We start from the raw sequence: 56,939 nt of genomic DNA, 5'->3' as shown, positions 1-56,939 counted from the left end.
AGCCTGCGGCCTTTCAGGCCCGGATATGCCTTCAAGGCTGCGCGCCGATGTTCGTCGAATAAGGGCACATCCTCCAGTTGCTCAAGTGCAAGCAAACCAGATCGCACGCCATCGTCAATATCGTGCGCGTTGTAGGCGATCTCATCGGCGAGATTACAAAGCTGTGCTTCAAGTGAGGGCGAGCCTCCATGCACAAACCGGGCACCCACGCCCCCAGGCTCTTTCTGTTCCAGAAGCAGGGCATTGGCAAGGGAGCAGTGCTTCAGAATGCCTTCACGGGTTTCAAATGAAAGGTTCAACCCGTCAAAGCCTGGGTAGCGTTCTTCCAGCTCATCCACCACCCGCAGACTTTGGAGGTTGTGCTCAAAGCCGTTGCGCCGTTCGTCGGTGTCTTCTGGCAGCGATTTCAAACACGCATTCAATGCGTCCTGGCCTGCGTGACCGAAAGGGGTGTGGCCCAGATCATGAGCGAGGGAAATGCCCTCGACCAGATCCTCATTCAGTTGCAAGGATCGCGCAATGCTCCGGCCCAACTGCGCGACTTCGAGCGAGTGTGTCAATCGAGTACGAAAGAGGTCGCCTTCGTGGTTCAGGAAGACCTGGGTTTTGTACACCAGGCGTCTGAATGCGGTGGAATGAATGACGCGGTCCCGATCACGCTGAAACGCCGATCGGGTAGGAGCCGCCGGCTCTTCAATCCGCCTGCCGCGGCTGCGAGAAGGGTCACTCGCGTAGCGCGCCAGCTGCCCCGCCACAGGGGGTTGATGCGCGTTCATGGCGTGGCGCAACTGCGGGTAATCACCTCGGCAACCAGATCGTCGGGCACCGCCTGCAGCCGGGCGCGGCCAGGTCCATCAATCACCACAAACCGGATCGCGCCACCCTCGGCCTTTTTGTCGACGTGCATCAGATCCATGTAGCGGCCCACGTTGTCGCGCGCGTCCAGCACAGGGGCAACGACAGGCAGGCCCGCCTTCCCGATCAGCGACTCTAGACGCCTGAGAAATTCCTGGTCGATCAGCCCGAGTGAGTGGGACAGACGTCCGGCCATTACCATGCCGCATCCCACGGCCTCGCCATGCAACCATGACCCGTAGCCCATACCCGCCTCAATGGCGTGGCCGAACGTGTGCCCAAAATTCAGTATGGCGCGCAATCCGGACTCCCGCTCGTCCTGACCCACCACCCATGCCTTGATTTCACAACTCCGCTTGACTGCCAGAGCCAACGCTTTGGCGTCGCGTGCCATCAAGTCGCCAATGTTGGCTTCGATCCATTCGAAGAAGGTCATGTCGGCGATGGGGCCGTACTTGATGACCTCGGCCATCCCCGCGCTCAACTCGCGCGCAGGCAGTGTTGAGAGCGTATCCAGGTCGCAGATGACCCGGAGGGGCTGGTAGAAAGCCCCGATCATGTTCTTGCCCAGGGGATGGTTGATGCCGGTCTTGCCTCCCACCGAGGAGTCCACCTGGGCCAACAAGGTCGTCGGGACCTGGACAAACGGGACGCCCCTCATATAGCAAGCTGCGGCAAAACCCGTCATGTCGCCCACCACGCCTCCGCCTAAGGCATAGAGCACAGTCTTGCGGTCGCACTGACGCTCAAGAAGCTTGTCGAATATCTGGTTCAGCGTTGCCCAGTGTTTGTGCGCTTCGCCATCGGGAAGCACCACGTTTTGTACCCTGGAATGGAGAGTCCCCAAGGCGGCCTCGAGCCGCTTGAGATACAAGGGCGCAACCGTTTCGTTACTGACGATCAAAGCCGACTGGCCAACGGCCAGGTCGTCAAAACTGCTGTCGGTTCCGATGAGGCCTGAGCCAATACGAATCTGGTAGCTGCGCTCACCCAGGGCTATGTCGACACACTCCACGCCCGGTTTCAAAACTGTCTCGTTCATGCCGGGAGTTTAGATCAGCGCCGTAAACGGGTGCGAAGGCCGGCTTCTAGGCGACTCAATCAAGAATGAGGTACACAGGTCGCCCGCACGGCGATTCGGCCTGGCCGTGAAACGCTCAGTCTACGAGGATGGCGTGCCCATACGGTGGCCAGCCAGCTCGAGCTGCATGGCGATCATGTTGACCAGCATGGCTACTGAGGGCCGCCCCGTTTCAATCACGTAATGCGCAGTTTCCCTGTACAACGGGTCCCGCTCCGCATACAGATCCCGTAGCTTGGTCAAGGGGTCTGCCACCTGAAGCAGCGGTCGGTTGCGGTCGTGCCGCAAGCGTCTGTACAGCTCGTCGGGAGAAGATCGAAGGTAAACCACCTTGCAGCGTCCGCGCAGATGTTCCCGATTCTCCGCCCTGAGGACAGAGCCGCCACCTGTGGACAGGACACAACCTGCGATCTGGGTCAGCGCGGCAATTTCATCGACTTCAATGTCGCGGAATCGCTGCTCACCTTCGAGCTCGAAGAACTCGCGGATCGAACATCCCAGGCGCTGCTCTATCCGGTTGTCTGAGTCAACAAAAGCCAACCCCAGCTTGCGCGCAAGGTGCCGGCCCACGGTGGATTTGCCGGACCCAGGCAAACCCACCAAGGCAACATTTATCATTGGCCAGGATTATTTGAAAGCACTGCGAACACCGGTTTACTCAGGCGCGGCGCTTGCGTGCTCACAAAGACTTCAGCCACACAAACAAGACATCTAACGATGCTCAGTCTTCTTCCGCTTCCCCTTCCTCTTCTTCCGCTTCAATCACGTATTCGACCAACACAGAATTCGAAAATACATCCAGCACCGTAATAGTAGCCGGATTCACGCAACCTGCACCCAACAACGTGCGAACCACAAACTGCGGGTCCTTCCCCCGCAATTCTACGAAACCATCGCCTTGCAATGGCAACGCCACATACTGCCGAGTGTTGTTCACAACCTGGATAGTGCCAATTTCAAACAGTTGCGGCAGCGATGGCTGAATACGAAACGGTGGTTGACCGCCATTGATCGTATGGACAACGTCCACGGTTCTACGCGTGTCGACGCAACTCTCCACGCCAATGGTCTGCTTCGTAGGGAACACCGACATCTCGCCCACGTCGCCCGCCTCGTCTCCACCACCACCGCAAGCCGCAGCCAATACTGCCACAGCCAACAAGCCGATTGCTTTTGCAACTTTCATACGATCAACCCTCAAATAATCTGTAAACAATGCACAAGACTTAACGACTCACGCCACGATCAGTGATCACTCTTGGCGTCAGGAATACCAGTAACTCGGATTTGTTGGCGGTGCGACTGCGGTTTTTGAACAGATTGCCGACCACTGGAATGTCACCAAACAATGGCACCTTGGTCACATCATCAACCTCGATCAGTTCAAAAATGCCGCCGATGACCACTGTGCCACCGTTCTCCACAAGCACCTGAGTCTGGACGTGTTTGGTATTGATGGCTATGCCGGCAGTGGTCGTTTCGCCACGACTGTCCTTGTTGATATCCACATCGAGAATGATGTTGCCTTCCGGCGTGATTTGAGGCGTCACCTCAAGCTTCAGATTGGCCTTCCGGAAGGCGATTGCAGTGGCGCCACTCGAGGTAGCCGTTTGATAAGGGTACTCCGTGCCCTGCTCGATCAATGCCTTCACCTGGTCGGCAGTGACAATGCGCGGGCTCGACACAATTTTGCCTCGTCCATCTGCCTCCAAAGCCGAGATCTCGAGGTTCAGGAACCTATTGGCTGCAGAACTGAAGAGGGACACGGCAAACGCGGCGGGATTGAAACCACCAGCGCCCGTAGAAGGAAGATTGACAAACGATGTATTGATGGTGTCGAGCGTATTTTCGCTTTCTACCGTGGTGCTGGATACGGCGTTGTAGCTCCCACCAATGGCAATGCGGTCTGATCCACCAATGGGGTACCCGGGCTGACCGCCCCGTACACCACGAAGATCACTGCCGCCCAGCCGCACACCGATGGATCGACCAAACCTGTCATCCGCCTCAACAATGCGCGCTTCGATCAAGACTTGGCGAATCGGAATATCCAGCTTGGCAATAAAGGCCTGAACCTGTTCCAGTTTGGATGGAATGTCAGTGACAAACAGCTGATTGGTTCGCGGCTCGGCAATCACGCTGCCACGTGGTGAAAGAATTCGAGCGCTTACCGCACCGCCAGCCCCGCCCGAGCTACCGCCTGCAGAAATCTGTGCGGCAATGTCTGCTGCCTTCGCATAGTTCATCTGGAAGCCTTGGGTCCGCAGCGTTTCAAGGCTCTCCAACGAGGCTTTGGACTCAAGCTCCTGCTTTTCACGTGCAGCAATTTCATCGTTGGGCGCAATCCAGAGAACATTGCCGTTCTTTCTCATCCCCAGGCCTTTGGCTTGAAGAATGATGTCGAGCGCCTGATCCCAGGGAACATCCTTCAGACGCAGGGTCACCGCGCCGGTGACAGAGTCCGACGTAACGACGTTGAAGTTCGTGAAATCAGCGATCACCTGCAGCAATGACCGGACCTCAATGTTCTGGAAGTTGAGCGACAGCTTCTCGCCGTTATAACCAGGGCCCTGGGTGAGCTTCGTCGGGTCGATGACCTGTTCTCGCACTTCAAGGACAAACTGGTTGTCACGCTGGTAGGCGGAGTGTTCCCAGTTTCCTTTGGGGCTCACCACCATGCGCACCCTGTCACCTGCCTGAGAGGTCACGATCGATTCCACCGGCGTGCCAAAGTCCGTCACGTCCAGCCTTCGTCTCAAGCCTTCCGGCAAGGATGTCTTGAGGAACTCGACAACGAGGTTTTGACCTTGCTGTCGAATGTCAACACCGACTTGATTGTTGGCCAGCTCCACCACGACCCGCCCGGCACTTCCAGCACCGCGACGGAAGTCGATGTCCCTCAAGGGAGCCACCTCATTGTTTCTGCTTTCAGCAAATGTCTGGGGCTCAGCCGGCGCCACAGTCGTGGCTGCAGAGCGCTCCAGCACAACAACCAGCGTCTTGCCATCCATGCTGGCCTGGTAGGCAGAAGGCTGCTTGAGGTTGATAACCACCCGGGTCCTATCGCCCGCCTGCACCACATTGGCTGAACGCAGATTGCCCTGATTCAATTCGATGGAGTTGCGACCGATTGCATTTGCCATGCCTGGAAAGTCCAATGCAATCCTAGCAGGGGATTGAATGGTGAACCCTGTAGGGACGGCAGACAAAGGTTCATTCGTTTCAATGCGAATGACTTCGACGCCACCCTGCACGCCACCTGAAAGCGATTTGATGGCATTTTGAGCCGTTGCCCAAGTCGAACCCAGAGCGACCAGTGCAAAAACCAGCCCCTTTCCGATCTGATGATGAATGGAGCGGGACATCATGCCCTTTGCTGGCTTGTTCATTGCGAAACTTCCTCTTGTAGCTGTAGCGCTGCTGGTCGTTGGGTCCATTCACCGGATGCATCTTGCACAATCTCCCGCAGAACGACCTCCGTCTCGGTGATCTGCTCGACGCGTCCGTAGTTTTGGCCCAGGTAATTGCCGGGGCGCACTTGATAAAGCAGGTTATCCACCTTCACCAAAGCCACCAGCTGGTCTTGCTGTCTCAGGCTTCCCACCATTGACATCACGTCCAATGGAAAGGCCTCAAGGGGTTGCTTACGGCGGTTGAGTTCGGGCTCAATCAATGAAGAGTTAGAGATTGGCGCACTTTGGCCACTTCGAAGGATGCTGGCGAGCTTCGCGCTGCTGAAGGGCTCTTCCAGGCTTTCCCCTGTATAGGATTGTGGTTCAAATTTCGATGGCTCTGGAATTGGGGTCACACTGGGTTGAATGCTGTTACGTTCAATTACCATCCATTCCTGCAATTCATCCTGGCTCGACGAAGAACACGCACCTAACATCGATACACATACAGCCGCCACAAGCCCGCTTGATATTCTTTTTGGAGTCACTTTTGCGCTCCTGCGGCTTGTGCCTGTTGCTGCAACGCTATCTCCTCTTCGTCCAAATAACGGAAGGTTTTAGCGGTTCCGTCCAAGGTCAATATACCTTCACGCTCTTTCATTGGTGTCAGCGAGAGATCATTTAGCGTGACGATTCGAGAGAGATTGGCAATATCAGAGGCGAACAAACCGATGTCGTGATAGCCCCCTGTTACACGAACTGTAATAGGCAATTCCGCGTAATACTCTTTGACAGCCACCTGCCCAGGCCTGAAGAGCTCAAATTGTAGACTCCGACCCAGCCCCGCCTGGTTGATGTCTGAAAGCAGCGCGTCCATCTCCGCTTTGCTGGGCAATTGTTTCTCAAGCTGGGTCACATAGGTCTGGACCTGTTCCAGTTGCTTACGCAACGCATCAAGGTTCACGGCCTGTTCGAGCTTGCTCCGATAGTCGGCACGGAGTTGTGTTTCTCGTGCTTTTTCGGCAACCAGTTGCTCGTCGACATCCTTCAACCACACAAACCACAAAGCTGCTATGACGGCCGCACAGACAGCCACGTACAACAGGTTTTTTGGCAGGTAAGGCCACTGAGAAGGGTCATTGGGATCCAGTCCAGAGAACTGACTCCTAAGCTGGTCCTGGATTCGCTTGAAATCCAGATTCATTGATTTAGATTTAGCCATGGTTTTCAATGATCTCGGTCAGACTTTTCCGGGCGTGCCCGTAGCGCCCGGTACCACAGCAGCACCAGTAGCATCTTTGGGAGCCGGCCGTTGAAGTGCGACCCTGACAGTGAAGTTAGACACGCGTCGTTGCTCCCTGTTATTGACAGGCACACTGGCAGCAACAATCTCTATCAGTTCGGGTCGCTTTAGCCATGGACTCTGATTGCCCAGATTTCTCAGCAATTCTGAGACCCGCTCCTGAGATTGAGCCACTCCAGTGAGCAGGACGCTCTGCCCTTCCTGCTTCATGGTCCTGAGGTAGATGCCATCCGGCAACTGGGAAACCAACTCATCCAATAAATGAACAGGAAGATTCCTATCTGCCTGCAGGTCTTCAACGGCCGTTTGGCGAGCCCGCAGAGAAGCAATTTCGCGCTGCAGACCGGCGATGTCCTTGATCTCTTCTTCCAGACGCGCAATCTCCTGCTGCAAGAAGCTGTTACGCGATTCCTGAGTAGATATCTGCCCTTGGTACCAAGTGAACACAGCGCCGCAAATGATGCCACCCAGCATCGCAGCCAGCGCGAGCTGCGTGAAGAACTGGTCCTTCTGGCGTTTTCGCGCAGCCTCCCGGTGAGGCAGCAGGTTGATCAAGATCATTGGTAAAACCTCCGCAGCGCCAGGCCTGTCGAAGTGAGGTAGGACGGGGCCTCACGGGCAATCTTGCGTGGCTGTATTGAAGGGGCCATATCCATGGCGTCAAAAGGATTGATCACCATGCAGGCAAACGACGTCTGATGGGTGATGGCCTCCGTCAGCCCAGGCAGAGACGCACTGCCACCAGCCAGCAGAATGTGATCCACCTTGTTGTAGGGCGTGCTGGTGAAGAAGAACTGAAGCGCGCGCCCGATTTCCTGGGCCATGCTTTCAATGAAGGGCTCGAGCACTGCGGAGCGGTAGTCGTCTGGCAGATCGCCCGATCGCTTCTTGGCCTCGGCCTCGTCAGACGAGAAGCCGTACTGCCGAACAATCAGCTGTGTCAGTTGCGCACCGCCAAAGGCCTGATCCCGCTCATAAAGCACGTCTTCATTGCGGATGACCTGCATGCTCGTGGTCAAAGCGCCGACTTCGAAAAGTGCCACGAGCGAATCCACGCCCTGGTTCGGCAAGGTCTCGATCACACGCCCGGCTGCCATACGGGACGCATAGGACTCCACGTCCATGACAACTGGCTTGAGCCCGGCTGCCTCGGCCAGACCTTGACGATCAGAGACCTTTTCCTTGCGAGAAGCGGCAATGAGCACTTCCACATCGCCCACCGAATTGGCACTGGGGCCGATCAGGCAGAAGTCCAGGCTCACTTCATCCAGGGAAAAAGGAATGTACTGGTTCGCCTCGGACTCGACCTGAGCCTCCAGCTCCTTGTCGGACAGACCGCCCGGCAGAATGATCTTCTTGGTGATCACCGCTGCGGCGGGCAATGCAAGCGCCACATTCTTGGTCTTGCTTCCGCTCTTGCGGACCACACGGCGCACGGCATCGGCCACTTCGTCGAATTTTTCGATGTTGCCGTCGGTGATCCAGCCACGCTCAAGTGGCTCCATGGCGCACCGCTCCAGCACCAGATCTCCAGACCGATTGCGACTGAGCTCGACCAACTTGACGCTGGAAGAACTGACATCGATTCCCAGCAATGGTGCCGATTCCCGGCTGAATAACGACCCCAATGAGCTCAAGGTGGCCCCCAGAATAGAACGCGCCCGAAGGCGCTAGACTTAAGAATTCACTTGAATGCTAGCAGCAAGCCCCTTGAGCAGCAAAGACATTTTGTCTTTGGAAGACAATGGAGCGTTGCCAAAAGCATACGCATTTTTTTACGCTTGTAGGTGCGGGTTACGACCACGCAGTCCTGAAACACACGACAGCGACCGTCAAGTGGGTCCTCACTCGCATCCACACAGCAGCACCATTTTTATAATCAGCTGCATATCTACCGACACACTGCATGCCCAAAGAACAAACAGCCTCGAACCACAGGTTTCGCAAACCAGTATGGATGGACCACCCCGCTTTGTGGTGGGTGATTCGCCTTGTGGTAGGTCTGGCCGGACTGGCGGCGGCAGGTGCGGCAGCATTGCTGACCGCCATCGCGATTGCGCTGGCCGTGGCGTACCCGAATTTGCCGGACGTCACCAGCCTCGCTGACTACCGCCCGAAGCTGCCGCTGCGTGTGCTGTCGGCGGACGGACAGCTCATCGAAGAGTTTGGGGAGGAGCGGCGCAACCTCCTGACCATCAAGGAAATCCCGGACGTGATGATCAACGCCGTGCTGGCGATTGAAGATACGCGCTTCTTTGAGCACAGTGGGGTGGATTACAGGGGCATGGTACGGGCGGCCCTGGCAAACCTGGGGCGAGCCAAAAGCCAGGGCGCGTCCACCATCACAATGCAGGTCGCGCGCAATGTTTACCTCTCTGCAGAGAAAAGCTACACGCGAAAGATCTATGAGGTCCTACTGACCTTCAAGCTGGAGCACATGCTCACGAAGGCGCAGATCCTTGAGATCTACATGAACCAGATCTTCCTGGGTCAACGGGCCTATGGTTTCTCTGCCGCCTCTCAAACCTATTTTGGCAAGCAGCTGAAAGATGTGACGATTGCCGAGGCTGCCATGCTGGCCGGCCTGCCCCAGGCACCTTCCGCTTACAACCCCATTTCCAACCCCAAACGCTCGCGTGCCAGGCAACTGCACATCATCGATCGCATGGAGCAGAACGGATTCATCACCTCTGCTCAAGCTGCGCAAGCCAAAGAAGAAAAACTGTCGATCCGGCGCGTGACCCAGAGTCGCATTCACGCCGAGTTCGCGGCCGAGATGGTGAGACAGGCCATGGTGTCTCAATACGGCGACGAGGCCTACACGAGAGGGCTGATCGTGACCACCTCCTTGCGTGCGGACGAACAAGTTGCCGCCTACAAGGCGGTCCGCAAAGGCGTACTTGACTATGAGAGCCGGCAAATCTACCGCGGCCCCGAGCTGTTCATTGATCTGCCCAGTGATCCGGCAGCACGGGATGAGGCCATTGACAACGCCCTGAATGAACGCCCAGACAATGACGACCTTCTTTCTGCCGTCGTGCTGGAAGCCGATCCGCGCAAGGTGGTGGCGGTGCGGCAGGATGGTGAACCGTTCGAGATCACGGGGGATGGCCTGCGGCCTGCGCGGTCCGGCTTGTCCGACAAGGCAGGTCCCAATATCAAGCTGCGCCCAGGTGCGGTGGTGCGTGTGCTGAAGACTGGCGAGAAAACGTGGCGAATCACCCAGTTGCCAGAGGTTGAAGCTGCGTTGGTGGCGCTGGACACGCGCACAGGTGCGGTGAGGGCATTGGTCGGCGGGTTTGATTTTCAGAAGAACAAGTTCAATCACGCGACACAGGCCTGGCGCCAGCCAGGTTCGAGTTTCAAGCCGTTCATCTACTCCGCTGCATTGGAAAAGGGTGTGTCGCCCATGACCGTGGTGAACGACGCACCGTTGTTCTACAGTGCAAGCGACACGGGCGGCAAACCCTGGGAGCCCAAAAACTACGATGGACAGTTCGAAGGTCCCATGTCGGTCCGCCGGGCCCTTGCAAAATCCAAGAACATGGTTTCAATCCGAATCCTTCAGCTCGTCGGGACTCAGAGTGCGCAGTCGTGGGTGACTCGATTCGGATTTGACAAGGAGAAACACCCACCCTACCTCACGATGGCGCTGGGTGCTGGCGCGGTGACTCCCATGCAAATGGCCAGCGGCTATGCCGTGTTTGCCAACGGCGGACACTTGATTACTCCCACGCTGATCACTCGAGTGACCGACCACAAAGGCAAAGTCCTGTTTGAAGCAAACCCACCTGAGTTGAATGATTCAACGCGTGTGATCGACGAGCGCAATGCTTTCGTCATGAACAGCCTGCTGCAGGAAATCACACGCTCAGGCACCGCTGCACGCGCCCAGGCTCTTGGACGACCGGACCTGTATGGCAAGACGGGCACCACCAACGATTCGGTGGACGCGTGGTTTGTCGGCTTTCAGCCCACTGTGGTGTCTGCGACCTGGGTCGGCTACGACACGCCCCGCAACCTGGGCAGCAGGGAAACCGGCGGCGGTCTCAGCCTACCCATCTGGATGTCGTACATGTCGCAGGCACTCAAAGGCGAGCCTGTGGCCACGTACACGCCTCCTCGTGGCGTGATCAGGGTGGGCGGCGAGTGGTACTACGAAGAATATGGGCCGGGCAACAGTGTGCACGGCATTGGCTTGGACGACCCCTGGCCAGGGCAGGCAATGGATCCCGCTTTGCTGGGTGGAACCGAACCCAGCCCGTCGGCACCGGCCACGCCACTCAAGTCTGACGACCGCCGCAGCATTCTGGACCTGTTCAGGAACTGAAGTCCAATGTCATGCCGGCCTGCTCCGACGCGAAGCGGCGAAGGTGATCCCAGAATTCACCCTGGTCTTTCGTGTCCATCCAGCGGCCGCCGTCGTACCGATAGTGAAATCCTCCGGCGCGCGCAGCCATCCAGATTTCCTGCAAAGGTTTCTGCAGGTTCACAATGATTTGGCTGCCATTGGGGAAGGTGAGCGTGATCATGCCACCCACGCGCTGGTTGTCGATGTCGGCGTCGCTGGTGTCGTTGATGCGATCACAAGCCAGCTCGATCCTGCGCAACAGGGCTTCAGCTTGGTCCAGATACTCGATGTCGGTCATTACAATGCGCAGATGAACAGAAAGAACCGGATTCTAGGCTCCACCGTCGGGACCGCACGTGCCATGTGCGTGTTCGCCCTGGTTTCGGGCGGGTTGCTTTTGGCCGGATGTGGTCAAAAGGGCCCTTTGTACCTCCCGGATGGCAATGGGACAAGGCCGGTGATCACGCCGTACCCGATCGAATCGGACCCGCTATCCGATGAGATCGTGCTTCCCCGCTGACTCTCATCGAGACGGACGTTTTGCAGCGGGACTTGGGGTGCGCATGAAACTGCGCCAGACCCGCCAACCCAGCAAAGACGTCAGGATTGCGGCATACACCGCCACTTCTGCGAAGTCGTTCTTGCCGCTGCGCATCCAGAAAAAATGCAGCACGGCCAACGCCGCCACCGCGTACACACTGCGATGAAGCCATCGCCAACGCTGCGCCCCCATGGCCCGGATGACGCGATCGAAGGACGTGGCGGCCATGGAAAGCAGCAACACCCAGGCCATCACTCCCACCAGGATGAATGGGCGCTTCAGCACATCGTCAACAACAGCGCCCCACACGAATTCCATGTCAAACCATGCGTAGGCCAGCAGATGCAGGCTCGCATAAAAGAACACAAACAAACCCGCCATGCGCCTCATCCGGGCCAGCGCAGGCCACCCCGCCCAGGTGCGCACAGGGGTCACAAGCAACACAATCACGAGAAAACGAAGGCTCCAATCGCCCAATGACCGGATCAGGGCCTCTGCCGGGTTCGCCCCCAGTTGATCGTTCACAGCGCTCCAGATCAACCAGATGGCAGGCAGACATCCACCTGCAAAGAGCAGCGGCTTGGCCGTCCAGTGCATCAACCACTGGTTGACCCACTTGGGCGATAACGACGCTGGGCGAGCAGCGGTTTTCACATGGTTCACCAATGAAAGACCCTCATTCGTGGGCCGGGCTTGGCCGGAGATCGACGGAGGCACGCGGCGCCTGCAAATCTCAGTAGTGTTTCTTCAGATCCATGCCGGCATACAGCTGACCCACTTGAGGCTCGTACCCGTTGAACATCAGCGTCTTACGCCGCTTGGCCAGCAAGCCACCTTCTTCGCCAATGCGGCGTTCCGTGGCCTGGCTCCAACGCGGATGAGACACATCAGGGTTGACGTTGGAATAGAAGCCGTACTCCTGGGGCGCAGAGAGGTTCCATGAGGTGGACGGCTGTTTTTCAGTGAAGCGGATTTTCACCAGCGACTTGCCGCTCTTGAAACCGTACTTCCAGGGCACCACCAGCCGCACCGGAGCACCGTTCTGGTTGGGCAACACCTCGCCGTACATTCCGAACGTCAACATGCTCAGCGGATGCATGGCCTCGTCCAGGCGCAGCCCCTCCACATAGGGCCACTGAAGCACATTGGAACGAATGCCGGGCATCATTGTGGGATCCGCCAGCGTGATGAACTCAACATACTTGGCGCTGCCTTGCGGCTGAACCTGCTTGATCAGCGCAGACAGCGAATAACCCACCCAGGGAATCACCATGGACCAGCCCTCCACGCACCTGAGTCGATAGATGCGCTCTTCCATGGGGGACAACTTCAGAAGGTCGTCCAGATCCAGCGTTTGTGGCTTGTTGATCAGCCCCTCCACCGCAACCGTCCACGGCCTGGTTTTCAGGGTTCCGGCACGGCGCGCGGGGTCGGCCTTGTCCGTTCCGAACTCGTAGAAGTTGTTGTAGGTGGAGGCGTGCTGGTAGCTGGTGATCGCTTCTACCGTGCTCGCGCCCGCCACGCCGGACCTCGCGCCTGACAGCGCAGCCAGCTTTCCCGGTGGGGGAACGGATGCCGCTTGCGCCAAGGCCTCTCTCGACGCCCATGCAGCCATGGAGGCTCCGGCCGCGCCCAAAGCCATTTGTTTGAGCAAGGTGCGCCGGCCCAGATAGGTTGAACGCGGCGTGATTTCAGAGGGCTGCGGATGCTGGAACCCGTCGCTGGAGGAAAGAATGATCATGCAAAAGCTCCTTCGTGACCGGTTGGTCGTGCGAATGCCACCATTCTTTCAAAGTTCGGTGAAAAATTTGGCCGGGCTGCCACCAGACCTTCAGGAGTACGGGTTTCCCGGAACCAAGACCCGACGCCCCGGGCGGGAAGAGTGCAGCGTCAGAGTTCGCCGTAGCTGTGAAGGCCTGAAAGAAACATGTTCACCCCCAGGAAGGCGAACGTGGTCACGGCCAGCCCCACCAGGGCCCACCAGGCAGCGACCGTGCCGCGCAGCCCCTTCATCAGGCGCATGTGCAACCAGGCGGCGTAGTTGAGCCACACGATCAGGGCCCAGGTCTCTTTGGGATCCCAGCTCCAGTAGCCGCCCCAGGCTTCTGCCGCCCACAAGGCGCCCAGCACGGTAGCAATGGTGAAGAAAGCAAAACCGATGGCAATGGCCTTGTACATCACATCGTCCAGCACCTCGAACGATGGCAAGCGCGATGCAATGCGATGCCGGGCCGCGAGGATGCCGCCCACAATCAGCGCCGAGACACCAAAGTAGACGAACCAGTAGCTGCCCCCCTTCTCCAGTGAAGACTGGCGAAACACCAAAGGCTCAAGACACAACACCACGCCCAGCACCCACAAAGGTGCCAGCTTGTACCAGCGGGTTTCACCTGCGCTCTGCTTGATGAGGTAAGCGAAGGCCAGCATGGCCGCAATGGCGAACGTGCCATAGCCAACAAAATTGGCGGGCACATGCAGCTTCATCCACCAGCTTTGCAGCGCCGGTATCAGCGGCTGGATTTCGTGTGCCTCCCGAACCACCGTGTACCAGAGCAGGAAGCCAACTGCAGCGCTGACCACCAACATCGCGAAGGCACCCATGGCGCGTGTGCGGTACTGATCTTCGTAGTACAGGTAGAACGTGGCCGTCATCCAGCAAAAAAGAACGAACACTTCGTACAGATTGCTGACGGGAATGTGGCCGATATCAGGGCCGATCTGATGGCTCTCGTACCAGCGCACCATCGTGCCCACCAACGCCAGAGTCACCGCCACCCAGGCCATACGCGACCCCAGCAGTTCGAAGGTGTCCCCCGCACGCGTGAACATGCCCAGCCAGTAGAAGGCCGTGCTCATGAAGAACAGCATGCTCATCCAAAGGATCGCAGACTGGCTGGAGATGAAGTACTTGAGCAGAAACGCCGTGTCGGCACGGGCCAGGTCGGCACCGCCGGCTGGTGTCTGGTACAGCCAGATCGCCAGCAGCGACAGCGCTGCCACCACCACCACAAGCGCCCTCAGCGGGCGCCAGAACCACCCGAGCCAGATGACCGAAGGCAGTGTGCCGACGAGGATCGCTTTTTCGTACCCGTCCATCGCCTGGTTGTACAGAGCGAAAGCCGCTGCGCCCCCGGCCAGCACGAGCAGGGCAAACAACCAGTCCCATGCATCGCGGCGGGCAAAGTAGCCCGGCTGCAGTCCGGTGCCGAGACCGCCTTTCTTGAGTTCGATCGTCTGGGTGGCGGTGGTCGTGTTCATGGTGTCACCTTCAACAACTTGCTTTTCAAAACATCGAACTCCCAGTCGGCTTCCATCGTCTTCCGGTTGGTGGACAGTGCCATGCTGGCCAGGGCGGCCCGCTCACCGGAGGGCGTCAGCCAGACCCAGAGCCGCCGCTCGCGCACATAGAGCATGGCAAATACGCCGACGATCAGCAAGAGGCAGCCGAGGTAGACAATGTTCTGCCCGGGCGCCCGGGCCACCTGAAACACGCTCGCCTGAATGTGCTCAAAGTCCTTGAGCTGAAAGGTCATGGGTGCCGGGTACAGGAAGCTGTCGCTCAGACTGATGACGGCGGCCGTCATGAACTTCTGGGTGAACTCGTCGCGCTCCATCGGAGGCAAGCCGTCCCGCTCGCGGCTGAGTTGCATCAACTCGAACAACACGCCGTTCAGAATGCGCACCAGCACGTCGCTCGCCCGCTCCCTTTCTTCCGCCGGCACATTCGCCTCAAGAAATGAAGACATGGCGGGCAATCCGCCCAGTATCGGCGGCATATCCGGCGCGGTTCGCAGGGACTCGGGCATTGAAATCCGCTCGGCGCCAGCAAACAGACCCACTGCACGGGTGGCCGACGCAATCAACGCCTCCGCCAGGTCCGCGCGCCCGCCTTCCACGGCCTGCTCGGCGTACCGCTTCACCGCCTCGGCTCTCATGGAGGCATCGGCCAAGCCTGTTCGCAATCGCACAAACCCTTCGATGGAGTCCTGTTCGTCGGCCGGGATGCGCAAATACCTGAAGGTATCCGATGTGTTTTCGCGCAGTCCCAGCAGGAACATGCGCATGCCATCAAGCTCCATGGGCAGCATGTAGTTGTGGTATTCGACCGCCTGACCAGCCGAGTCGCGAAGCTTGTAGGTGATGCTCGGGCCCACATTGCGCAACACCTTTTCGGTCACCGTCTTGTGTCCCGAGCCCAGCCGACTTTCGATCGCACCTCGCAAGTCCACCTTGCGCACATCTACCGCCTGGTCATTCCCCATGTCGCCAAAGTTTTCGACGTTGATCACACGCAGGCCGGTGTACTCCAGCGTCATCTGTTCATCGCCATTGCTGAGCGCACTGGAGCCTCCGATGACCCCTTCGATTTCGAACGGGCGCATGGGCCTGGTCAACGGAACCGCTTGCAGCTTGACGCGCGAGCCGCCATCGTCAAAGCTGGACTGGTAGATGTTGATGCCCCGGTGGCTGGCTGGGTGGTTGACCTCTACTCGAGCTGCCTTTTGCTCGCCGGTCTCGGTGTCGTGAATCACGATGTCGCTGGCAAACAGCTTGGGCATGCCGGTGTCGTAGTACTCGACAATGAATTTCTTGAGTTCGACGCGAAAAGGCAGATCCTGCAACAACACGCCGGCAGGCTGAGCCAGGATGGCGGTGCCCGCCGTCGTGCCTTCGGTGACCAGCAGGTTGCCCCGGAAGGTGGGATTGCTGGCCGACAATCGGTGCTGGGCGGGCACATCAGCAATCAACCCACCACCCATGAACGGCGTTTTTCCGTTGAACCACATCTGGGCACGGACCATGAGATCGCCGTCAAGCAAGCCACCGATGCAGACCAGAACGATCGCACTGTGCGCGGCAAGGTATCCGATCTTGTTCGTGGCACCGGTCTTGGCCGCCACCATCCAGCCCACGCCACCAGGCGTTTCCCGCGACTGCAGCTTGACTTTCCAGCCTGAGCCTAACAAGGCCTGCCCGATGCGGTTGGCTGCAGCCTCCGGTTTTTCGTCCAGTTCACTCTCTGCACGGTGAGGAAAAGCCTTGAGGCTCTGCTCCCGGATATTCTCCTTGTAGGCGCGGAAGTCCACCAGGATCTTGGGAGTGTTGCGGGCGATGCACAAGCTGGTACTGATGACCAGAAAGGCCAGAATGGTGAGGAACCACCAGGCGCTGTACACCGAAAAGAGACCAGCACTGGCAAACACATCGGCCCAGAATGGGCCAAACTGATTGACGTAGTTGTTCTGCGGTTCGTGCTGTGTGACCACTGTGCCGATCACCGATGCGATACAGATCACTGTGAGCAGTGAAATGGCGAAGCGCATCGACGACAACAACTCCACCACATCGCTGGCGAAGCGAGAGCCGGTACGCAACTGCACTCCCTCGGTGGAGATGGTCATGAAAAATCAGTGAGTGAAAGGCAAGAAAAAGGGGCGTGCCCGGCCAGACCAGAACGCGCCCCAGTGTGATGCAGTTATTGACGGCGGGTTCAATCGCAAGCGTTGAAACGGTGCATTGTGCCGTCAAATATCAATGAAAGCTTATATCCCGGCATTTTCCGGGGTCACCGCCCACGCTCAACGCAGGCCGGCAATGTAGTCAGACACCGCACGAATCTCTTCGTCGGTCATGTGCGCCGCGATTTGCGTCATCTGATTACTGTTCTTGCGGGCGCCGCTTCGGAACAGGTTCAGCTGGGTGGCGGTGTACTCTGCGTGCTGGCCAGCCAGGCGGGGGTACTGCGCCGGAATGCCTGAACCGGTGGGGCTGTGACAGCCGGCGCACGCAGCCACTTGCCGATCGGCAATGCCACCACGGTAAATGCGCTCACCCAGGCGAACGAGTTCTTTGTCCTGGGCAAAGCCAGTGGTCGCTTTTTGACTGGCTACCCAGAAGGCAATGTTGCGCATGTCATCATCGGACATTGAACTCGCAAAGCCCTTCATGATGGCGTTGTCGCGCTTGCCCGATTTGTACTCTTGCAACTGCTTGATCAGGTACTCTGGGTGCTGCTGCGCAAGTTTGGGGTTGGCGGGGGTGGTGGAATTGCCGTCAGCGGCGTGGCATGCCACGCACACCTGCCCGAATGTGGCCGCGCCTTTGCCCAAGTCAGGCTTGACTGTCTGGGCTTGAACGCTGAACGACAAAGCCGCAGCTGCAGCGGCGCAAATGAACGAAACGGGCAATTTCATGACTGGGCAGGCGTCGGTAGCGACGGGTTCGGGTTAAGGAAATTCGCGGTTTGTCTGGTGTTAGCCGATCAATTTTACAATGCCCCACTGGGAAACCCTTTAATGACCGAATACCCTAGTCCCCCACCTTCCGGCGCCGTCGCGCAGGGCAAACCGCTCAAAGTGGGAAAAGTCGATCCTCCAGGGTATCCAGATCCCAAGATCGCCCACGGCTGGCTGCACACAGCCCGCTTCCTCACGACCGCGCCCCAACTCGAACACCTGCCGGTTCTGGATCTCCCCGAGATCGCCTTCGTCGGGCGCTCGAACGCCGGCAAATCCACCTGCATCAACACACTGACGCAGCAAAAGCGGCTGGCTTTTGCGTCCAAAACCCCGGGCCGCACCCAGAGCATCAACCTGTTTTCGCTCGGTAAACAAGGCGTGCACGACGCCGTGCTGGCCGACCTGCCAGGCTACGGCTACGCGGCGGTCCCAAGGGAAGCCAAACTGCGCTGGCAAAGGGTGATGGGCAACTACCTCATGACCCGCCCCAACCTCAGGGCGGTGGTACTGCTGTGCGACCCCCGGCTGGGCCTGACCGAACTCGACGAAATCCTGCTGGAGGTGATTCGCCCCAGGGTGGAACAAGGACTCAAGTTCCTGGTGTTACTGACCAAGGCCGACAAGCTCAGCCGAGCCGAAGCGACCAAGGCACTCTCGATTGCCCGACTGCAGTGCGGCGGAGGCGAGGCACGGTTGTTCTCTGCGCTGAAGAAACAGGGGCTGGACGAAGTGGCGCAGCTGCTGTGGTACTGGACACACGATCCACAAGCCACCGCGCTTGGCGCAGTGGAGCAGGAGGCCCCCGAAGACGAGCCGCCGGCCCTGGACTGAAGCGCTTCAGTCGAATTACCCTCCGTCTGGCCCTCTGAAGGCCTCAGGCGTAGGGCGAAGGCTCACCCGGCGGCCGGGTCTTGAACCGTTTGTGGACCCAGTAATACTGCTCCGGCATTTCCCCGATCATGGCTTCCAGCTTCTGGTTCATGACCGCGGTGTCGGCCTGAACATCCTTGGTTGGAAAGTCTTGCCATGCGGGGTGAACGGTCACTTCGTAGCCCTCCTGGGTCATGCGACTGACCACGGGAACCACCGAGGCACCTGACAGGCGTGCAAACCGGGAGAGCGACCCCAGCGTCGCTGTCTGCACACCGAAGAACGGCACAAAAACGGAGTCTCGTGCGCCGTGATCCATGTCGGGCAAAAGATAGAGCGGCTCTCCCGCACGCAGCGCCGCGATCAAGGGTTTGAGCCCCTGCCGCCTGGCCACGATGTGTGGCTCCCCGAACCGCTGCCTGCCTTGTGCCATCCAGCGGTCCACATCCACGTTGAGCTGCTCTGCATAAATTCCGCAAAAACGGCGCTCGAGGTGCGCGGTCAGCGCCGTCCAGCCTGCGTCCATGCCCACGAAATGGGGCGCAAACAATACCGTGGGTGCGTTCCCCTCCAGGGCCTGCAAATCGCCGCAGAGCTTCAGCCGCTTGCGCACCACGGCGGGCGTGCCTTCCCACAGCCAGCCGCGATCCAGCCAGGCTTGGGCAAACACGACGAAGTGCCGCCGGATGGCGCGGTTGCGCTCCGCTTCCGTCTGGTCCGGAAAACACAGGGACCAGTTGATGCGGGCGATGCGGCGGCGACGCAGCACGACCACGTGCAGCAGCGTGCCCAGGAGCCAGCCGATCGCGCGCACCCAGGACAAGGGCAACACGGACAGCAGGCGCATGAAGGCCAGCCCCAGGCGGTTGCCTAACCGCGCCAACCCACTCGAAGCGGGCGAATTTTGCTCAAGACTCATTGTGGAACCGTTCGGGAAGCAAAACGGAAATCAAGCTTCCGAGGCTGGCTTGTTGTCAGCAGGCGCCTGCCCAGCGGGCACCTTGTAACGGTCGTATGACCACAGGTACTGCGCCGGGCATTCTCTCACCAGGGCCTCCATGGCCAGATTGATCTGGTGCGCCGCCTTTTCAGGCTCTGCTGCAAGGGTCTCGCCCGTGGGCAGACGAAACGGACGAACACGCACAAGATAGCCCCGCCCCCAACTCAACCGTTCACCCCAGATCAACAACACCTGCGCGCCAGCCGTGTGGGCCAGTCTGGCAGAGAGCGTCATCGTGTAGGCGTCTCGCCCGAAAAACGGCGCCCACACGCCCTGCCCTGCAGGGGGCACCTGGTCGGGCAACAAACCCACGGCGTGCCCGGCCTTCATCGCCTTGATCAACTGCTTGACCCCGCCCAATGTGGTCGGTGCAGCGACCAGGTTCGGGCGAGCACGGGCGTTGGCGACCAAATCGCGCATCCAGGGTTTTCTGGCGGGCCTGAAGAGAACTGTCACGGGCTGCCGCACACCGAAGCGCTGGGCGTAGGCCTGCGCTGTGATCTCGAAGCAACCCAAGTGGGGCGTGAGAAACAGCACTCCTGCCCCATGCGCCTGCGCCGCCTCGACGTGCGCAGCCCCTTCCCATCCGACCCGAACCGGCCGCCCCAGCCAGAGCCGCGGCAGCTCCGCCACCAGCTTGCCAGATTCGCCCACCGAGGCCAACGCCACCGACCGGGAAAAACCCGCCTGGCGGGCATGGGCAAACAGCCTGCGGCGGTAACGGGCGGATGTGAGAAAACTCAGCCAGCCCAACACCCAGCCCAGACCATGCAGCACGGGCAAAGGAAACCAGCTCAGCACACGAAAAAGGGACCGGACGAAGAATTCCAAGATTCACTCAAGAAGTGGGCAATGTGGCACAAGGCAGTTTCTGGCACTTGCTCTAGAATCCGCCCATCGCCGAGTTATTGAACTAATTGCGGGGCGATTCACAAATTCCGCTAAAGCGTTCGCCGAACTCTGACAGACCGGCAACGCCGATCAACCAACTTGGAGTTTATACATGGCGAACGACTTCCTTTTCACCTCTGAATCCGTCTCTGAAGGCCACCCCGACAAGGTGTCCGACCAGATTTCCGACGCGATCCTCGACGCGATCTTCACCCAGGACCCGCGCAGCCGCGTGGCAGCCGAAACGCTGTGCAACACCGGCCTTGTGGTGCTGGCGGGTGAGATCACCACGAACGCCCACGTCGACTACATCCAGGTGGCGCGCGACACCTTGAAGCGCATCGGCTACGACAACACCGAATACGGCATCGACTACAAGGGCTGCGCGGTGCTGGTCGCCTACGACAAGCAAAGCAACGACATCGCCCAGGGCGTGGATCATGCGTCCGACGACCACCTGAACACCGGCGCCGGCGACCAGGGCCTGATGTTCGGCTACGCCTGTGACGAAACGCCCGAACTGATGCCCGCGCCCATCTACTACGCGCATCGCCTGGTGGAACGCCAGGCCCAGTTGCGCAAAGACGGTCGCCTGCCTTTCCTGCGGCCCGACGCCAAGAGCCAAGTCACCATGCGCTACGTGGACGGCAAACCGCACAGCATCGACACCGTGGTGCTCTCCACCCAGCACAGCCCCGACCAGAGCGAAACGGCCACCAAGATGAAGGCATCGTTCAACGAAGCCATCATTGAAGAGATCATCAAACCGGTGCTGCCCAAGGAATGGCTGCAGGACACCAAGTACCTGATCAACCCCACCGGTCGCTTCGTCATTGGTGGCCCACAGGGCGACTGTGGCCTGACCGGCCGCAAGATCATCGTGGACACCTACGGCGGCGCCTGCCCGCACGGCGGTGGCGCCTTCTCAGGCAAAGACCCCAGCAAGGTAGACCGCTCCGCAGCCTACGCCGCTCGCTATGTGGCCAAGAACATCGTGGCCGCCGGTCTGGCGCGACAATGCCAGATCCAGGTGGCCTACGCGATTGGCGTGGCACGACCCATGAACGTGACGGTGTACACCGAAGGCACGGGTGTGATCCCCGATGAACAGATCGCCGCTCTGGTCAACGAGCACTTCGACCTGCGCCCCAAAGGCATCATCCAGATGCTGGATCTGCTTCGCCCGATCTACACCAAGACCGCAGCCTACGGTCACTTCGGTCGCGAAGAACCCGAATTCACCTGGGAACGGACCGACAAGGCAGCGGCATTGAAGGCGGCTGCCGGTCGGTAGACCTCAGGGCATGGAAGGGGTACATCGGCCCCTGCCCTGCTCAGTCGCGTCGCACCGCCAGCCGTGTCTGGCAGCCACGCATTCGCGATGCGCATTGCGCCACCCAATGCCGATCAAGGCCCAGAGATTCAGTCCCTGGGCTTTTTTTGACTCACGCGCGATCTTTCGATACCCTTTGCCAGCTCCAGCGTTGAATTTTTCAGCGCAGCGACCGATATGCACTCACAGGTCAATATTGCCTTGATGAAATGCCATGACCCGGAGCACTGAACCATGACAATCGAACGCACCGATGCCGCCGAGCGCACCGCCCAGAGTAGCGGTGCCGAGCAAGGCGACGAGATCGAATCATTGAAGGCCCGTCTGGCAAGGGCCGAAGCGTTGTACGAACAGGCGCCGTGCGGCTTTCTCTCGCTTGATGCAGATTTGCGGTTTGTCCAGGTCAACCAGACCCTGCTCGACTGGCTTGGTTACAGCCGGGAAGAGCTGATCGGCAAGATGAGCGTGGTTGACCTGATTGATCCGTTCTGGCGCCAGATGGCCACCAACCGACTGGAGCAGTTGCGCCAGCAAGGCAGCACCGAGCCCATGGAGCTGGAGCTCACCCGCAAGAACGGTAGCCACTTTCACGCCCTGCTGTCTTCCACGTCGGTATTTGATGCCCAGGGAAACTTCCTTCACAGCAATACCACCGTCGTCGACATCAGCGACCGCCGCGCAGCCGAAGATCGGCTGGCCGCTCACGGCGGTTTCCTGCAAACCATCACGGACCGCATTCCCGCCAGGCTCGCCTATTACGACAAGGACCTGATCTGCCGATTCGCCAATTCGGCCCACGCCACTCGCTATGGGAAGCTGGCGTCAGAAATGGTGGGGTCGCACCTGAGCCAGGTGGTGCGCCCGGAACTGTTGCCAGAGATCCTGCCCCGCGTAGCAAGTGCTCTCAGCGGTGAATCTCAATCCTTTGAGGCCGAGCGGGAAAGTTCTGACGGCTCTCGCAACTTCTATCAAATCAACTACATACCTGACTTCCAGAACGGCGTGGTGGAAGGCATCTTCATCGAACTGCACGATGTGAGCGAACGCCGACGGACAGAAGAGTTTGTTCTGGAGGCCAATCGCGATCTTGAGGAGCGGGTGCGTGAGCGCAGCGCCGAGCTGTTCCAGAGCGAGCAGCGCTACCGTCTGATGGTGGACGCCATCCAGGACTATTGCGTGTATTTCGTGGATGACGAAGGCATCGTCACAGAGTGGTCCGAAAGCGCCCAACGACTGCACGGCCATGGGCGCGCGCAGATCATTGGACAGCCCTACACCAAACTGCTGGCAAGCGACAGCACGGGAGAGGACGAGGTCGACCCCGACCAGGTACTGCGCCTGGCCAAGGCACACGGTCAGTGGGAAACGCGAGGCTGGCGGTTGCGTGAAGACGGTTCGCGCTTCTGGGCCCACACCGTGCTGACCGCACTGCGCAATGAAGAAGGCGAACTGCAAGGCCTCTCCAGCATCACCCGCGACATGACGGCGGCCAAGAGCCTGGAGGACGTCATGAACGACCTCAACAGCGAGCTTGAAAAGCGCGTAGCCGAGCGCACGCAACAGTTGGTGGCCGCCAACAAGGATCTGGATGTGTTTTCGCACATGGTCTCCCACGATTTGCGCGCGCCGCTGCGACATATCTCCAGCTTTGTCAGCCTGCTGCAGGAGCAATTGGGCGACTCTGCTGATGTGCTCACCCTGCAATACATGAACTCGATCGCCAAGGCCAGCAAGCGCATGAGCCTCATGATTGAAGGCCTGCTGGAATACGCTCGTTTGGGTCGGGTTGCGCTGGAGATGCAACATGTGCCCCTGGGTCCGCTGCTCACCGGCGTGATCAGCCACCTGCAGCAGGAGAATCCGGATCGCAACATTGAGTGGATGATCGACGAGAGCCTTCCCATGGTGAAAGGCGACGCCATGCTGCTGGCCCAGGCCTGCGGCAACCTGCTGAGCAATTCGGTGAAATACACCCGAACGCGCGAAGTGGCAAAAATCAAGGTCGGCTGCCAATCCAGCCCGCTGGGTGACCAGACCTTCTACGTGCGGGACAACGGCGTTGGTTTTGACCTCGAAAAGGCGCACAACCTGTTCGTGATGTTCCAGCGGCAACACCACTCCATGGATTTCGACGGTACTGGCACCGGACTGGCCCTGGCACAGCGCATCTTCGAGCGCCATGGAGGAAAAATCTGGGCAGAGACCAGCCTGGGCCAGGGTTGCACGTTCTATTTCACACTGCCACTGCCTGAGCCGGAGAATGAAGCACTGCTGCCCGATTCGGCGTTTGCGATGCTGAACTGACCAACCCGTAGCGGGGGATGCGTGACAGGCCGGTCGCGCGTCCTGAAAGGGCGCTTCGCTCCTACACTTTTTGTGTGCGACGTTCCGCTGGAACACCTTCATCCCGGCACGGTGGCGGAGTTCGCTGGCATTGCGCTTGAGTCGATTTTCCTGGAACTGCTGGATGGTCCTATCTATGCGCCTGACAAGTGGCGTGGGTCTGGCTTCAGCGTTCGGGTGCCGCTGGAGTCGTCTTGCATCGTTGGGCACTACCACCCGACCATCAAACGCGACCCGTTGCGGTGAGCGCAGGGCGCCACATTCGGTCCGCTTCGGGTGCTCTACATCCGAGGCACCAAGATTCCATATTATGAAAACTTCGCCCGATGAACGGTTTTGGTCCATCAAAGTTGAATGTTGAGTGGCCCATAGTGGAAACATGAGTGGCGTTCCGCAGCAGCAGCACTTGCACACAAGAAAAGCGCCACCGGGTATTGAAAACCGGTGTTTCCGCCCTTATCATTAGCACTCGCTGGAGTTGAGTGCTAACAACATCCTCCAAGTCGATCAGCAGACTTCGCCCCGCGAGGTCCGCCAGTCTGAAAACCCTATCCGTCCAAACTCAGGAGATGCAATGAACCTTCGTCCTCTCGCCGATCGCGTGATCGTCAAGCGTATTGACAGCGAAACCAAGACCGCTTCCGGCATCGTCATCCCCGACGCAGCCGCCGAAAAGCCAGACCAGGGTGAAATCCTGGCCGTTGGTCCCGGCAAGAAAAACGACAAAGGCGAACTGTCTGCCATGAACGTCAAGGTCGGTGACCGCGTTCTGTTCGGCAAGTACAGCGGCCAGACCGTCAAGGTCGATGGCAACGAACTGCTGGTGATGAAAGAAGACGACCTGTTCGCAGTCGTCGAGAAGTGATCTGATCCTTCGCTTTTTCATTCCTTTTAACTGAATTCTGGAGATATCAACATGGCAGCAAAAGACGTCATTTTCGGCGGCGAAGCCCGCGCACGCATGGTCGAAGGCGTGAACATCCTGGCCAACGCGGTCAAGGTCACCCTGGGCCCCAAGGGTCGCAACGTGGTGCTCGAGCGCTCGTTCGGCGCCCCCACCGTGACCAAGGACGGTGTGTCCGTGGCCAAGGAAATTGAACTGAAGGACAAGCTCCAGAACATGGGCGCCCAGATGGTCAAGGAGGTCGCTTCCAAGACCTCCGACAACGCTGGTGACGGCACCACCACCGCCACCGTGCTGGCCCAGGCCATCGTGCGCGAAGGCATGAAGTACGTGGCCGCCGGCATGAACCCGATGGACCTGAAGCGCGGCATCGACAAGGCTGTGGAAGCCCTGATCGCCGAGCTGAAGAAGGCCTCCAAGGCCACCACGACCAGCAAGGAAATTGCTCAGGTCGGCTCCATCTCTGCCAACAGCGACTCCAGCATCGGCGACATCATCGCCAGCGCCATGGACAAAGTGGGCAAAGAAGGCGTGATCACCGTGGAAGACGGCAAGAGCCTGCAGAACGAACTCGACGTGGTCGAGGGCATGCAGTTCGACCGTGGTTACCTGTCGCCCTACTTCATCAACAACCCTGAGAAGCAATCCGCCCTGCTGGACAACCCTTTCGTGCTGCTGTACGACAAGAAGGTGTCCAACATCCGTGACCTGCTGCCCACGCTGGAGCAGGTCGCCAAGGCCGGTCGTCCGCTGCTGATCATTGCCGAAGACGTCGAAGGCGAGGCCCTGGCAACCCTGGTGGTCAACACCATCCGCGGCATCCTGAAGGTCGTGGCTGTGAAGGCTCCTGGCTTCGGCGACCGTCGCAAGGCCATGCTGGAAGACATCGCCATCCTGACCGGCGGCAAAGTGATTGCTGAAGAAGTCGGCATGACGCTGGAAAAAGTGACCCTGGCCGACCTGGGTTCCGCCAAGCGCATCGAAGTGGGCAAGGAAAACACCACCATCATCGATGGCGCCGGTGCTGCCGAGGACATCGAAGCCCGCGTGAAGCAAGTGCGTGTGCAGATCGAAGAAGCCACCAGCGACTACGACCGCGAAAAGCTGCAAGAGCGCGTGGCCAAGCTGGCCGGCGGTGTGGCCGTGATCAAGGTGGGTGCCGCCACCGAAGTCGAGATGAAGGAAAAGAAGGCCCGCGTGGAAGATGCCCTGCATGCCACCCGTGCTGCAGTGGAAGAAGGCATTGTGGCCGGTGGTGGCGTGGCACTGCTGCGCGCCCGTCAGGCCGCTGGCACCATCAAGGGTGACAACGCTGACCAGGACGCCGGTATCAAGCTCGTGCTGAAAGCCATCGAAGCGCCCTTGCGTGAAATCGTGGCCAACGCCGGTGGCGAGCCTTCCGTGGTGGTCAATGCCATCCTGGCTGGCAAGGGCAACTACGGCTTCAACGCTGCCAACGACACCTACGGCGACATGATCGAAATGGGCATTCTGGATCCAACGAAAGTGACCCGCACTGCCCTGCAGAACGCTGCTTCCGTGTCCAGCCTGATGCTGACCACCGAAGCCATGGTGGCCGAGTCTCCAAAGGACGAAGCACCTGCCGGCGGCATGGGCGGCGGTGGCATGGGTATGGGCGACATGGGCGGCATGGGCATGTAAGCTCTCCTTGCCTGAGGGCGCATGGCGGGGTTGCAGCCGCTTGCCGTGGCGATGCCACTGTCAGCGCGTCCGCGCCTTGCCCTGCACCCTCATGCTGCGTCGGAATGCATTGCTGCAGGCTGACAAAGAGAATCCCCCAAGAAAAACCCCGCGAGGCGACTCGCAGGGTTTTTTCGTTTTGTGCTCTTTGCATGTGTGGCGCCCATCACATCACCATCGACGCAACGCATGCGTCCGACGCTGGTAGGCTTGACGGCCGTTCCAGAGGAAGGAAGATCGCCGTGCCAGAGAGCTTGCCAAAAGAAATTTCTACCGAGGCCGACCCCGAAGCTGTGCCGGAGCATGCGGTGAACGCCGGACCTGTCTCCGCCACTCCACGCCCTGCCGCCGCCTGGATCGGCTGGGTCCGGCAAGCTTGGCGCGCCGCCACCGGGCGGCGGGTCGAAGCCTTGCCCGAAACCGTCGGGCCGCTGACCTTGCTGGCCGGGTTGCTGGTGCTCGTCCTCACCACGCTGCTGGTTCAGCGCGCCGGGATGCCTGGCCCGGCGGTTTTCTCCTTTTCTGGCTGGATCTATGGCTGGATTTCCTGGCCGCTCACGCTGTTGCTGGTCTGGCTCGGCATGAACTGGTCGCCTCGCCACACCCGGCACGAAGCCCCCACCGCCGCCTGGCTGCTCCTGTTTGTGCTGGCCACTTTACCGGTGACGCTGCTGTCTGGCAGCTGGAACGCACTTTGGGCGCACGAGCACCTGCCGGTCGGGCTCATGACCTCGGAGATGGGCTGGATCAGTTTCGGGATCGTCATCGGATGGATCGCGCTTTACGTCTGGCGCATCACCGAGCACCTGCAGGCCCGCCGTGGGCTGATGGCCGCGATTCTGTTGGGTGTGGTGTCCTGGCAGGCGACCGCAGGCCTCTGGCTGCGAAGTTCCGCCTGGGAGAAAGACTACAGCCAGGAACCAGAGCGCGCCACCCTGACACTGAGTCAGGAAGTGTTTGCGGCACAAGAGGCCTTGCTGGCGCAGACGCTGGAACAGATCGAAGGAGAGAGCGCGGCCCCGATACAGGTCTACGGCCTCGTGTATGCCCCCTATGCCCAGGACGTGTTCCTGCGCGAGAGTGCGCTCGTGAGCGATGTCCTGAGTGAACGGATGGACGCCAATGGGCGCGTGGTGAAGCTCTTGAACCATCCTGTCGCGACCGCGACCACGCCTTGGGCGACTCCCCGCAACCTGAGGCTTGCGATCCAGGCGATGGGGAAGAGAATGCGCCGAGACCGCGATGTCCTGCTGATTTATTTCACCTCCCATGGCGGCGCGGACCACCGGCTCGCTTCATCACACTGGCCGCTGGAGGTGAACGACCTGACGGCCGCCGAGGTGCGTCAATGGCTGGACGAGGCAGGCATTCGGTACCGTGCGATCGCGGTTTCTGCTTGCTACTCTGGCGGATGGGTACAGCCTTTGAGCAATGAGCACACCCTGATCATGACGGCGGCCGATCCGGACAACACCTCGTACGGTTGCGGGAACCGGTCAGAACTCACCTTTTTCGGCAGGGCCGTTTTTGACGAAGAGCTTCGCAAAACCTACTCGCTGGAGGAGGCGTTTGCACAAGCTGTTCCACGCATCCGGCAGCGGGAGATCGATGCCAGAAAGACCGACGGCTTCTCCAATCCGCAAATACGGGTGGGAGCCGAATTCAAGCGCCACTGGGCAAGTTGGGCCGCGTCTCGCCCGCCGTGATCACAGCCACAACGCATTCGATGCGCCGAGCCTGGGCTCATGCAATGGATTCCCAACGCCCGCTTCGCTCGGATTGCCAGAGCGCATCGATCACGCGAGCCTGGGCCACGGCGTCAGCCAGACCGTTGGTTTTGTCTGGTCCTGCGTCCCCGCGCACACGGCGCGAGAAGGTTTCCACCTGCAGGCGGTACTGGTCGGCAACAGGCAGGGTTTCCACCGTGATGCCACTGCCGTCGCGCTGCCCGTCTTCATCCAGCGCCAGCTTCATCTGAGTGTCCCGAGCCGCATTGAAAGGCACGAACAATTCGATCCTGCCGGTGGCACCGACCACCTGCACACGCTGGAACGGCACGCTTTGCGTCGACACCATGAAGCTCACGTGCCTGCCACCACCAAAATCCAGGAGTGCGCTCGTCAGTCGGTCGGTCCCCAGCACGGGGTCACGGTCCACCAGCGAAACCGCACGCAGTGGCTCGGCTTCAAACAGGAAGCGACCGGCCAGCACCGCGTAGCAGCCAATGTCGTACAGCGCGCCGCCACCGATGCTGGGCTGGTTGCGGATGTTGGCTGCGTCTTCGTTGAAGTAGGAAAAGAACACCTGCACGGCGCGCGGCGTGCCGATGCGACCGGCCTGCACCAGTTCGCGGGCGCGCAGCCATTGCGGGTGATGGCGCACCATGAACGCTTCTTCGATGAGCACCTTGGACGCCGCCTCTGTGGCACTCCGGGCTTCGGCAGCGCTGAGGGCGAACGGTTTTTCGCACAACACATGCTTGCCGGCGGCGGCGGCCTGCAATGTCAGTGGCACATGCAGGTGGTTGGGCAGCGGGTTGTAGACCGCTTCAATGTCGGGGTCGGCCAGCAGCTCTTCATAGCTTCCGTAGGCCTGCGGTATGCCTGCCGCCTCCGCGGCAGCCTGCGCCGATGGCAGTGAGCGTGAAGCGATGGCGCGCAGCTCGACGAGCGGGCTGGACAGCATCGCCGGAATCACGTGTTCGCGACCGATTTTGGAAGTGCTCAGCACCCCCCAGACCACAGGCTTCATGCCATCCTCCTGAATGTGTTCTTGGCACTCAAATGTAGTTGTTGACCAGGTTCTCCAGGCGCTCCTGCCGACCTGAGACTGGCCGTGTGTCGGTATTGCGCGCCACCACGTGGGCGGCCACGGCGTCCAGCCCCATTTTCCCGCTGAGGATGTCCTGACCAAAGGGCGTGGCCCAGCCTGCATAGCGCTGGTCCACCATCTGATCGAGCTGATCGTCCAGCAACATTTTTTCAGCAATCAGCAGCGCGCGGGCCGACACGTCCATGCCACCAATGTGGCCGTGGAACAGGTCTTCGGGGTCGATGGACTGGCGGCGCACCTTGGCGTCGAAGTTGAGTCCGCCGGTGGTGAAGCCACCACCTTTGAGGATCAGATAGAGAGCCAGCGCGGTCTCGGGGATGTTGTTGGGAAACTGGTCGGTGTCCCAGCCGCACTGCATGTCGCCGCGGTTCATGTCGATGGAGCCGAAGATGCCCAGATCCAGCGCGGTGGCGATTTCGTGCTCGAAGCTGTGGCCCGAGAGTGTGGCGTGGTTCGCCTCGATGTTGACCTTGATCTCCTTGTCCAGGCCATAGCGGCACAGGAAGCCGTAGACCGTGGCAGTGTCGAAGTCGTACTGGTGCTTGGTGGGTTCGCGCGGCTTGGGTTCGATGAGGATGGTGCCCTTGAAGCCGATCTTGTGTTTGTAGTCGACGACCATGTTCAGGAAGCGGCCCATCTGGTCGAGCTCCTGGCCCATGCGTGTGTTGAGCAGGGTTTCGTACCCCTCGCGGCCACCCCACAGCACGTAGTTCTCGCCGCCCAGCTTGAGCGTGGCGTCCATCGCTTCCTTCACTTGCAAGGCCGCCAGGGCAAAGATTTCAGGATCGGGATTCGTGGCCGCGCCCGACATGAAGCGGCGGTGGCTGAACAAGTTGGCCGTGCCCCACAGCAGCTTCATGCCGGTGGCCTGCTGTTTGGCGGCCAGAACATCCACCATCTCGTGCAGATGGTTCACGCTCTCACGCGGGGTGGTGCCTTCCGGGGCCACGTCGCGGTCATGAAAGCAGTAATAAGGCGCACCCAGTCTGGCGAAGAACTCAAAGGCCGCGTCGGCCTTGGCCCTGGCTGCAGCCATGGGGTCGGCCATCTTCTGCCAGGGGCGCTCGAAGGTGCCGTCGTAGCCGAACGGGTCGAAGCCGTTCCAGCAGAAGCTGTGCCAGTAGCACACGGCAAAGCGCAGGTGCTCTTCCATGCGCTTGCCCAGCACCAGGCGGTCTTTGTCGTACCACTTGAAGGCCAGCGGGTTGGTGGACCGGTTGCCTTCATAGGCGATGGGGGGAATTTCAGTGAAGTAGGCGCTCATGAGGTTTCTCGACGGAAGAGGACGGGATGTGTGGTGGGCTCAAGCGATGAGGCTGGAATCGGTTTCTGGAATGTCGGGTGCTGCGGGCACTTCGATGGCCCGCGATTGGCCAGGGGTGGCGCGCGCATGCATGGGTCGCAGTTCGTGGTGCAACACCAGCGCGGCCGCGCCCACGGCGGAGGCCAGGAGTCCATAGCGTGCGCCGCGCACCAGGGGTGCGGGCACACCGGCACTGCTGGCGTAGGCCTGCAAGGTGGCCTGCGCCACCTGCAAGATGCCGGGATGGCGTTCGCACGACGGACCTCCCACCACCAGTGCGCTCGGATTGAAGGTGGTCCAGAGGTTCTGCAGCACGACGCCCAGGGCCTGTCCGCCCTGTGTCGGGTCGGCCAGCCGGCTCAAGGCACGGGCACCAAAGAAGGTTTCGGCACAGCCCCGCCGGCCGCAGGAACACGGCAACCCGTCGATTTGCAGGATGCTGTGGCCGATTTCACCGGCCATGCCCTGCGCGCCAGTGAACAGACGGTCGTTGAGCACAATGCCGGCACCCACGCCAGCACCACAGGTCACGAAGATCAGCGAGTCCTGGGCGTCGCCCTCGGAAAATTCGTACTCGCTCAAGGCCGCTGTGTCGGCTTCGTTCTGCACATGAACGGCCACCGGTGGCACACCCGCCTGGCCCAGCGCCTGTGTGATCAGGGGCACAAAGTCCACGTTGCGCCATCCCAGGTTGGGCGCGAAGCGCAGCATGCCGCTGGCTTCGTCAAAGGCACCGGGCAGGCCCACCCCCACACCCAGGAGCTGCACGCCCTGCCGGGTGAGCTGTTCCCATGCTTGTGCCACCAGTCCGGCGGCCTGGCGGCACACCGTTTCGGGCGCGTTGCCGGCCAGCGGTTCCTCCTGCGCGCACAGCACCTCGCCGGTGAGCGACACGCCCACCACCCGCAGCGCTTCCACGGCCACTTCCACGCCGATCATGCCGCGGCGGCTGCCGTCAAGCCGCAGCGGGGTGGACGGCCGCCCAAGCCCTTGGGCAGCGGCGACGTCGCCCTCGGTCATCCAGCCCTCATCGATCAGCTCGCGCACCAGCAAGCTCACCGTGGACTTGGTGAGCCCGCTCTCCTGCGCCAGTTGGGCTCGGGAAAGTCCGCTCTGGCGGCGCAGCAGGCGCAGTAGCACGCTGCGGTTGATGCGTTTGACAAGTTGTTGATCGCCGGTGGTTTTCATGTTCTGGAAGCGGCAGGACTCACAGGCTGTGCGTCTGCGTTTTACCTTCGGGTTGTTTGCCCGCGATGATCATGCCCAGGACCTCGTCCTCGGTGACATCGGTGGTGCGGTAACTGCCCACCAGCTTGCCGTTCTTCATCACGGCCAGGCGGTCGCTCAGGGCAAACACATCGGGCATGTCGTGGGTGATCAGGAAGATGCCCACGCCTTCGGCCTTGAGCTGACGCACCAGGTTGCCCACCATCGCCGTTTCCTCTGGCCCGAGCGCTGCGGTGGGCTCGTCCATGATCAGAATGCGCGCGTTGAAGTAGATGGCGCGCGAGATGGCCACCACCTGGCGTTGCCCGCCTGAAAGCCTGCGCACCGGTGTGCGCACGTTCTTGAAGTTCTTGTTCAGGCGGTGGAACACCTTGCGCGCGTCTGCGTCCATGCGGTGGTCGTCCAGCGTGTTCCAGCGCGTCAGCAGTTCACGGCCCAGAAACAGGTTGGCCACTGCGTCGAGGTTGTCGGCCAGCGCCAGGGTCTGATAGATCGACTCGATACCGCAACGCTGCGCGTCCACCGGTGTGCGGATGTGGGCCTTCTCGCCATTGATCAGCACTTCACCCGTGTCGATCGGATAGGCGCCGGCCAGCATCTTCATGAGAGTCGACTTGCCTGCCCCGTTGTGACCCAGCAGGGCCACCACCTCGCCCGGGTAGAGCTTGATGCTCACATCGTCCACCGCCTGCACGCCACCAAAAGCCTTGCCGATCTGACGCATCTCCACCAACGCAGGTGCGTTTGTCACAACGCTCATGCTGCATCTCCCGTGGCGCGACGGTAGAGCACGTCGAACACCACCGCGGCGATCAGCACCTGGCCTATGACCACGTAGCGCACACCAATGGACACGTCGAGCAGCAGCATGCCACTGTCGATGCTCTGCATGATGAGCGCGCCCAGCACCGAGCCCAGGATCGATCCACTACCCCCCGCGAGCGCGGTACCGCCGATCACGGCCGCGGCAATCACGAACAGTTCCATGCCCGTGCCCAGCGAGTTGGTGCCGGCGTTCAGCCGGGCGATCGACACGATGGCGGCGATGGTGATCAGCACCCCCAGCAGCGCGAAAAGCATCAAGGTGACCCGGCGCACCGGAATGCCCACCAGTGCCGCAGCTTCGGGGTTGCCCCCCATGGCAAAGATGTAGCGACCAAAGCGGGTGCGGCGCACAATGAACGACAACACCACGGCCACTGCGCCCCAGATCAACACCGGAATGGGAATGCCCTGTGGCGTGTCCTTGCTGGGGATCTGGTAAGTGTTCATGGCCGCCACGAAACCCAGCACGATGACGACCGGCACCAGCACGATGAGTGCGTCCAGCCACAGCGGGTTGTTGGGCACCTCATAGGCGGTTCTGGCCCGCCGCCTGGCCCAGGTGATCCACATCAGCACCAGCACGATCACGCCAGCGAGCATCCAGCTGGGGCCCACGCCGATGGAGCCGTCATAACCGCCGCCCAGACGCTGGAAAAGCGCGTCGTTCACGGGTTGTGTCTTGCCGTCGGCCACCAGAAAGGCGGCGCCGCGAAACGACATCAAACCACCCAGCGTGACCACAAACGAGGGCACGCCCAGCATGGCAGTGAGCGCGCCCTGGTACATCGACACCGCGATCGCCACCGCCAGGCCCGCCAGCGAGGCCGGCACCCAGTGCCAGCCGCCGGTGTACATCAGGGTGGCGATCAGCACCCCCACGAAACCCATCACCGAACCCACCGACAGGTCGATGTGACGGGCCACGATCACCAGCACCACCACGGTGGCCACAATGCCCACCACTGCCGTCTGCTGGGCGATGTTGTAAAGATTCTCGGGCGACAGGAACAGCCCGTCGGACAGCACGTTGAACACCAGCGCAATGGCCACCAGCACCGCGCCCATCATCACCAGGCGCCAGTCGATGGCTGCCTGCTTGAGCGAAATCAAAAACGGATTCACATGCGTTCTCCGCAGGACACAAAGAAAACCACGGGCCGACACCAACCAGCTCGCCGTTCAGGGGCATTTTTTTCAGTTTCTACCGCGTCACAGGAGGCACGCGGGGCGTGCATCCATGGGGCACCCGCGGAACTGGCTCCGCAAGGCCGCTGGGTGCGCCCCTTGAGGGGGAGCCACGCAGCAGCGCAGGGGGTGCTTATTTACAAGCGGCCGGGCCCTTGGTGGCGTCCACGCCTTTGCAGAGGTCTTCCTTCTTGATCCAGCCGGCCTTCACCACTTCATCAAGGTTCTTGGCCGTGATCGCAACCGGTTTGAGGAACTGGGCCTGCAGCTCCACCTTTTTCTCACCACCGTTCCAGGTCTGGGCACCTGCCACCTTCTCGCCCTTGGCCAGGGTCACGGCAGCGGCTGCCGCGTCGCGGCCCAGATCGCGCGCGTCTTTCCAGACCGACACGGTCTGCGTCCCCAGGGCCACCCGGTTGAGTGCAGCGTGGTCGCCGTCCTGGCCCGACACCGGGATGCCTTTGATGCCCTTGGCGTTCAACGCAGCGACCACGCCCCCAGCGGTGCCGTCGTTGGAGGCCACCACGGCGTCCACCTTGCCACCGGTCTTGGTGAGGATCTGTTCCATGTTCTTCTGGGCCACTTCGGGCTTCCAGCCGTCGGTGTATTCCTCGCCCACGATCTTGATGTCGCCCTTTTTCACAGCGGCGTCAATGATCTCCTGCTGGCCACCGCGCAGGAAGTCGGCGTTGGGGTCGGTCGGCGAGCCCTTGATCATCACGTAGTTGCCTTTGGGCTTGGCCTCGAAGATGGCGCGTGCCTGCATGCGGCCCACTTCCACGTTGTCGAAGGTGATGTAGAACACCCCTGGCGCTTCGATCAGGCGGTCATAGGCCACCACGGGGATCTTGCGCTGGTTGGCCTTGTTCACGGCGGGCAGGATGGCATCCTTGTCCATGGCTAGGATGATCAGCGCCTTGGCGCCCTTGGAGATCAGGCTGTCGATGTCGGCCAGCTGCTTTTCCGGGGAACCACCCGCATCGGCGCTGATGTAGCTGGCACCGGCCTTGGCCAACTGCGCCTTGATCGCGGCTTCGTCGGTCTTCCAGCGCTCTTCCTGGAAGTTGGACCAGCTCACCCCCACGACCTGGGCGAACGCGCCCGCGGCAGCCATGCTCAGGGCCAGCGCCGTCAGTGTTGTCTTCAGTTTCATCAGTGTCTCCGTTGGAATGGCCTGTGCCAGGCCGGTGTTTGTGGAAAGGCCGTTCAGAACCATCGTGCCCTACGCCATGCAGCTCCGCGCATTTTGTATGGACGACGAACTAATTATTCGAGCGCATGCCCGGAAAGCGAATAGGGGCAAACCCGAAATAGTTCGTTAATAAAACTAACTTCGAATGCTCGCCTTGGGTCCACAAACGACAAGACCCCACGAGTCGCCTCGCGGGGTCTTGTCGGTGCCCGGGTCTGGGTCGTTTACGACATCATGCCTTCGAGCTTGATGGTGTCCGCAACAAAGGCGCGGATGCCTTCGGCCAGCTTCTCCGTGGCCATGGCGTCTTCGTTGAGCGCGAAGCGGAAACCTGCTTCGTCATACTGAACAAACGGAATGTCCATGGCCCGCGCGGCTTCGGCGTCCAGCGCTTTGGGCAACGCAGCGTCGCTGGCGGCCAGCTGTGCCAGCAGGTCGGGGCTGATGGTCAACAGGTCGCAACCAGCCAGTGCCGTGATCTGGCCCACGTTGCGAAAGCTCGCGCCCATCACTTCGGTGGCAATGCCATGCTTCTTGTAGAAGTTGTAGATCGTCCGCACCGACTTCACCCCGGGGTCGTTGGCGCCCGCATGGGCTGCCTCGTCCCAGTTGGCACTGGCGCTCTTTTTGTACCAGTCGTAGATACGGCCAACGAAGGGCGAAATCAGCTGCACCTTGGCCTGACCGCAGGCCACGGCCTGTGCGAACGAGAACAGCAGCGTGAGGTTGGTGTGGATGCCATCGCGCTCCAGTCTCGCAGCCGCCTGGATGCCTTCCCAGGTGGAGGCCATCTTGATCAGCACACGGTCAACGTGCACGCCTTCCCCTTGATACAGGTCGATGATGCGGCGAGCCCGTGTGACGGTGGCCTCGGTGTCAAAGCTCAGGCGCGCGTCCACTTCGGTGGAAACGCGCCCGGGAATGTGCTTGAGGATCTCGCAGCCGAAACGCACCAGCAGGCGGTTCATCGTTTCCTCAAGGCCCTGTGCGCCGTACTGGGCAACAGCATCTTGCAGCAGATGCGCGTACTCCGGTTTCTGTACCGCTTTCAGGATCAGAGACGGATTGGTGGTCGCATCACGCGGAGAAAAAGCGGCAATCTGATTGAAATCACCGGTGTCGGCGACCACGGTGGTGACCTGTTTGAGGGCGTCTAGCTGATTCATGGCGTCATTATCGGGTGTGAAAGTTTCACCATTCTATGTAACTCGATTACCATCCGGGCATGCTCGACCGCATCAAAGCTTCATTGCCCTCCCTGGCCCCCGCTGAACAGCGGGTTGGCAAACTGGTGCTGCTGGACCCCCGCAGCTTTGCCAGCCTGCCTGTGTCCACCCTTGCCGACAGGGCGCATGTCAGCAAACCCACGGTGGTGCGGTTCTGCCGAAGCATGGGCTACGACGGCCTCTCGGACTTCAAACTCAAGCTCGCGGGCACGGTCAGCGAAGGCGTGCCGTTCATCCATCGCAGCGTGGACGTGGATGACAAGGTGAGTGATGTGCTGGTCAAGGTGATCGACAACACGGTGGCCGCTTTTTTGAAGTACCGGAACGACGCCTCCACCCACGCGGTAGAAAAGGCCGTGGACGCGCTGCTGGCTACCTACAAGAAGCGCGGGCGCATTGAATTTTTTGGGGCGGGCAATTCTGGCATCGTGGCGCAGGACGCGCAACACAAGTTCTTCCGCCTGGGCATCAACGCCATCGCCTACAGCGACGGCCACATGCAGGTGATGAGCGCCTCGCTGCTGGGCCCGGGTGACTGCGTCGTGATCATCTCCAATTCGGGCCGCACTCGCGATCTCATGGACGCGGCCGACATTGCGCGCAAACACGGCGCCACCGTGATCGTGATCACCACCAGCGGGTCACCCCTGGCACAGGCAGGGCACATTCATTTGGCCGCAGACCACCCCGAGGGCTACGACCGCTACAGCCCGATGACTTCGCGTCTGATGCACCTGATGGTGATTGACGTGGTCGCCACCTGCCTGGCGTTGCGCATAGGCGGCTCCACCTTGCAACCGCTGCTCAAGGAAATGAAAAACAACCTGCGGAGCAAGCGGTATGCGTAACCGTGCGCGCTGCGCACAGGTTACGCCCCCCTGCGCCGCTGACGCGGCTTCCCCCTGAGGGGGACGATGCCTGTGGCCCGGCGGAGCCGGTTCCGCGGCATCTCTGGTCTTGGACCCACACGCGCCGGATGCACCATGTGGGCATCGCACTTGAGCCTCAGATCCTGCCCTCCTCCACCGCGTGGCAGGCAATGCGGATGCCTGCCAGATCCAGCAGGTTCGGCCGCTCGCTTCGGCAGCGGTCGTTGGCATGCGGGCACCGCGGGTTGAAGGCACAGCCCTCTGGCGGATTCAGCGGGTTGGGCACCTCGCCTGACACCGGGGTCCGCGCTTGGCCGGTGTCGTGCATCTTGGGAATGGCGTCAAGCAGCATGCGCGTGTAGGGGTGGCGCGGGCTGTCAAAGAGGGTGTGCTTGGGTGCCAGCTCCACCAGCCGGCCCAGGTACATCACACCCACCTGATCGCTCACGTGCCTGACCACAGCCAGGTTGTGGCTGATGAACAGGTAGGTCAGCCCCAGTTCCCGCTGCAGGTCCTTCATGATGTTGAGCACCTGCGCCTGCACGCTCACGTCCAGCGCCGACGTGGGCTCATCACACACCAGAAACTCAGGCTGCGTGGCCAGTGCACGAGCGATGGAAATGCGCTGGCGCTGCCCACCGGAAAACTGGTGCGGATACTTCACCCGGTCCAGCGGAGAAAGCCCCACCGACAACAGAAGCGCATCCACCCGGGCTCGCAGCGCCACAGGCTCTGTCTCGATGCCATGTTCACGCAGTGGCTCCCCAACGATGTCTTCCACCCGCCATCGCGGGTTCAGGCTGGCATACGGGTCCTGAAAAATCATCTGGATGCGCCGACGCAGCTTGCGGCCTTCAGGGGTCTTGAACGCCGCGTGCGCATCCTGGCCATCGAATTCAAAGCCGCCGCGCGTGGGCTCGTACAAGCCCACCAGCAATCGGGCCACGGTGCTCTTGCCACAGCCGGACTCACCTACCAACGCCAGCGTCTCTCCGCGCGGGATGTCGAACGACACGCCATCGACCGCCCGCAGCAGCTGGCGTGGCTGGCGCTCCAGCACGCGGTTCAGCCACGGGGCCGAGACATCAAAGGTCTTGGCCAGATCGGTGGCCCGCACCAGCGGTGCTTTCGCCTCGCCTGTCGCGGGACCTTGGGCCAACGCAGCGCTTGCAGCGGCATCGTGGCGGCGCACGCCAGCGGATGTGTCCACCGGCTTCACGGTCAGGTCTGCGCTCATGCCGTCACCTCCTGTGCAGAGACCGCCTGGGCAGCACCCGCATGAAGCCAGCAGGCAGCCTGGGTGGCACCGGCTGGCAGCAGGTCGGGCCGTTCGACATGGCAGCGATCAAACACCCGCTCGCAGCGAGGGTTGTAGGCACAGCCCTTGGGAATGGCATTGAGCCGCGGCATCGCGCCGTCGATCTGGTGAAGGCGGTCCCGATCCTCTCCCATGTCGGGGATGCAGGCCATCAGACCCGCTGTGTAGGGGTGGGCCGGGTGGTTGATCACCTCGTGCACCGGACCAATCTCGGCAACACGCCCAGCGTACATCACGGCCACACGGTCACAGGTTTCCGCGATGACGCCCATGTCGTGCGTGATCAACATGACGGCGGCACCCCGGTCCTTGCAGATGGTCTTGAGCAGGGTGATGATTTGCGCCTGGATCGACACGTCCAGCGCGGTGGTGGGTTCGTCGGCGACGATGAGCTGCGGCTCGGCCGCCAGGGCCAGGGCGATCACGACCCGCTGGCGCATGCCGCCGGAGAACTGGTGCGGGTAATGGTCAATGCGTTGTTCGGCCGCTGGAATCCCGGTGTCCTTGAGCAGCTGGATGGCACGTTGCCGAGCTTCTGCCTGGTTCACCGGCAGGTGGGTGGTGATGGTTTCGATCAGTTGGCGCCCGACCGAATAGAGGGGATTCAGCGAGGTCAGCGGGTCCTGAAAGATGGCGCCGATCTTGCGCCCACGCACCTTGCGCATTTCTTCATAGGGCAGGTTGTCAATGCGCTGCCCGTGCAACAGGATTTCGCCGGACGCCACACGACCCGGGGGTTCCAGCAGGCCGATGATGGAGGCGCCCGTCAGCGACTTTCCCGCACCGGACTCACCCACCACGCCAAGGATTTCCCCAGGTGCGATGTCGAAGGAGATGTCGTCGAGTGCCCGCAGCGTGCCATGACGGCTCGGAAACTCGACCACGAGGTTTTTGACTTGTAGAAGGCTCATGAGAAGAAGCTCTGGGGTATAGGCGCAGACGAAAGCAAAGACATGCAAAAGAATCTCTGAAGCTTCGCGGGGGCACACCAAGCCCTCTCCGGAGCGAAATGTCTTTGTCCAGAGATACCGTGGACCCGGCTTTGCTGGCCCACTGGTATCGCGCCCTTGAGGGGGTCGCGCATAGCGCGGCGGAGGTGGTTCATCATCTCAATCTGGGGTTCAGGGCATCACGCAGCCAGTCACCGAGCAGGTTGACCGACAAGGCGATCAGCACCAACATCAGACCCGGGAAGATCGTGATCCACCATTCACCTGAAAACAGGTAGTCGTTGCCGACCCGGATCAATGTGCCCAGCGACGGCGAGGTGGGTGGCGCACCCACCCCCAGGAAAGACAGCGTGGCTTCCGTGATGATGGCGGTGGCCACCTGGATGGTGGCCAGCACCATGACAGGACCCATCACATTGGGCAACACATGGCTGCGCATGATGCGAAGCGGGGCCACACCAGTCACTCGCGCGGCCTGCACGTATTCCTTGTTGCGCTCCACCAACGTCGATCCACGCACCGTGCGGGCGTACTGCACCCAGCCTGTGAGTGAGATCGAGATGATGAGCACCCCGAAGGCCACCGTGTCCTGCGCATTCGGGAACAACGCCCTGCCCACGCCTGCGATCAGCAGGGCCACGAGGATGGCCGGAAAAGACAGCATCACGTCGCAAAGTCGCATCAGCACAGCATCGATCCAGCCACCAATGAAGCCGGCAAGCAAACCAAAAGCCACACCCACGACCACAGACAGCACCACGGACGCCAATCCGACAGCCAGTGAAATGCGCGCGCCATACATGATCGCGGACAAGATGTCGCGCCCCTGATCGTCAGTGCCCAGCAGGAAGTTTCGCGAGCCCTCCTCGCTCCACGCAGGGGGCAGACGCGCGTTGGACAACTCCAGCGTGGCCAGGTCAAAAGGGTTGTGCGGCGCAATCCACGGGGCGAAAACGGCGCCAATCACACAGATGAGTGCGATCACGGCCGCCACGAGCGCCGTGGGCGAATGAGTGAAACTGTGGCCCACATCGCTGTTGGACCACCGCTTGAAGGTGCTGATCACGTTGAACGTTCCGGGAGGTAGGACACAAACCGGCTGGTCATGAGAACTTCACGACCAGCCGGCTGCTGGGAGTCGGATGGTTATTTCACCGACATGTAGCGGAATGGCATGAAGTTGTCTGCCAACTGCACCAACTCCACGTTGCTCGCCACACCCCAGGCCAGCGCCTGCTGGTGCAGGGGGAGATGACCGATGTCATCGGCGTGCAGCTTGAATGCTTCTTTGATCATGGCGTCGCGTTTGGTCTTGTCGGTCTCTGACTGGATCTGCAAGGTCAGCTCGTCCACCTTGGGGTTGCAGTAGGAACCCAGGTTGAACTGGCCAGACCCCTTGTCGTCCACGCAGCGCATCAGGGCGTTGAGTGCGTTGTGCGAGTCGTAGGTGCCTGGCGTCCAGCCCAGAAGATAGAAGCTGGTGTCGCGCTTGAGAATTTTTGGGAAGTAGGTGCCCTTGGTTTCGGCCTGCAGATTGACCTTGACCCCTGCACGCGCCAGGTTGGCTGCCACAGCCTGACAGATGGCGCCGTCGTTGACATAGCGGTCGTTGGGGCAGTTCATGCCCACTTCGAAACCGTTGGGGTAGCCCGCCTCCGCGAGCAGCTTCTTGGCCGCCTCGGTGTCGTAGGGCAGGCGCTTGTTCATGGCGGCGTCGAAGCCGTTGATGCCTGGCCCCACCATCAATGCGGTCGGATTGGCAGCACCCCGCATCACCGTGCGCTGGATGCCGTTGATGTCGATGGCCTGGTAGAAGGCTTGGCGCACGCGCTTGTCCTTGAACGGGTTCTTGCCTTTCACGCTGGAATACAGCAGTTCGTCGCGCTTCTGGTCCATGCCAAGAAAGATGGTGCGCAGCTCAGGCCCCTGCATGACCTTGGACTTCCCGCTGGCATTGATCCGCGCCACATCCTGCAGCGGCACCGGTTCGATCACATCCACCTGACCCGAAAGCAAAGCCGCCACGCGCGTGGCGTCATTGCCAATGGGCGTGTACTCCACATTGATCACATTGCCTTCAATCTTGCCCCAGTAGTTGCCATTGCGCACGAAACTGGTCTTCACATTGGGCTGACGCTCGCGCAGGCGGAATGGGCCTGTTCCATTCGCGCGAAACGACGCGGCATTTTCCACGCCCTTTCGGCGATCCACCGGGCGAGTCGCCTGGTTCTCTTCCGCCCACTTCTTGCTCATGATGTAGAGCAACGAAATCACGTCGGGCAGGATGGGGAACGGTGCCTTGGTTTCAATCTCCACGACGTGATCGCCATCTTTGCGCACCTCTTTCACATCGTTGGTGTAGCTCCTCATGTCCGACCCGTCGCCAGCGGCCCGCGCGAAGCTGAACAGCACATCGTCGGCCGTGAAGGGTGTTCCGTCATGGAATTTCACGTTCTTGCGCAGTTCGAAGCGCCACACGGAAGGCGAGGTCTGCTTCCAGCTGGAAGCCAGTGCCGGCACCAGATTGAGGTTCTTGTCACGGCCCACCAGCGGCTCGTAGACGTTGCCAGTGACACTCAGCTGAAGCGACTCATTCAGGGAGTGTGGGTCCATGGACAAGGCATCGCCCTGGTTGCCAATCCGGATCGTCTGCGCAGAGGCCGCTCCCATGGCGAACACAGCGGTCACGACCAGAGCAGAAGTCAGCGTTTGTTTGAATTTCATGTGTCGCTCCTATAACGGTTACCAGAAAGAGAATGCCTAATCAGGCAATGCGATGGGCATGCCGTGCTCGATCAACCCCGCGTGCAAGGCAGCACCCAGTGGCAGAACATCGTCGTTGAAGTCGTAGCGGCTGTTGTGCAGCATGCAACTGCCCTCACCGCCCTGCCCCAGCCGCAGGTAAGCGCCGGGCTTGACCTGCAACATGAAAGAAAAATCCTCTGCCCCCATGCTTGGGTCCATCTGGCGATCCACGTGGTCATGTCCCACCAGGCGTTGAGCGACATCGGCCGCAAAACGCGCTTCGTCGGCGCTGTTGATGGTGGCCGGGTAAATGCGCTCGTAGTTCACATGCGCGGAAGCGCCCAGGCCCAGCGCCACCCCCGAACACACTTCATGGAGTCGACGCTCCACCACGTCCTGCACGTCCGGGTTGAAGGTGCGCACCGTACCGACCAGCGTGGCCTTGCCGGGCACCACGCTGAAAGCCCCCATGTCGCCCGCATGCATGGCACACAGACTGATGACGGCGCTGTCGATGGCCCGCACGTTGCGGGACACAATGCTTTGTACCGCCGTGATGATGTGCGCCGACACCAGCACCGGGTCCACCGTGAGGTAGGGGTGGGCACCATGACCGCCCTTGCCGGTGATCTCGATCGTGATGCGGTCGGCGGCAGCCATCATGGGGCCCGGGTTCACACCTACCATGCCAGGACGCATCTGTGGCCAGTTGTGCATGGCATACACAGCCTGAACTGGAAACCGGTCGAAGAGCCCGTCCTCCATCATCGCCTTGGCGCCAGCAAAGCCTTCCTCACCCGGCTGGAAAATCAGAACCGCCGTGCCATCGAAGTGGCGTGTCTGTGCCAGATAGCGGGCAGCGCCGATCAGCATGGTGGTGTGGCCATCGTGACCACAGCCATGCATCATGCCGGGCTTGGTCGAACGCCAAGCAAAGTCGTTGCTCTCGGTGATGGGCAGTGCATCCATGTCGGCCCTCAGGCCAATCATTCGCCCACTGCTGCGAGAGCGACCATGAATCAGTGCCACCACCCCCGTTTTGCCGATCTGGGTGTGGATTTCATCCACGCCGCAGACCTTGAGCGACTCCACCACCCGCCGAGCGGTGTAGTGTTCCTCAAAGCCCAGTTCGGGATGGGCATGAAGGTCGCGCCGCAGTGCCGTGAGCTCCGGGTGAAAGGCGGCGATATGCGCAAACGCACGGCCATGGGCCTTGATGCGCGATGCAGACAAGTCGTGCCTCGCGTTCAATGTCCACCCGCCTTTTCCACACGAAGGCGGGGATCCACCGCAAAGTACAGCAGATCCACAATCAGATTGATCACCACGAAGATCAACGCGATCAGGCAGAGGTAGGCCGCCATCACCGGGATGTCGGCGAAGGTCACCGCCTGAATGAACAGCAGCCCCATGCCCGGCCACTGGAACACTGTCTCGGTGATGATTGCAAAGGCGATCAGCCCCCCGAGTTGCAGACCTGTGATGGTCATCACAGGCACCAGCGTGTTCTTCAGTGCGTGGCCAAAGTGCACGGCCCGGTTCGTCAGACCACGGGCACGTGCGAACTTGATGTAGTCGGTGCGCAGCACTTCCAGCATCTCGGCCCGTACCAGTCGCATGATCAGGGTGAGCTGGAAAATGGCCAGGGTGATGGCCGGCAGTGTGATGTGGTGCCAGCCTTTGGCGGTCAGCAAACCCGTGGTCCACCAACCCAGTTGCGTCACCTCGCCCCTGCCGAAACTGGGGAACCAGCCCAGGTTCACGGCAAACACCAGAATGAGCAAGATGCCGATCAGGAACGTCGGCAGTGACACGCCGAGCAGGGACACCGTCATGAACACTTGGCTGGTGAAGGTGCCTCGCTTGAGCGCAGCGTAGACACCCATGGGAATGCCGATCAGCAGCGCCAGAAGGGCAGCCACCATGGACAACTCCAGCGTGGCAGGAAACCTCTCTGCGATGAGACGCGACACTTTCGCACCTTGCCGCAGACTCAAGCCGAATTCGCCCTGAACCGCATTGCCCAGAAAGGCGGCGAACTGGAAAAAGAAGGGCTTGTCCAGTCCAAGGTCGGCGCGAAGCTCCCTGATCTGCTCGGCGGTCGCATCTTGCCCCAGCAGGAACACGACAGGGTCGCCCACGTACTGGAACAACATGAAAGCGATGAACGCCACACTGACCATGACGATCACGGCCTGCGCCAACCGCCTGAGAATGAATGCAAACATGTTGTGGGAATAAAGAGAGGGTCGCTCACCTTGGTGCGCGACCCCCGGTCATCAGGCTGATTTTCAGTTTACCTTGATCAGGCGCCAGTCCAGACGGTTGTCGGCACGGTGCACCACGTCGATGTTCTTCTTCATCGCCCAGGGAATGATCTGGTTGTGAAGCGGAATGTGTGCCACGTCTTCGTTTTGCAGAGCCAAGGCTTCAGTGAGCAGGCGCGGACGGATGAACTGATCGGTCTCGGTCTTCGCGCGGTCAATGATGCTGTCCATCTTGGGGTTGCTGTAGCGACCCACGTTGTAATTGCCGTCGCCGCCGGTACCGGTGGTGCGGACCAGTGACTGCAGGCTGTAGAGCGCATCAAAGGTGGGCACACCCCAGCCCAACATATAGATGCTGGCTTCATAGCGCTGGATCATGGGGAAGTAGGTCGAAAGCGGGAGCGTGCGCAGTTTGGCCTTCACACCGATGCGCGCCCACATGGCCGTCACAGCCTGGCAGATCTGTTCGTCATTGATGTAGCGGTTGTTGGGGCAGGCGAAGTCGACTTCGAAGCCGTCCTTGTACCCAGCATCGGCCAGCAGCTTCTGGGCTGCAGCCACGTCAAACGGATAGCGGGCATGAACGGCTTCCGTCCACCCAGCCACCTGTGGTGCCACGAGCGCACCTGTCGGCTGACCCAGGCCGCGCAGCGTGACCCGCGCGATGGCGTCCATGTCGATGGCCTGGTAGAGCGCCTTGCGCACGCGCTGGTCCTTCAAGGGGTTTTTGCCCTTGACGTTGCTGCCCGGGAGTTCGTCGCGGAACTGGTCCATGCCGAAGAAGATGGTGCGGTTCTCGACACCGTCAATCACCTTCAGGTCGGCGTTGGAACGAACCCTGGGCAGATCCTGCGGGCTGGGATCGAGCACGAAGTCGACTTCACCCGAGAGCAACGCCGCCATGCGGGTCGCCACGTTCTTCACGGGGGAATAGACGATCTCGGTCACATTGCCTTCGGCGCTACCCCACCAGTTGGGATTTTTCACCAGAACAATCTTTTGGTCGGGCTGCCATTCCTTGAGCATGAAGGGCCCGGTGCCGTTGGCGTTGCGGTGCGCGAAATTCTCGTCCTGGGTCTTGATGTCTTTCGGGGCGACCGAATTGTTCTTCTCTGCCCAGGCCTTGCTCATCATCCGCAGCTCTGTCATCTGGTTGATCAGCACCGGGTTGGGGCCTCCCGTGATGATGTCGACCGTGGTGGGATTGACTTTCACCACTTTGGTGATGCCCTGGGTGTACACGGTGAAATTGGAGGTCTTGCTCATCGCACGCTCTAGCGAGAACACGACGTCGTCTGCGGTGAACGGCGAACCGTCATGAAACTTCACGCCACTGCGCAAGGTGATCCGCAGCTGGGTGGGTGAAACCTGCGTCCAGCCGCTGGCCAACATGGGCTCGGGCTTGAACGTGCGGCTGTTGTAGTAGACGAGTGACTCGTAGACGGCAGCGTGCACGCCGTTGGCCAGCGCATTGTTCTGGGAATGGATGTCCCAGGTGGGAATGTCGCTGGCGCTGGTCCACTTGAATGTTTTGGCGTGCAAGCCTCCGGCCCCCAGTGCCAGAGCGGCACACAAGACAGCCATCCGCAGGTTGGTTTGGCGCAGTTTCATTGGTTGACACCTAAATTAAAAATGAACATTCCGACACTATGCAACAAACGTTCCTGCACACGCTCCGGACTTACCCGAAGCAAAGGCCACACGTCAGCCCAGAGCGTCGCCAAGGCGTCATTTGTCTCGGTGTCATTCGAATTTCTGATGGCGTGAAAGACGCCCTAATGGCGTTGCACGTGGCAGTTCAAGCCACGCAATGAAGCGCGATCAGCTGGCAACGGTCCGTTCACGATGGCCCACAAACGTGCACAAGCTGTGCCCGGCAGCATCCTCCAAATGGGGCATGACGAACGAAGAAGGCCAATGTAGATTCCTCCCCGCGACAAGGGAGGGGAAATCAAGCTGCACCATCGAGGGTTGCGGCAGCATGCTCCATTCACCTCCTCTGTCGCGACACTTAAACAACTTCAATCAGGAGGAACGCATGTTCAAAAAAATTCTCGCCACCATGGCAGCACTCGCTACCACCATTGCCATGGCTGCGGTGGACGTCAACGAGGCCACTGTGGCCGATCTCGACAGCATCAAGGGCATCGGCCCAGGCACCTCGGCCAAGATTCTCGAACAACGCAAAGACGCCAAGTTCAAGGACTGGAACGATTTCATCCAGCGCGTGCCAGGTATCGGCGACAAACGCGCCGCCAAGCTCTCTGCCGAGGGTTTGACGGTGAATGGCGCGGCATTCAAGACCACAGGCACCGCCACGGCAACGCCTGCAGAAAAGAAATAGGCAACCGAAGGCGACGGGGCCCTCAGGGCCACCGCCACAGGATGAACTCCGAATGAAAAAGGCCGCTGGATTTCCAGCGGCCTTTTTTTGACTTCTGAGATCAGGCGGTCAACGACCGCCAATTATCAGAACGAGTGCTTGATACCGAGACCGTAGGTGGTTTCAGCAGCAATACCCAGATCAGAGGTCGTGTCGTTGACCTTGCGAGCACCCGCATAGAGCACGGTGCGCTTGGACAGGTCATAGGTAGCACCCAGGCCGAAGCTGCGGAGACGTTCGCTGAAACCGTCTACCTTGGTCTGTACGTAACCAGCAGACAGCGTCACAGCACCCAGCGGCACATCAGCGCCAATCGACAGATCGGTAGCCTTAACGCTGCCTTCCGCTGTGCGACCATAGCCGGCCAGCAGCTTGGCAGCACCGAAGTCGTAGGTACCGTTCACAGTGGTGTACTTGGTTTCATCGACGCCATCTTTGTCAATCTGATGAGCAAGGCCAGCATAGATCGGGCCACCTTCATACTTGACTTGGAACGCCGTGCTGCGCGTAGCACCGCCTTCACGCAGGTTGGTGCTGAATGCGCCGCTCACGCCGCCGAATTCAGGTGAAACATACTTGATACCGTTGTTCGGGTTGCCTTCAAAGCCAAGGCTAGGACGGACAACGGCGGGCGAAAAGGCGGAGTCGAACACCGGATTCACGTTCCAGGCGATGTCGTCATAAGCCGTCCAGATCTTGCCGAAACGGATTTCACCGAAACCACCGGCCAGGCCGACATAGGATTCGCGGTTGAATTTGAAAGCATCGGGCGTGCCGGTGTCCACAGCCAGACCACCTTCGAGCTTGAAGACGGCGCTCAGGCCACCACCAAGGTCTTCGCTTCCCTTGAAGCCCAGGCGGCTTCCGCTCAGCAAACCCGAGCTCATTTCGGTTGCAGCGTCTTTGTTCTTGATGACACCCACGTCAACAATTCCGTACAGAGTCACGCTGGACTGCGCATGTGCAACGCCAGCCACGCCAAGAACGGCCAGTGCAATCAGTGATTTTTTCATGGGAGATTTCCTTGAAGGAGGTTGATACAACGGGTTTGTCAAAAAAATTTTCACCTGCTCATCTTAGGCACTGGTTTATTCAAAGCATCGGGTAATCCCTAAATTCTGAAGCTTTCCAGCAAAAAACGTTGCAGATGAGCAACACGACATTTCCGGTTAAATAAGAGCAAGTTTTGCGCCAGTCATGCCCTGTCTATTTCGCCATGCCAGATGGGGGTTGCACATAAAAAAACCCACCGCTTTCGCGGTGGGTTTTTTTGCAATCAAGCAACAAGCTGGCTTGCGCCAGCCAGATGCTTAGAAGGCGTGACGCAGACCGAACTCGATGCCGGTGGACTTGCCATTGGGCGTCTGAGCAGCAGCATTGGGGCTCATACCAAATGCTGAACCACCGTTTTTGTTGGTCAGGCGGGAGTAGGTGCCGTACACAGCGGTGCGCTTGGACAGGTTGTAGTCGTAACCCACGGCGATCTGGTTGGCATCACCGTTGCCAGCTGCTGGGTTGTAGTCAGAGCGGGTGTAGGCAGCCTTGATGTTGCCAGGACCGACGGGAGCAACCACGCCAACCACCAGGTGCTTGACTTCAGCCGAGCCGAACTTGGCAAGGGTGTACTGAGCCATGGGCTTGACCACGCCGAAGTCGTAGGAAGCACCAATGTTGGTGCGCTTGAAGGACTCGGTGAAGCCTTCGGTTGCGCCCTCTTTGCCGGTGGCCACGGCCACGCTCAGAGGACCTGCAGCGTACGTCAGGCGCAGGCCAGCGTACTCGTTAGGCGTGTTGTCGGCCTTGGTTTCCTTCACAGAAACCATGACCTGACCACTGAAGCCACCGAAGTTTGGCAGGAAGTAGCCGATGCTGTTGTTGGCACGCACCAGGGTGCTGGTACCGCTGCCCAGCGGCGCGAAGGTGTTCAGCGAGCTGCCCACGCCGTTGGTGCCGAACGGATCGTAAACCGTGTGGTTCCAGAAGGTGGGGGTGTAGTCACGACCCAGGCGCACTTCACCGAAGTTGCCCATCAGGCTCACGGTGCTGCGGCGCTGGAACATCAGACCAGTGGGGGTGCCGGTGTCGGGATTCAGGCCACCTTCCAGCCAGAAGCCTGCCTTCATGCCACCGCCGAGGTCTTCCACGCCACGGAAACCGAGGCGGCTGGAAGCGATACCGTCTTGCGACATGGAGGTCAGGCTTTCACCGCCTTGCTTCACATTGCGGACGTTCAGATCCACGATGCCGAAAAGGGTCACGGAAGACTGAGCAAAGGCAGCGCCGGTGGCTGCCACAGCGGCCAGAGCAATCAGAGTCTTTTTCATTGAGAGTTTCTCCAAGGTTGAAAAAAGGGCCGTGGGTCTAGTGCCCCCGCGCCAACCTCCGTTTTTTGGAAGTTGCATGTATTCCAACAGATGGCGATGTCAGATGCAAAAGTTTCTACGGTTCGGATGTCTGTTTGTGGTGCAAGGGCAACACGCTTCAGAACAGATATCCCCACGATGGTGCGAGCCATGGAAGGCTCGGCACCCAAGGCGCTTCTTGTCCGGAAGCGGCACAATGACAGGCATTGTCGCCACCATGAACACCCCACGGATCCCTCGCCATGGACGCCTTGATCAACGCCGTCGATTCGACCTTGCGCACCTTGTTCGTTGCGCCCAGCGCCTCTCGCGAATGCCCGACCCTGCCTGAGCATGAGTCGACCGATTCGCTGACGGACGCGGACCGGCAACTCTCGGGCGCATTGATGCGGGTGAACCATGTGGGTGAGATCTGCGCACAGGCACTCTACACGGCCCAGGCACTCGCAGCCCGCGGTGCGGGAGGGGCAGGCGCGACGCTGGCCCGGCAACTGGAGGCGGCCGGCAAGGAAGAAACCGACCACCTGGCGTGGACACAGCGCCGTCTGGACGAGCTTGGTGCCCGTCCTTCACTGCTCAACCCCTTGTGGTACGCCGGCGCATTCGGTCTGGGGCTGTTGGCGGGCCGCATGGGACGGGGCGTGAGCTTGGGTTTTGTCGTTGAAACCGAGCGACAGGTGGAGGCTCACCTGGCCTCACACATGGAGCGGCTGCCTGTCAATGACCACGCTTCACGAGCCATCGTGTCGCAAATGAAAGCCGACGAGGCCCGGCACGCCAGGGAAGCCGCTCACGCCGGCGCGGTTGAATTGCCCGGCCCTGTGAAAGGGCTCATGACGCTGGCAGCACGCCTCATGACGACGGTGGCGCACCGGGTGTAAAACCGCAGGGCCTCAGGCCTCGCCCGAAGTCTTTGGCGGAGCGAATCAAGCCTCAAGCACCTCAAATGCCGTCGTGATTTCTGCGGTTTTGCCCAGCATGATGCTGGCAGAGCAATACTTGTCATGGCTCATGGCAATCGCCCGCTCAACCGCCGCAGCCGGAATCCCTTTGCCGCTGACCACAAAATGCATGTGGATCCGGGTAAAAACCTTCGGATCGGTCTGCGCGCGCTCGGTCGTGAGTTTGACGCTGCATCCGCGAACGTCATGCCGACCCCGCTTGAGAATGAGGACGACGTCGTAGGCGGTGCAACCACCGGTTCCGGCAAGCACGGTCTCCATGGGTCTGGGAGCGAGGTTGCTGCCGCCATTTTCCGGTTTGTTGGCATCAGGAGCGCCATCCATGGTCAGCACATGCCCACTGCCGGTCTCAGCGACAAAACCCATATGCGAGCGTGTACCCGTTGCGCCTGTCCAACTGACCGTGCATTCCATGGTGTGTTCCAGCGTGAAAAAAGTGGTTTTTTTGAAGAAAGTGCCAGCAGCCAACGCTTAAATCGGTTTACCGATGTTGCAACGCAGCATACCGAGGATATACTGGCGTCATTGTATTTAAGGTTGTCTCCTCTACCCTCCACGGGTGGATTTAAGCCCGGACCGGTTCTGCCAGTCCGGGTTTTTTTTGCCTCCGGGCAGCCCGAAGGCAAAAAGCACCCCCTTGGAGGCAGCGACCCGTGCAAGCGGCGGAGCATTGGGAGGTTTTGGGGCCCGATATGATGCGTGCCAAGGAACACCATGCCAGCCCGCACACCCCGATCCCCCGCCCTGACGACCCGTACCGAGACCCCTGCCACCACAGGGGCCCTGAGTCCAGCTGATTACCTCAAGAAAATCCTGACGGCGCGCGTCTATGACGTCGCAGTGGAGTCCGCACTGGAGCCCGCCAGGAACCTGAGTCGCCGTTTGCACAACAAGGTGCTGCTCAAGCGCGAAGACCAGCAACCGGTGTTCAGCTTCAAGTTGCGAGGCGCCTACAACAAGATGGCGCACCTTGAACGGGATCAATTGGCAAGAGGTGTCATCTGTGCATCGGCGGGCAATCATGCCCAGGGCGTGGCACTGGGCGCCCACAAGCTCGGCACGCGCGCCGTGATCGTGATGCCGACCACCACGCCGCAACTCAAGGTGGATGCCGTGCGTGCGCTGGGCGGCGAAGTGGTGCTGCACGGGGACAGTTACTCAGACGCGTACACCCACGCCGTGACGCTGCAGAAAAAGCAGGGTCTGACCTTCGTGCATCCGTTTGACGACCCGGACGTGATCGCAGGCCAGGGAACCATCGCCATGGAGATCCTCAGGCAGTTGCAAAGCCTGGGCTCTGACCATCTGGATGCCGTGTTCGTGGCCATCGGCGGTGGTGGACTCATTTCAGGCGTGGCCAATTACATCAAGGCTGTTCGTCCTGAAATCAAGGTCATCGGTGTCCAGACGACCGACTCCGATGCCATGCTGCAATCGGTCACATCGGGCGAGCGGATCACCTTGAACGACGTGGGTCTGTTTGCCGATGGCACAGCGGTCAAACTGGTTGGAGAAGAAACCTTCCGGATCGCGCGCGGACTGGTGGATGAATTCGTGGTGGTCGATACCGACGCGGTCTGTGCGGCCATCAAGGATGTGTTTGTGGACACCCGCAGCATCGTGGAGCCGTCTGGCGCCATGGCGGTTGCGGCCATCAAGCAGTACGTGGCCACCCACAAGACCAAGGGTGAGACCTACGCTGCCATTCTGTGCGGTGCCAACATGAACTTTGACCGCCTGCGCTTTGTCGCGGAAAGGGCCGAAGTCGGCGAGGAGCGGGAAGCGCTGTTTGCGGTGACGATCCCGGAAGAGCGCGGCAGCTTTCGCCGCTTTTGCGAGGTCATTGGAGAACTGCCCGGCGGGCCGCGGAATGTGACCGAGTTCAACTACCGCATCCACGACGGCGCCCAGGCGCACGTGTTTGTGGGCATGACAACGCACGGAAAGGGCGAGTCAAAGAAAATCGCCGCCAATCTGTGCCGTCACGGCTTTGACACCCTGGACCTGACGCACGACGAACTGGCCAAGGAGCACATCCGGCACATGGTGGGCGGCCACTCGGCGCTGGCCAAGGATGAGCGGCTCCTGCGCTTCGTGTTTCCCGAGCGCCCTGGCGCACTGCTGAAGTTCCTGAGCCTGATGCGACCAGGCTGGAACATCAGTCTGTTCCACTACCGCAACCAGGGTGCCGACTACGGTCGCATTCTGGTGGGGTTGCAGGTGCCGGACAAAGACGACAAGGCGTTCACCAAGTTTCTCGAAACACTGGGCTACCCCTTTGTGGAAGAGACGGGGAATCCGGTTTACCGTCTTTTCCTCAAAACCTGACCTGTCCCTGGGCAGCACATGAACATCCAGCCTTTCCCAAGCCCGGCTTCAGTCCAGCCCTCTGTCACGTCCAGCGGCTTGAAGCTCCCCGAGGTGGAGCCCACGGCTGACATTCATCTGGACCACGCGCTTCGTGGGCGCGTCACGCCAGAGGGGTTTCCGGAGCACGCATTGGGAAGGATGGAGGCGCTCGTGCTTCAACTGGGGCGGATTCAGCACGCTCCCCCAACGCCATTTGACGCACTGGCATTCGAATCTCCCCAGATGCTCGTGTTCGCTGCGGATCATGGCATTGCAGACGAGGGTGTGTCTGCGTTTCCCCAAGCGGTGACGAGCCAGCGCGTCACGCAGATACTCGCCGGCCGCGCCCCCGTCAACGCACTTTCCAAGCTTCACGGCTTCGAGCTGACGGTGATCGATGCGGGGCTCGCCAATCCCTTGACACCGCCTGACCTGGACCTGGGTCAAGTCCCTCTGTTGTTGCGCAAGATCGGGTATGGCACACGCAACATGGTGCTGAGTCCGGCCATGTCGCTGACGCAAGCGGTGGCGGCTTTGCATGCCGGTATGGATGTGGTTCGTCATTTGCCAGGCAATGTGGTGGCGCTGGGCGATGTGGGGGTGGGCAACACTTCGTGTGCGGCCCTGCTGCTGTCCAGGCTCTGCGGCGTTCCACTGGCCGATGCCTGCGGGCGCGACCACGAGCAGGAAGGTGGCCTGGCAGACACCGAAAGGCGGCACAAGCTGGAGAAGTTGTTTGAAGCAGCCACCCGGCATCGCAAGGCCGTATCTCCCTTGGCAGCCCTTGCCGCCATGGGCGGGTTTGAAATCGCCATGATGGCTGGCGCCATGGTGCAGGCAGCCAGCGAACGGCGGATTGTTCTGGTGGACGGTTTTGTGTCAGGTACGGCAGCACTGGTGGCCCGCAGCTTGCGTCCTGCCGTGGCCGACTACCTGATCTACAGCCACCGATCAGCCGAGCCGGGTCACCGCCTGTTGCTCATCCATTTGCAGGCCCAGCCGCTGATGGACATGGAACTCCGGGTCGGCCAAGGCGTCGGCGCGCTGCTGGCCTGGCCCTTGCTGCTGGCGGCGCGCGATCTGCTCGCACCGCAGAGCTGAGGAACCGGCTTGGCTGGGTCACTGGTATCGCTCCATCGATTGGGTAGCGCGAAGCACTGCGGGGTGTGCCAAGCGTTCCGGCGCGAAGTCACTCAATCCAGAGATACCGTCGGGCCGGCTTTGCCGGACGACTGGTATCGCCCCCTTGAGGGGGTGACGTGCCGAAGGCACGGCGCGGGGGTGGGCCAGCTCAAGCGCCTTCGGGAGGCGCCGGCAAGGTGAGTTCCATGCTGTGGGGCGCTGTCATGGATGGCCCCAGACGCACGGTGCGTCCGTTCACAGACTGCAAAAACATGCCGCCTTCCAGCTCGGCACCCACGGGATAGGGCTTGGGAGGTTGCCCATCCACTGCAATCAGCGCCGCACCTTGCTGGCGCCGGTCGGAGACCACACCGATGAGCTCGTAGCGAGTGGTCACCGGCACTGCCGGCCCGGCGTCACCCACCACAGGCGCGGCTGTGGCGCCCAGTGCCTGAGACACGCTGTTGGTGTCGACCACCGGCAGCGACACGGTCGCCGATGCCACCGGCGTGACGGGCGAGCGGCCCCACGCCTGGAGCACCCAATAGCCTGCGCTCAAGCCCGCGGCCAGCCAGATCACACCGGCCGCCACCCCCGACCAGGGACGCCGTGCAGGCACCAGCCCGGCAGGAACGTCGCCCTGAAAGACAGAATGGCCAAACGACAGTGACTTGCTCATGGGCGCATTATGATCGACCTCGGCCATGGCATGCCGCCATTCAAATGGCCAAGACTTGTTTTCGGGAGAACGTTTTGACACATTATTGCCCCCCCCGGGCACGGTCGCAGGCCATGCTACCCAACGCCTTGCGCGCACTCAGCCGAGGTTTCACCCTGATCGAGCTGATGGTGGTGCTTGTCATCATCGGCTTGCTGGCCGCGCTGATCGTTCCCAACGTGCTGGACCGGGCAGACGATGCGCGTGTGACCACCGCCCGGACCGATGTCAACAACATCGTTCAGGCGCTCAAGCTCTACCGACTGGACAACCAGCGCTACCCCACGTCCGAGCAAGGCCTCAGGGCGCTGGTTGCCAAGCCCTCCTCTGGGCCCATTCCGCCCAACTGGCGCCCTTACCTCGACAAGCTGCCCAACGACCCCTGGAACAACCCTTATCAGTACCTGAACCCGGGCCTGCAGGGAGAAATCGACGTGCTGTCCCTGGGTGCGAATGGGCAGCCGGGGGGCGAAGGACGAGACGCAGACATCGGCAGCTGGCAATAGGCGATGCACCGCAGCCGCGGATTCACATTGCTGGAGTTGATGGTGGTCGTGGCCATTGCGGCCCTGGCCACCGCTGGCGCCACCTTGGCTCTGCGCGATGGAGATGCCACACAGCTTGAGCGCGAGGCGCTGCGTCTGTCGGCGATGCTGGAGGCCGCACGGGCGCAGTCGCGTACCACCGGCGTACCCGTGGTTTGGCGCGCGCTGCCGGAGGGCTTTGAGTTTGTCGACGTGCGACCTCGACCCGACACACCCACCAAGGGCACCTCATCTATCTGGGGACCGAGGAACTGGCTCGCGCCTGAAACCCGGGCCCAGATCATCCAGCCGTCCGACGCGCAGACCTTGGTGCTGGGACCAGAGCCCTTGATTGCGGCTCAGCGCCTGACCCTGCATTTGGGCGAACGCAGCCTCATGCTCACCACCGACGGCTTGTCACCCTTCGCTGTCGCTGCGCCGGAGGCTGTGCCATGAAGGCAACTCTTCACCTCGATGCTTGCCGAAACAAGGGCTTCACCCTGGTCGAAGTGCTTGTGGCATTGGCGGTGGTGGCGATTGCCTTGGCGGCGGGCCTTCAGGCCACGGGAGCGCTGACCCGCTCGGCCGAGCGCCAGACAGAACAATGGCTGGCGCAACTGTGCGCAGAAAATGAATTGAGTCGCCTGCGCCTGGCCCGCCAGCTACCGAACGTGGGTGAAAGCACCACCGACTGCGTTCAGGCAGGGCGCACCTTGGTGATTCGCCTGTCCGTTCTGCCCACCCCCAACCCGAACTTCCGCCGGGTGGATGCGATTGTCGAATCGGCGACCGGTGCCTCGGCGGTGCGCCTGCTGAATCTGTCCACCGTGCAGGGAAGATACTGATGATCGCGCTGTCCGTCCAAACGAGGCGCGCCGGTGGTTTCACCCTGATTGAGCTGTTGGTTGCCATTGTGGTGATGTCGATGCTGGCGCTGCTGAGCTGGCGTTCCATCGATGGCATGACCCGGACCCAGACCCTGACCCAGCAGCACGCCGACGACCTGTTGCGCCTGCAGGCCACGCTGGGACAATGGAACGCCGACCTGGATGCCGTGTTCGACACAGGTGAGATCAGTGCACTGGATTTCGATGGTCGCGTGCTGCGTCTCACACGGCGGGACGCGAGCGAAACCGGTCTGGTCAGCCCTGGCATGCGGGTGGTGGCCTGGGCGCGCATCTCTGGAGGCGCAGGGCCAGCACATTGGTCGCGTTGGCAATCCGGCTTGATCCAGCAACGTGACCAGTTGGCCCGCGCCTGGCAGCGGGCATCCGAGTGGGGGCGTGAATCGCAGGGGAGTGGCGCGGTATCGAGCGACGAAAGCAGCGTGGCACTGATTCCCATTACCCAGTGGCAGCTTTTCTATCACCGGGGTGAAACCTGGGCCAACCCACAATCAGCGGTTGGCAACCAGGGGGGCATTGACTCGGAGGAGCTCCAGCTTCCCAATGGGGTCCGGGTGGTGCTCAGCATGTCGCCTGGCCACAGCCTGACGGGTGAACTGGTGCGCGACTGGGTCCGCACCACGCTGGAGGCGGGCAGGTGAATCCCTTGCGCCCGCCGCGGCAGGCTGCCCGATTGCAACAGGGCGCCGCCCTGCTGCTGGCCATGCTGACCGTGACGTTGGTGGCCACGATGGCCGCAGCGGCCATGTGGCAACAATGGCGGGCCGTGGAGGTGGAAACGGCCGAGCGTCAGCGCATGCAGGCGTCCTGGATTCTGACCGGCGCACTGGACTGGTCCCGGTTGATCTTGCGAGAAGACGCACGTGCGAA

General features: G+C 60.7%; 54 protein-coding genes (2 of these 54 running past the window's edge). 19 read left to right on the top strand and 35 right to left on the bottom strand.

What is annotated here, in order from left to right; all coding sequences use genetic code 11:
• The 9 genes from J2W49_RS14990 to J2W49_RS14950 form a co-directional block, all read right to left on the bottom strand.
• Positions 1–776, bottom strand: the 5' portion of a protein-coding gene (locus J2W49_RS14990) for a deoxyguanosinetriphosphate triphosphohydrolase (protein ID WP_310317666.1). 454 nt of this gene lie to the left of the window's left edge; only the first 776 of its 1,230 coding nucleotides appear in the window; its start codon is at positions 774–776; its stop codon lies off the left edge, out of view.
• Positions 773–1,897 (bottom strand): 3-dehydroquinate synthase, encoded by a 1,125-nt coding sequence (gene aroB / locus J2W49_RS14985; RefSeq protein ID WP_310317663.1) that lies wholly within the window; start codon positions 1,895–1,897, stop codon positions 773–775. The genes J2W49_RS14990 and aroB overlap by 4 nt, the downstream gene beginning before the upstream one ends.
• A gap of 120 nt (positions 1,898–2,017) precedes the next feature.
• Positions 2,018–2,551, bottom strand: coding sequence for a shikimate kinase (locus J2W49_RS14980; protein ID WP_310318338.1), 534 nt, complete (start codon positions 2,549–2,551; stop codon positions 2,018–2,020).
• A gap of 106 nt (positions 2,552–2,657) precedes the next feature.
• Positions 2,658–3,122: a hypothetical protein gene (locus tag J2W49_RS14975; protein ID WP_310317661.1), complete on the bottom strand. Its 465-nt coding sequence runs from the start codon at positions 3,120–3,122 to the stop codon at positions 2,658–2,660.
• A 40-nt stretch (positions 3,123–3,162) separates the two neighbouring features.
• Complete coding sequence (locus J2W49_RS14970; RefSeq protein WP_310317659.1) at positions 3,163–5,325, bottom strand: type IV pilus secretin PilQ; 2,163 nt, start codon at positions 5,323–5,325, stop codon at positions 3,163–3,165.
• The gene (locus J2W49_RS14965) at positions 5,322–5,825 is read right to left on the bottom strand and encodes a pilus assembly protein PilP (RefSeq protein ID WP_310318335.1); all 504 of its coding nucleotides are present in this window, start codon (positions 5,823–5,825) and stop codon (positions 5,322–5,324) included. The genes J2W49_RS14970 and J2W49_RS14965 overlap by 4 nt, the downstream gene beginning before the upstream one ends.
• A gap of 47 nt (positions 5,826–5,872) precedes the next feature.
• Positions 5,873–6,550, bottom strand: coding sequence for a type IV pilus inner membrane component PilO (locus tag J2W49_RS14960; protein WP_310317657.1), 678 nt, complete (start codon positions 6,548–6,550; stop codon positions 5,873–5,875).
• 18 nt (positions 6,551–6,568) lie between these two features.
• Positions 6,569–7,192 (bottom strand): PilN domain-containing protein, encoded by a 624-nt coding sequence (locus tag J2W49_RS14955; RefSeq protein WP_310317654.1) that lies wholly within the window; start codon positions 7,190–7,192, stop codon positions 6,569–6,571.
• Positions 7,189–8,268, bottom strand: a complete 1,080-nt coding sequence (locus J2W49_RS14950; protein ID WP_310317651.1) for a pilus assembly protein PilM — start codon at positions 8,266–8,268, stop codon at positions 7,189–7,191. Before J2W49_RS14950 ends, J2W49_RS14955 begins: the two co-directional genes overlap by 4 nt.
• A gap of 320 nt (positions 8,269–8,588) precedes the next feature.
• Between J2W49_RS14950 and J2W49_RS14945 the strand changes: the two genes are divergently transcribed.
• Positions 8,589–10,961, top strand: coding sequence for a penicillin-binding protein 1A (locus tag J2W49_RS14945; RefSeq protein WP_310317649.1), 2,373 nt, complete (start codon positions 8,589–8,591; stop codon positions 10,959–10,961).
• Here the strand turns inward: J2W49_RS14945 and cyaY are convergent.
• On the bottom strand, positions 10,951–11,280 hold the full coding sequence (gene cyaY, locus J2W49_RS14940) for an iron donor protein CyaY (RefSeq protein WP_310317646.1): 330 nt from the start codon (positions 11,278–11,280) through the stop codon (positions 10,951–10,953). The two genes, J2W49_RS14945 and cyaY, sit on opposite strands and share 11 nt — an antisense overlap.
• 12 nt (positions 11,281–11,292) lie before the next feature.
• Here cyaY and lptM point away from each other — a divergent pair, with 12 nt between their 5' ends.
• Positions 11,293–11,502 (top strand): LPS translocon maturation chaperone LptM, encoded by a 210-nt coding sequence (gene lptM, locus J2W49_RS25750; RefSeq protein ID WP_405001031.1) that lies wholly within the window; start codon positions 11,293–11,295, stop codon positions 11,500–11,502.
• A 3-nt stretch (positions 11,503–11,505) separates the two neighbouring features.
• Here lptM and J2W49_RS14935 read toward each other — a convergent pair whose 3' ends face one another.
• From J2W49_RS14935 to J2W49_RS14915, 5 genes are all read right to left on the bottom strand, one after another.
• Positions 11,506–12,120, bottom strand: coding sequence for a protein-methionine-sulfoxide reductase heme-binding subunit MsrQ (locus tag J2W49_RS14935; protein ID WP_310318332.1), 615 nt, complete (start codon positions 12,118–12,120; stop codon positions 11,506–11,508).
• Positions 12,121–12,256: 136 nt separating this feature from the next.
• Positions 12,257–13,264, bottom strand: coding sequence for a protein-methionine-sulfoxide reductase catalytic subunit MsrP (msrP, locus tag J2W49_RS14930; protein ID WP_310317643.1), 1,008 nt, complete (start codon positions 13,262–13,264; stop codon positions 12,257–12,259).
• 149 nt (positions 13,265–13,413) lie between these two features.
• Entirely contained in the window at positions 13,414–14,781 is a 1,368-nt protein-coding gene (gene ccsB / locus J2W49_RS14925; RefSeq protein ID WP_310317640.1) for a c-type cytochrome biogenesis protein CcsB, read from the bottom strand.
• Entirely contained in the window at positions 14,778–16,925 is a 2,148-nt protein-coding gene (locus J2W49_RS14920) for a cytochrome c biogenesis protein ResB (RefSeq protein WP_310317637.1), read from the bottom strand. Before J2W49_RS14920 ends, ccsB begins: the two co-directional genes overlap by 4 nt.
• 177 nt (positions 16,926–17,102) lie before the next feature.
• Positions 17,103–17,717: a c-type cytochrome gene (locus J2W49_RS14915; protein ID WP_310317634.1), complete on the bottom strand. Its 615-nt coding sequence runs from the start codon at positions 17,715–17,717 to the stop codon at positions 17,103–17,105.
• A 102-nt stretch (positions 17,718–17,819) separates the two neighbouring features.
• Here J2W49_RS14915 and yihA point away from each other — a divergent pair, with 102 nt between their 5' ends.
• Positions 17,820–18,593, top strand: a complete 774-nt coding sequence (gene yihA, locus J2W49_RS14910) for a ribosome biogenesis GTP-binding protein YihA/YsxC (RefSeq protein WP_310317630.1) — start codon at positions 17,820–17,822, stop codon at positions 18,591–18,593.
• A gap of 43 nt (positions 18,594–18,636) precedes the next feature.
• Here the strand turns inward: yihA and J2W49_RS14905 are convergent, their stop codons facing one another.
• Together J2W49_RS14905 and J2W49_RS14900 are read right to left on the bottom strand one after the other, a co-directional pair.
• Positions 18,637–19,551, bottom strand: a complete 915-nt coding sequence (locus J2W49_RS14905; RefSeq protein WP_310317627.1) for an LpxL/LpxP family acyltransferase — start codon at positions 19,549–19,551, stop codon at positions 18,637–18,639.
• A gap of 30 nt (positions 19,552–19,581) precedes the next feature.
• The gene (locus tag J2W49_RS14900) at positions 19,582–20,463 is read right to left on the bottom strand and encodes a lysophospholipid acyltransferase family protein (RefSeq protein WP_310317624.1); all 882 of its coding nucleotides are present in this window, start codon (positions 20,461–20,463) and stop codon (positions 19,582–19,584) included.
• A gap of 172 nt (positions 20,464–20,635) precedes the next feature.
• On the opposite strand from J2W49_RS14900, the gene metK reads away from it, so the two are divergent.
• The 6 genes from metK (at position 20,636) to J2W49_RS14870 (ending at position 28,510) form a co-directional block, all read left to right on the top strand.
• Complete coding sequence (gene metK, locus J2W49_RS14895) at positions 20,636–21,817, top strand: methionine adenosyltransferase (protein ID WP_310317623.1); 1,182 nt, start codon at positions 20,636–20,638, stop codon at positions 21,815–21,817.
• 273 nt (positions 21,818–22,090) lie between these two features.
• Positions 22,091–24,160 carry a PAS domain-containing sensor histidine kinase gene (locus J2W49_RS14890; protein WP_310317619.1) on the top strand — a complete coding sequence of 690 codons (2,070 nt, stop codon included), beginning with the start codon at positions 22,091–22,093 and terminating at the stop codon, positions 24,158–24,160.
• A gap of 72 nt (positions 24,161–24,232) precedes the next feature.
• Entirely contained in the window at positions 24,233–24,445 is a 213-nt protein-coding gene (locus J2W49_RS14885; RefSeq protein ID WP_310317616.1) for a hypothetical protein, read from the top strand.
• A 328-nt stretch (positions 24,446–24,773) separates the two neighbouring features.
• A complete protein-coding gene (locus J2W49_RS14880; RefSeq protein WP_068174446.1) occupies positions 24,774–25,064 on the top strand; it encodes a co-chaperone GroES in 291 nt (96 codons plus the stop codon).
• A 51-nt stretch (positions 25,065–25,115) separates the two neighbouring features.
• On the top strand, positions 25,116–26,765 hold the full coding sequence (groL, locus tag J2W49_RS14875; RefSeq protein ID WP_310317602.1) for a chaperonin GroEL: 1,650 nt from the start codon (positions 25,116–25,118) through the stop codon (positions 26,763–26,765).
• 104 nt (positions 26,766–26,869) lie between these two features.
• Complete coding sequence (locus J2W49_RS14870) at positions 26,870–28,510, top strand: C13 family peptidase (RefSeq protein ID WP_310317597.1); 1,641 nt, start codon at positions 26,870–26,872, stop codon at positions 28,508–28,510.
• A 37-nt stretch (positions 28,511–28,547) separates the two neighbouring features.
• Here J2W49_RS14870 and J2W49_RS14865 read toward each other — a convergent pair whose 3' ends face one another.
• The 7 genes from J2W49_RS14865 to tal form a co-directional block, all read right to left on the bottom strand.
• Positions 28,548–29,555: a Gfo/Idh/MocA family protein gene (locus tag J2W49_RS14865; protein ID WP_310317595.1), complete on the bottom strand. Its 1,008-nt coding sequence runs from the start codon at positions 29,553–29,555 to the stop codon at positions 28,548–28,550.
• A gap of 28 nt (positions 29,556–29,583) precedes the next feature.
• A complete protein-coding gene (xylA, locus tag J2W49_RS14860) occupies positions 29,584–30,900 on the bottom strand; it encodes a xylose isomerase (protein WP_310317593.1) in 1,317 nt (438 codons plus the stop codon).
• Positions 30,901–30,939: 39 nt separating this feature from the next.
• Entirely contained in the window at positions 30,940–32,127 is a 1,188-nt protein-coding gene (locus J2W49_RS14855) for an ROK family protein (RefSeq protein ID WP_310317590.1), read from the bottom strand.
• A 19-nt stretch (positions 32,128–32,146) separates the two neighbouring features.
• Complete coding sequence (locus tag J2W49_RS14850) at positions 32,147–32,926, bottom strand: ATP-binding cassette domain-containing protein (RefSeq protein WP_310317587.1); 780 nt, start codon at positions 32,924–32,926, stop codon at positions 32,147–32,149.
• A complete protein-coding gene (locus J2W49_RS14845) occupies positions 32,923–34,059 on the bottom strand; it encodes a sugar ABC transporter permease (RefSeq protein ID WP_310318329.1) in 1,137 nt (378 codons plus the stop codon). The genes J2W49_RS14850 and J2W49_RS14845 overlap by 4 nt, the downstream gene beginning before the upstream one ends.
• Positions 34,060–34,309: 250 nt before the next feature.
• Positions 34,310–35,329 (bottom strand): D-xylose ABC transporter substrate-binding protein, encoded by a 1,020-nt coding sequence (gene xylF / locus J2W49_RS14840; RefSeq protein ID WP_310317585.1) that lies wholly within the window; start codon positions 35,327–35,329, stop codon positions 34,310–34,312.
• A 263-nt stretch (positions 35,330–35,592) separates the two neighbouring features.
• Positions 35,593–36,534: a transaldolase gene (gene tal, locus J2W49_RS14835; protein ID WP_310317581.1), complete on the bottom strand. Its 942-nt coding sequence runs from the start codon at positions 36,532–36,534 to the stop codon at positions 35,593–35,595.
• Between the two features lie 59 nt (positions 36,535–36,593).
• Between tal and J2W49_RS14830 the strand changes: the two genes are divergently transcribed.
• Positions 36,594–37,442, top strand: coding sequence for a MurR/RpiR family transcriptional regulator (locus J2W49_RS14830; protein WP_310317577.1), 849 nt, complete (start codon positions 36,594–36,596; stop codon positions 37,440–37,442).
• Between the two features lie 157 nt (positions 37,443–37,599).
• Here the strand turns inward: J2W49_RS14830 and J2W49_RS14825 are convergent, their stop codons facing one another.
• The 7 genes from J2W49_RS14825 to J2W49_RS14795 form a co-directional block, all read right to left on the bottom strand.
• Positions 37,600–38,700, bottom strand: a complete 1,101-nt coding sequence (locus J2W49_RS14825) for an ABC transporter ATP-binding protein (protein WP_310317575.1) — start codon at positions 38,698–38,700, stop codon at positions 37,600–37,602.
• Entirely contained in the window at positions 38,697–39,692 is a 996-nt protein-coding gene (locus J2W49_RS14820; protein ID WP_310317572.1) for an ABC transporter ATP-binding protein, read from the bottom strand. The genes J2W49_RS14825 and J2W49_RS14820 overlap by 4 nt, the downstream gene beginning before the upstream one ends.
• A 193-nt stretch (positions 39,693–39,885) precedes the next feature.
• Positions 39,886–40,794 carry an ABC transporter permease gene (locus tag J2W49_RS14815; protein ID WP_405001039.1) on the bottom strand — a complete coding sequence of 303 codons (909 nt, stop codon included), beginning with the start codon at positions 40,792–40,794 and terminating at the stop codon, positions 39,886–39,888.
• 83 nt (positions 40,795–40,877) lie between these two features.
• Positions 40,878–42,455 (bottom strand): ABC transporter substrate-binding protein, encoded by a 1,578-nt coding sequence (locus tag J2W49_RS14810; protein ID WP_310317565.1) that lies wholly within the window; start codon positions 42,453–42,455, stop codon positions 40,878–40,880.
• A 36-nt stretch (positions 42,456–42,491) separates the two neighbouring features.
• The gene (locus J2W49_RS14805) at positions 42,492–43,709 is read right to left on the bottom strand and encodes a M20 aminoacylase family protein (protein ID WP_310317562.1); all 1,218 of its coding nucleotides are present in this window, start codon (positions 43,707–43,709) and stop codon (positions 42,492–42,494) included.
• A gap of 14 nt (positions 43,710–43,723) precedes the next feature.
• Positions 43,724–44,704 carry an ABC transporter permease gene (locus tag J2W49_RS14800; RefSeq protein ID WP_310317558.1) on the bottom strand — a complete coding sequence of 327 codons (981 nt, stop codon included), beginning with the start codon at positions 44,702–44,704 and terminating at the stop codon, positions 43,724–43,726.
• 63 nt (positions 44,705–44,767) lie between these two features.
• Positions 44,768–46,354 carry an ABC transporter substrate-binding protein gene (locus J2W49_RS14795; RefSeq protein ID WP_310317556.1) on the bottom strand — a complete coding sequence of 529 codons (1,587 nt, stop codon included), beginning with the start codon at positions 46,352–46,354 and terminating at the stop codon, positions 44,768–44,770.
• Positions 46,355–46,781: 427 nt separating this feature from the next.
• Here J2W49_RS14795 and J2W49_RS14790 point away from each other — a divergent pair, with 427 nt between their 5' ends.
• A complete protein-coding gene (locus J2W49_RS14790; RefSeq protein ID WP_310317554.1) occupies positions 46,782–47,087 on the top strand; it encodes a ComEA family DNA-binding protein in 306 nt (101 codons plus the stop codon).
• 125 nt (positions 47,088–47,212) lie between these two features.
• Here the strand turns inward: J2W49_RS14790 and J2W49_RS14785 are convergent, their stop codons facing one another.
• Complete coding sequence (locus J2W49_RS14785; RefSeq protein ID WP_310317552.1) at positions 47,213–48,139, bottom strand: porin; 927 nt, start codon at positions 48,137–48,139, stop codon at positions 47,213–47,215.
• Positions 48,140–48,436: 297 nt separating this feature from the next.
• Positions 48,437–49,450: a porin gene (locus J2W49_RS14780; protein ID WP_310317550.1), complete on the bottom strand. Its 1,014-nt coding sequence runs from the start codon at positions 49,448–49,450 to the stop codon at positions 48,437–48,439.
• A gap of 281 nt (positions 49,451–49,731) precedes the next feature.
• Here J2W49_RS14780 and coq7 point away from each other — a divergent pair, with 281 nt between their 5' ends.
• Complete coding sequence (coq7, locus tag J2W49_RS14775; RefSeq protein ID WP_310317548.1) at positions 49,732–50,370, top strand: 2-polyprenyl-3-methyl-6-methoxy-1,4-benzoquinone monooxygenase; 639 nt, start codon at positions 49,732–49,734, stop codon at positions 50,368–50,370.
• Positions 50,371–50,415: 45 nt separating this feature from the next.
• Here coq7 and J2W49_RS14770 read toward each other — a convergent pair whose 3' ends face one another.
• Positions 50,416–50,865, bottom strand: coding sequence for an OsmC family protein (locus J2W49_RS14770; protein WP_310317545.1), 450 nt, complete (start codon positions 50,863–50,865; stop codon positions 50,416–50,418).
• A 300-nt stretch (positions 50,866–51,165) separates the two neighbouring features.
• On the opposite strand from J2W49_RS14770, the gene ilvA reads away from it, so the two are divergent.
• Positions 51,166–52,779 (top strand): threonine ammonia-lyase, biosynthetic, encoded by a 1,614-nt coding sequence (gene ilvA, locus J2W49_RS14765; RefSeq protein WP_310317543.1) that lies wholly within the window; start codon positions 51,166–51,168, stop codon positions 52,777–52,779.
• A gap of 78 nt (positions 52,780–52,857) precedes the next feature.
• A complete protein-coding gene (locus J2W49_RS14760) occupies positions 52,858–53,901 on the top strand; it encodes a nicotinate-nucleotide--dimethylbenzimidazole phosphoribosyltransferase (RefSeq protein WP_310317541.1) in 1,044 nt (347 codons plus the stop codon).
• A 190-nt stretch (positions 53,902–54,091) separates the two neighbouring features.
• Here J2W49_RS14760 and J2W49_RS14755 read toward each other — a convergent pair whose 3' ends face one another.
• On the bottom strand, positions 54,092–54,601 hold the full coding sequence (locus J2W49_RS14755) for a type II secretion system protein N (RefSeq protein ID WP_310317539.1): 510 nt from the start codon (positions 54,599–54,601) through the stop codon (positions 54,092–54,094).
• Positions 54,602–54,714: 113 nt separating this feature from the next.
• Here J2W49_RS14755 and gspG point away from each other — a divergent pair, with 113 nt between their 5' ends.
• The 5 genes in view from gspG to gspK are tightly spaced (at most 3 nt apart) and all read left to right on the top strand, a layout consistent with a single transcriptional unit that may run on beyond the window.
• On the top strand, positions 54,715–55,146 hold the full coding sequence (gspG, locus tag J2W49_RS14750; RefSeq protein ID WP_310317536.1) for a type II secretion system major pseudopilin GspG: 432 nt from the start codon (positions 54,715–54,717) through the stop codon (positions 55,144–55,146).
• Between the two features lie 3 nt (positions 55,147–55,149).
• The gene (locus tag J2W49_RS14745; RefSeq protein WP_310317535.1) at positions 55,150–55,620 is read left to right on the top strand and encodes a prepilin-type N-terminal cleavage/methylation domain-containing protein; all 471 of its coding nucleotides are present in this window, start codon (positions 55,150–55,152) and stop codon (positions 55,618–55,620) included.
• Entirely contained in the window at positions 55,617–56,009 is a 393-nt protein-coding gene (gene gspI / locus J2W49_RS14740) for a type II secretion system minor pseudopilin GspI (protein WP_310317531.1), read from the top strand. Before J2W49_RS14745 ends, gspI begins: the two co-directional genes overlap by 4 nt.
• Positions 56,009–56,710, top strand: coding sequence for a PulJ/GspJ family protein (locus J2W49_RS14735; RefSeq protein WP_310317528.1), 702 nt, complete (start codon positions 56,009–56,011; stop codon positions 56,708–56,710). The genes gspI and J2W49_RS14735 overlap by 1 nt, the downstream gene beginning before the upstream one ends.
• Positions 56,707–56,939 carry the beginning of a type II secretion system minor pseudopilin GspK gene (gene gspK / locus J2W49_RS14730; protein WP_310317526.1) on the top strand. Its footprint extends 766 nt past the window's final position, so the window shows 233 of its 999 coding nt (coding positions 1–233); it begins with the start codon at positions 56,707–56,709; its stop codon lies off the right edge, out of view. Before J2W49_RS14735 ends, gspK begins: the two co-directional genes overlap by 4 nt.

The organism is Hydrogenophaga palleronii (genome assembly GCF_031457455.1).
Classification (GTDB): domain Bacteria; phylum Pseudomonadota; class Gammaproteobacteria; order Burkholderiales; family Burkholderiaceae_C; genus Hydrogenophaga; species Hydrogenophaga palleronii_A.
The sequence above is the reverse complement of the archived record's forward strand: the minus strand, read 5'-3'. Positions and strand labels throughout refer to the sequence as shown.

Excerpts from the sequence above, each read along its gene's own strand:
- J2W49_RS14795 (WP_310317556.1), bottom strand. The coding sequence starts at position 46,354 with ATGAAACTGCGCCAAACCAACCTGCGGATGGCTGTCTTGTGTGCCGCT.
- gspG (WP_310317536.1), top strand. The coding sequence starts at position 54,715 with ATGCTACCCAACGCCTTGCGCGCACTCAGCCGAGGTTTCACCCTGATC.
- J2W49_RS14970 (WP_310317659.1), bottom strand. The coding sequence starts at position 5,325 with ATGAACAAGCCAGCAAAGGGCATGATGTCCCGCTCCATTCATCATCAG.
- J2W49_RS14825 (WP_310317575.1), bottom strand. The coding sequence starts at position 38,700 with ATGAGCGCAGACCTGACCGTGAAGCCGGTGGACACATCCGCTGGCGTG.
- tal (WP_310317581.1), bottom strand. The coding sequence starts at position 36,534 with ATGAATCAGCTAGACGCCCTCAAACAGGTCACCACCGTGGTCGCCGAC.
- J2W49_RS14770 (WP_310317545.1), bottom strand. The coding sequence starts at position 50,865 with ATGGAATGCACGGTCAGTTGGACAGGCGCAACGGGTACACGCTCGCAT.
- ilvA (WP_310317543.1), top strand. The coding sequence starts at position 51,166 with ATGCCAGCCCGCACACCCCGATCCCCCGCCCTGACGACCCGTACCGAG.
- J2W49_RS14935 (WP_310318332.1), bottom strand. The coding sequence starts at position 12,120 with ATGCACTGGACGGCCAAGCCGCTGCTCTTTGCAGGTGGATGTCTGCCT.
- J2W49_RS14905 (WP_310317627.1), bottom strand. The coding sequence starts at position 19,551 with ATGAGTCTTGAGCAAAATTCGCCCGCTTCGAGTGGGTTGGCGCGGTTA.
- J2W49_RS14915 (WP_310317634.1), bottom strand. The coding sequence starts at position 17,717 with ATGAAATTGCCCGTTTCGTTCATTTGCGCCGCTGCAGCTGCGGCTTTG.
- gspI (WP_310317531.1), top strand. The coding sequence starts at position 55,617 with ATGAAGGCAACTCTTCACCTCGATGCTTGCCGAAACAAGGGCTTCACC.
- metK (WP_310317623.1), top strand. The coding sequence starts at position 20,636 with ATGGCGAACGACTTCCTTTTCACCTCTGAATCCGTCTCTGAAGGCCAC.
- J2W49_RS14880 (WP_068174446.1), top strand. The coding sequence starts at position 24,774 with ATGAACCTTCGTCCTCTCGCCGATCGCGTGATCGTCAAGCGTATTGAC.
- J2W49_RS14845 (WP_310318329.1), bottom strand. The coding sequence starts at position 34,059 with ATGATGGGCGCGGTGCTGGTGGCCATTGCGCTGGTGTTCAACGTGCTG.
- lptM (WP_405001031.1), top strand. The coding sequence starts at position 11,293 with ATGAACAGAAAGAACCGGATTCTAGGCTCCACCGTCGGGACCGCACGT.
- J2W49_RS14810 (WP_310317565.1), bottom strand. The coding sequence starts at position 42,455 with ATGAAATTCAAACAAACGCTGACTTCTGCTCTGGTCGTGACCGCTGTG.
- J2W49_RS14780 (WP_310317550.1), bottom strand. The coding sequence starts at position 49,450 with ATGAAAAAGACTCTGATTGCTCTGGCCGCTGTGGCAGCCACCGGCGCT.
- J2W49_RS14865 (WP_310317595.1), bottom strand. The coding sequence starts at position 29,555 with ATGAAGCCTGTGGTCTGGGGGGTGCTGAGCACTTCCAAAATCGGTCGC.
- cyaY (WP_310317646.1), bottom strand. The coding sequence starts at position 11,280 with ATGACCGACATCGAGTATCTGGACCAAGCTGAAGCCCTGTTGCGCAGG.
- yihA (WP_310317630.1), top strand. The coding sequence starts at position 17,820 with ATGACCGAATACCCTAGTCCCCCACCTTCCGGCGCCGTCGCGCAGGGC.
- J2W49_RS14735 (WP_310317528.1), top strand. The coding sequence starts at position 56,009 with ATGATCGCGCTGTCCGTCCAAACGAGGCGCGCCGGTGGTTTCACCCTG.
- J2W49_RS14855 (WP_310317590.1), bottom strand. The coding sequence starts at position 32,127 with ATGAAAACCACCGGCGATCAACAACTTGTCAAACGCATCAACCGCAGC.
- msrP (WP_310317643.1), bottom strand. The coding sequence starts at position 13,264 with ATGATCATTCTTTCCTCCAGCGACGGGTTCCAGCATCCGCAGCCCTCT.
- J2W49_RS14745 (WP_310317535.1), top strand. The coding sequence starts at position 55,150 with ATGCACCGCAGCCGCGGATTCACATTGCTGGAGTTGATGGTGGTCGTG.
- xylA (WP_310317593.1), bottom strand. The coding sequence starts at position 30,900 with ATGAGCGCCTACTTCACTGAAATTCCCCCCATCGCCTATGAAGGCAAC.
- groL (WP_310317602.1), top strand. The coding sequence starts at position 25,116 with ATGGCAGCAAAAGACGTCATTTTCGGCGGCGAAGCCCGCGCACGCATG.
- J2W49_RS14965 (WP_310318335.1), bottom strand. The coding sequence starts at position 5,825 with ATGTTAGGTGCGTGTTCTTCGTCGAGCCAGGATGAATTGCAGGAATGG.
- J2W49_RS14960 (WP_310317657.1), bottom strand. The coding sequence starts at position 6,550 with ATGGCTAAATCTAAATCAATGAATCTGGATTTCAAGCGAATCCAGGAC.
- J2W49_RS14755 (WP_310317539.1), bottom strand. The coding sequence starts at position 54,601 with ATGAGCAAGTCACTGTCGTTTGGCCATTCTGTCTTTCAGGGCGACGTT.
- J2W49_RS14850 (WP_310317587.1), bottom strand. The coding sequence starts at position 32,926 with ATGAGCGTTGTGACAAACGCACCTGCGTTGGTGGAGATGCGTCAGATC.
- J2W49_RS14975 (WP_310317661.1), bottom strand. The coding sequence starts at position 3,122 with ATGAAAGTTGCAAAAGCAATCGGCTTGTTGGCTGTGGCAGTATTGGCT.
- ccsB (WP_310317640.1), bottom strand. The coding sequence starts at position 14,781 with ATGAACACGACCACCGCCACCCAGACGATCGAACTCAAGAAAGGCGGT.
- J2W49_RS14820 (WP_310317572.1), bottom strand. The coding sequence starts at position 39,692 with ATGAGCCTTCTACAAGTCAAAAACCTCGTGGTCGAGTTTCCGAGCCGT.
- J2W49_RS14890 (WP_310317619.1), top strand. The coding sequence starts at position 22,091 with ATGACAATCGAACGCACCGATGCCGCCGAGCGCACCGCCCAGAGTAGC.
- J2W49_RS14945 (WP_310317649.1), top strand. The coding sequence starts at position 8,589 with ATGGACCACCCCGCTTTGTGGTGGGTGATTCGCCTTGTGGTAGGTCTG.
- J2W49_RS14800 (WP_310317558.1), bottom strand. The coding sequence starts at position 44,704 with ATGTTTGCATTCATTCTCAGGCGGTTGGCGCAGGCCGTGATCGTCATG.
- aroB (WP_310317663.1), bottom strand. The coding sequence starts at position 1,897 with ATGAACGAGACAGTTTTGAAACCGGGCGTGGAGTGTGTCGACATAGCC.
- J2W49_RS14785 (WP_310317552.1), bottom strand. The coding sequence starts at position 48,139 with ATGAAAAAATCACTGATTGCACTGGCCGTTCTTGGCGTGGCTGGCGTT.
- xylF (WP_310317585.1), bottom strand. The coding sequence starts at position 35,329 with ATGAAACTGAAGACAACACTGACGGCGCTGGCCCTGAGCATGGCTGCC.
- J2W49_RS14955 (WP_310317654.1), bottom strand. The coding sequence starts at position 7,192 with ATGATCTTGATCAACCTGCTGCCTCACCGGGAGGCTGCGCGAAAACGC.
- coq7 (WP_310317548.1), top strand. The coding sequence starts at position 49,732 with ATGGACGCCTTGATCAACGCCGTCGATTCGACCTTGCGCACCTTGTTC.
- J2W49_RS14830 (WP_310317577.1), top strand. The coding sequence starts at position 36,594 with ATGCTCGACCGCATCAAAGCTTCATTGCCCTCCCTGGCCCCCGCTGAA.
- J2W49_RS14870 (WP_310317597.1), top strand. The coding sequence starts at position 26,870 with ATGCATTGCTGCAGGCTGACAAAGAGAATCCCCCAAGAAAAACCCCGC.
- J2W49_RS14790 (WP_310317554.1), top strand. The coding sequence starts at position 46,782 with ATGTTCAAAAAAATTCTCGCCACCATGGCAGCACTCGCTACCACCATT.
- J2W49_RS14920 (WP_310317637.1), bottom strand. The coding sequence starts at position 16,925 with ATGACCATCTCCACCGAGGGAGTGCAGTTGCGTACCGGCTCTCGCTTC.